General features: G+C 72.6%; 44 protein-coding genes, 1 other RNA gene and 1 pseudogene (1 of these 46 only partly in view). 17 read left to right on the forward strand and 29 right to left on the reverse strand.

Going from position 1 to position 57671, the window contains the following annotated elements:
• Positions 1-370 precede the first annotated feature (370 nt).
• Genes ACIBCM_RS01135 through ACIBCM_RS01145 form a run of 3 tightly spaced genes read left to right on the forward strand, consistent with a single transcriptional unit; the run spans position 371 to position 3407 of the window.
• A complete protein-coding gene (locus ACIBCM_RS01135; protein WP_399238786.1) occupies positions 371-1210 on the forward strand; it encodes a Nif3-like dinuclear metal center hexameric protein in 840 nt (279 codons plus the stop codon).
• Positions 1207-1950: a zinc ribbon domain-containing protein gene (locus ACIBCM_RS01140; protein WP_399239787.1), complete on the forward strand. Its 744-nt coding sequence runs from the start codon at positions 1207-1209 to the stop codon at positions 1948-1950. The genes ACIBCM_RS01135 and ACIBCM_RS01140 overlap by 4 nt, the downstream gene beginning before the upstream one ends.
• Positions 1950-3407, forward strand: a complete 1458-nt coding sequence (locus ACIBCM_RS01145) for a bifunctional RNase H/acid phosphatase (RefSeq protein WP_399238788.1) — start codon at positions 1950-1952, stop codon at positions 3405-3407. The genes ACIBCM_RS01140 and ACIBCM_RS01145 overlap by 1 nt, the downstream gene beginning before the upstream one ends.
• A gap of 683 nt (positions 3408-4090) precedes the next feature.
• Here ACIBCM_RS01145 and ACIBCM_RS01150 read toward each other — a convergent pair.
• The 3 genes from ACIBCM_RS01150 to ACIBCM_RS01160 all read right to left on the reverse strand — a co-directional run bounded on the left by ACIBCM_RS01150 (position 4091) and on the right by ACIBCM_RS01160 (position 6348).
• A complete protein-coding gene (locus tag ACIBCM_RS01150) occupies positions 4091-4708 on the reverse strand; it encodes a bifunctional 4-hydroxy-2-oxoglutarate aldolase/2-dehydro-3-deoxy-phosphogluconate aldolase (protein ID WP_399238790.1) in 618 nt (205 codons plus the stop codon).
• Positions 4709-5062: 354 nt separating this feature from the next.
• On the reverse strand, positions 5063-5863 hold the full coding sequence (gene yaaA / locus ACIBCM_RS01155; protein WP_399238792.1) for a peroxide stress protein YaaA: 801 nt from the start codon (positions 5861-5863) through the stop codon (positions 5063-5065).
• Positions 5864-6057: 194 nt separating this feature from the next.
• Positions 6058-6348, reverse strand: coding sequence for a hypothetical protein (locus ACIBCM_RS01160; RefSeq protein WP_399238794.1), 291 nt, complete (start codon positions 6346-6348; stop codon positions 6058-6060).
• 306 nt (positions 6349-6654) lie between these two features.
• Between ACIBCM_RS01160 and ACIBCM_RS01165 the strand changes: the two genes are divergently transcribed.
• Positions 6655-8181 carry an RNB domain-containing ribonuclease gene (locus ACIBCM_RS01165; protein WP_399238796.1) on the forward strand — a complete coding sequence of 509 codons (1527 nt, stop codon included), beginning with the start codon at positions 6655-6657 and terminating at the stop codon, positions 8179-8181.
• A 223-nt stretch (positions 8182-8404) separates the two neighbouring features.
• Here ACIBCM_RS01165 and ACIBCM_RS01170 read toward each other — a convergent pair whose 3' ends face one another.
• Positions 8405-9094, reverse strand: coding sequence for a hypothetical protein (locus ACIBCM_RS01170; RefSeq protein WP_399238798.1), 690 nt, complete (start codon positions 9092-9094; stop codon positions 8405-8407).
• Positions 9091-9858 (reverse strand): MerR family transcriptional regulator, encoded by a 768-nt coding sequence (locus ACIBCM_RS01175; RefSeq protein WP_399238800.1) that lies wholly within the window; start codon positions 9856-9858, stop codon positions 9091-9093. The genes ACIBCM_RS01170 and ACIBCM_RS01175 overlap by 4 nt, the downstream gene beginning before the upstream one ends.
• A 155-nt stretch (positions 9859-10013) precedes the next feature.
• On the opposite strand from ACIBCM_RS01175, the gene rnpB reads away from it, so the two are divergent.
• From rnpB to ACIBCM_RS01195, 4 genes are all read left to right on the forward strand, one after another.
• An RNA gene (gene rnpB, locus ACIBCM_RS01180) (RNase P RNA component class A) lies at positions 10014-10419 on the forward strand.
• 605 nt (positions 10420-11024) lie between these two features.
• On the forward strand, positions 11025-11912 hold the full coding sequence (locus tag ACIBCM_RS01185) for a Scr1 family TA system antitoxin-like transcriptional regulator (RefSeq protein ID WP_399238802.1): 888 nt from the start codon (positions 11025-11027) through the stop codon (positions 11910-11912).
• Positions 11909-12100: a DUF397 domain-containing protein gene (locus ACIBCM_RS01190; protein WP_399238804.1), complete on the forward strand. Its 192-nt coding sequence runs from the start codon at positions 11909-11911 to the stop codon at positions 12098-12100. The genes ACIBCM_RS01185 and ACIBCM_RS01190 overlap by 4 nt, the downstream gene beginning before the upstream one ends.
• A gap of 41 nt (positions 12101-12141) precedes the next feature.
• A complete protein-coding gene (locus ACIBCM_RS01195; protein ID WP_399238806.1) occupies positions 12142-12333 on the forward strand; it encodes a DUF397 domain-containing protein in 192 nt (63 codons plus the stop codon).
• Between the two features lie 328 nt (positions 12334-12661).
• On the opposite strand, the gene ACIBCM_RS01200 is transcribed toward ACIBCM_RS01195, so the two are convergent.
• From ACIBCM_RS01200 to ACIBCM_RS01210, 3 genes are all read right to left on the reverse strand, one after another.
• Positions 12662-13786 carry a class II histone deacetylase gene (locus ACIBCM_RS01200; protein WP_399238808.1) on the reverse strand — a complete coding sequence of 375 codons (1125 nt, stop codon included), beginning with the start codon at positions 13784-13786 and terminating at the stop codon, positions 12662-12664.
• Positions 13787-13901: 115 nt separating this feature from the next.
• Positions 13902-15443 carry a sodium:solute symporter gene (locus ACIBCM_RS01205; RefSeq protein WP_399239789.1) on the reverse strand — a complete coding sequence of 514 codons (1542 nt, stop codon included), beginning with the start codon at positions 15441-15443 and terminating at the stop codon, positions 13902-13904.
• 2 nt (positions 15444-15445) lie between these two features.
• Positions 15446-15709 carry a hypothetical protein gene (locus tag ACIBCM_RS01210; protein WP_399238810.1) on the reverse strand — a complete coding sequence of 88 codons (264 nt, stop codon included), beginning with the start codon at positions 15707-15709 and terminating at the stop codon, positions 15446-15448.
• A gap of 553 nt (positions 15710-16262) precedes the next feature.
• Here ACIBCM_RS01210 and ACIBCM_RS01215 point away from each other — a divergent pair.
• Complete coding sequence (locus ACIBCM_RS01215; protein ID WP_399238812.1) at positions 16263-17336, forward strand: LacI family DNA-binding transcriptional regulator; 1074 nt, start codon at positions 16263-16265, stop codon at positions 17334-17336.
• Between the two features lie 194 nt (positions 17337-17530).
• Here the strand turns inward: ACIBCM_RS01215 and ACIBCM_RS01220 are convergent, their stop codons facing one another.
• Positions 17531-18367, reverse strand: coding sequence for a FadR/GntR family transcriptional regulator (locus tag ACIBCM_RS01220; protein ID WP_399238814.1), 837 nt, complete (start codon positions 18365-18367; stop codon positions 17531-17533).
• Between the two features lie 108 nt (positions 18368-18475).
• Between ACIBCM_RS01220 and ACIBCM_RS01225 the strand changes: the two genes are divergently transcribed.
• The gene (locus ACIBCM_RS01225) at positions 18476-19345 is read left to right on the forward strand and encodes a carbon-nitrogen hydrolase family protein (protein WP_399238816.1); all 870 of its coding nucleotides are present in this window, start codon (positions 18476-18478) and stop codon (positions 19343-19345) included.
• Positions 19346-19527: 182 nt separating this feature from the next.
• Here ACIBCM_RS01225 and ACIBCM_RS01230 read toward each other — a convergent pair whose 3' ends face one another.
• The 3 genes from ACIBCM_RS01230 to ACIBCM_RS01240 all read right to left on the reverse strand — a co-directional run bounded on the left by ACIBCM_RS01230 (position 19528) and on the right by ACIBCM_RS01240 (position 22474).
• Positions 19528-20337, reverse strand: coding sequence for an ABC transporter permease (locus tag ACIBCM_RS01230; RefSeq protein ID WP_399238818.1), 810 nt, complete (start codon positions 20335-20337; stop codon positions 19528-19530).
• Complete coding sequence (locus ACIBCM_RS01235) at positions 20337-20942, reverse strand: ABC transporter ATP-binding protein (RefSeq protein ID WP_399239791.1); 606 nt, start codon at positions 20940-20942, stop codon at positions 20337-20339. Before ACIBCM_RS01235 ends, ACIBCM_RS01230 begins: the two co-directional genes overlap by 1 nt.
• A gap of 506 nt (positions 20943-21448) precedes the next feature.
• Positions 21449-22474 (reverse strand): helix-turn-helix domain-containing protein, encoded by a 1026-nt coding sequence (locus tag ACIBCM_RS01240; protein ID WP_399239793.1) that lies wholly within the window; start codon positions 22472-22474, stop codon positions 21449-21451.
• Positions 22475-23127: 653 nt separating this feature from the next.
• On the opposite strand from ACIBCM_RS01240, the gene ACIBCM_RS01245 reads away from it, so the two are divergent.
• Positions 23128-26919, forward strand: coding sequence for a helix-turn-helix domain-containing protein (locus tag ACIBCM_RS01245; RefSeq protein ID WP_399238820.1), 3792 nt, complete (start codon positions 23128-23130; stop codon positions 26917-26919).
• Between the two features lie 480 nt (positions 26920-27399).
• Here ACIBCM_RS01245 and ACIBCM_RS01250 read toward each other — a convergent pair whose 3' ends face one another.
• Positions 27400-28131, reverse strand: a complete 732-nt coding sequence (locus ACIBCM_RS01250) for an SDR family NAD(P)-dependent oxidoreductase (RefSeq protein WP_399238822.1) — start codon at positions 28129-28131, stop codon at positions 27400-27402.
• A gap of 84 nt (positions 28132-28215) precedes the next feature.
• Here ACIBCM_RS01250 and ACIBCM_RS01255 point away from each other — a divergent pair, with 84 nt between their 5' ends.
• Entirely contained in the window at positions 28216-28779 is a 564-nt protein-coding gene (locus ACIBCM_RS01255) for a MarR family winged helix-turn-helix transcriptional regulator (RefSeq protein WP_399239795.1), read from the forward strand.
• A 499-nt stretch (positions 28780-29278) separates the two neighbouring features.
• Here ACIBCM_RS01255 and ACIBCM_RS01260 read toward each other — a convergent pair whose 3' ends face one another.
• On the reverse strand, positions 29279-29656 hold the full coding sequence (locus ACIBCM_RS01260) for a cupin domain-containing protein (protein ID WP_399238824.1): 378 nt from the start codon (positions 29654-29656) through the stop codon (positions 29279-29281).
• 59 nt (positions 29657-29715) lie between these two features.
• Between ACIBCM_RS01260 and ACIBCM_RS01265 the strand changes: the two genes are divergently transcribed.
• Positions 29716-30183: a MarR family winged helix-turn-helix transcriptional regulator gene (locus tag ACIBCM_RS01265; protein ID WP_399238826.1), complete on the forward strand. Its 468-nt coding sequence runs from the start codon at positions 29716-29718 to the stop codon at positions 30181-30183.
• Between the two features lie 615 nt (positions 30184-30798).
• Positions 30799-33207: an aKG-HExxH-type peptide beta-hydroxylase gene (locus ACIBCM_RS01270; protein ID WP_399238828.1), complete on the forward strand. Its 2409-nt coding sequence runs from the start codon at positions 30799-30801 to the stop codon at positions 33205-33207.
• On the opposite strand, the gene fxsT is transcribed toward ACIBCM_RS01270, so the two are convergent.
• The 9 genes from fxsT to ACIBCM_RS01315 all read right to left on the reverse strand — a co-directional run bounded on the left by fxsT (position 33112) and on the right by ACIBCM_RS01315 (position 45839).
• Positions 33112-37731 carry an FxSxx-COOH system tetratricopeptide repeat protein gene (fxsT, locus tag ACIBCM_RS01275; protein WP_399238830.1) on the reverse strand — a complete coding sequence of 1540 codons (4620 nt, stop codon included), beginning with the start codon at positions 37729-37731 and terminating at the stop codon, positions 33112-33114. The genes ACIBCM_RS01270 and fxsT overlap by 96 nt on opposite strands.
• Positions 37728-38798: an AAA family ATPase gene (locus ACIBCM_RS01280; protein ID WP_399239797.1), complete on the reverse strand. Its 1071-nt coding sequence runs from the start codon at positions 38796-38798 to the stop codon at positions 37728-37730. Before ACIBCM_RS01280 ends, fxsT begins: the two co-directional genes overlap by 4 nt.
• 23 nt (positions 38799-38821) lie before the next feature.
• The gene (locus ACIBCM_RS01285; RefSeq protein WP_399238832.1) at positions 38822-40342 is read right to left on the reverse strand and encodes a hypothetical protein; all 1521 of its coding nucleotides are present in this window, start codon (positions 40340-40342) and stop codon (positions 38822-38824) included.
• Complete coding sequence (locus tag ACIBCM_RS01290; protein ID WP_399238834.1) at positions 40339-41457, reverse strand: trypsin-like peptidase domain-containing protein; 1119 nt, start codon at positions 41455-41457, stop codon at positions 40339-40341. The genes ACIBCM_RS01285 and ACIBCM_RS01290 overlap by 4 nt, the downstream gene beginning before the upstream one ends.
• A 70-nt stretch (positions 41458-41527) precedes the next feature.
• Positions 41528-41875 (reverse strand): CU044_2847 family protein, encoded by a 348-nt coding sequence (locus tag ACIBCM_RS01295; protein ID WP_399238836.1) that lies wholly within the window; start codon positions 41873-41875, stop codon positions 41528-41530.
• A 526-nt stretch (positions 41876-42401) separates the two neighbouring features.
• Positions 42402-42683: a muconolactone Delta-isomerase family protein gene (locus tag ACIBCM_RS01300; RefSeq protein WP_399238838.1), complete on the reverse strand. Its 282-nt coding sequence runs from the start codon at positions 42681-42683 to the stop codon at positions 42402-42404.
• A gap of 68 nt (positions 42684-42751) precedes the next feature.
• Positions 42752-43639: a catechol 1,2-dioxygenase gene (catA, locus tag ACIBCM_RS01305; protein WP_399238840.1), complete on the reverse strand. Its 888-nt coding sequence runs from the start codon at positions 43637-43639 to the stop codon at positions 42752-42754.
• Positions 43640-43789: 150 nt separating this feature from the next.
• Positions 43790-44794, reverse strand: coding sequence for a mandelate racemase/muconate lactonizing enzyme family protein (locus ACIBCM_RS01310; protein ID WP_399238842.1), 1005 nt, complete (start codon positions 44792-44794; stop codon positions 43790-43792).
• A gap of 97 nt (positions 44795-44891) precedes the next feature.
• Complete coding sequence (locus tag ACIBCM_RS01315) at positions 44892-45839, reverse strand: LysR substrate-binding domain-containing protein (RefSeq protein WP_399238844.1); 948 nt, start codon at positions 45837-45839, stop codon at positions 44892-44894.
• Positions 45840-46105: 266 nt separating this feature from the next.
• Here ACIBCM_RS01315 and ACIBCM_RS01320 point away from each other — a divergent pair, with 266 nt between their 5' ends.
• On the forward strand, positions 46106-47251 hold the full coding sequence (locus ACIBCM_RS01320; RefSeq protein ID WP_399238846.1) for a Rieske 2Fe-2S domain-containing protein: 1146 nt from the start codon (positions 46106-46108) through the stop codon (positions 47249-47251).
• Here ACIBCM_RS01320 and ACIBCM_RS01325 read toward each other — a convergent pair.
• On the reverse strand, positions 47193-49184 hold the full coding sequence (locus tag ACIBCM_RS01325) for a recombinase family protein (RefSeq protein ID WP_399238848.1): 1992 nt from the start codon (positions 49182-49184) through the stop codon (positions 47193-47195). The two genes, ACIBCM_RS01320 and ACIBCM_RS01325, sit on opposite strands and share 59 nt — an antisense overlap.
• 126 nt (positions 49185-49310) lie before the next feature.
• Between ACIBCM_RS01325 and ACIBCM_RS01330 the strand changes: the two are divergent.
• Positions 49311-49454: pseudogene (locus tag ACIBCM_RS01330) on the forward strand (SDR family oxidoreductase); the annotation flags it as partial.
• A 48-nt stretch (positions 49455-49502) separates the two neighbouring features.
• On the forward strand, positions 49503-52472 hold the full coding sequence (locus tag ACIBCM_RS01335) for an AAA family ATPase (RefSeq protein ID WP_399238850.1): 2970 nt from the start codon (positions 49503-49505) through the stop codon (positions 52470-52472).
• Positions 52473-52627: 155 nt separating this feature from the next.
• Here the strand turns inward: ACIBCM_RS01335 and ACIBCM_RS01340 are convergent, their stop codons facing one another.
• The 5 genes from ACIBCM_RS01340 to allB form a co-directional block, all read right to left on the reverse strand.
• Positions 52628-53653 (reverse strand): LacI family DNA-binding transcriptional regulator, encoded by a 1026-nt coding sequence (locus ACIBCM_RS01340; protein WP_399238852.1) that lies wholly within the window; start codon positions 53651-53653, stop codon positions 52628-52630.
• A gap of 727 nt (positions 53654-54380) precedes the next feature.
• The gene (locus ACIBCM_RS01345) at positions 54381-55640 is read right to left on the reverse strand and encodes an amidohydrolase family protein (RefSeq protein ID WP_399238854.1); all 1260 of its coding nucleotides are present in this window, start codon (positions 55638-55640) and stop codon (positions 54381-54383) included.
• On the reverse strand, positions 55627-56385 hold the full coding sequence (gene allE, locus ACIBCM_RS01350) for a (S)-ureidoglycine aminohydrolase (RefSeq protein WP_399238856.1): 759 nt from the start codon (positions 56383-56385) through the stop codon (positions 55627-55629). Before allE ends, ACIBCM_RS01345 begins: the two co-directional genes overlap by 14 nt.
• A gap of 23 nt (positions 56386-56408) precedes the next feature.
• Complete coding sequence (locus ACIBCM_RS01355) at positions 56409-57416, reverse strand: aminopeptidase (RefSeq protein WP_399238858.1); 1008 nt, start codon at positions 57414-57416, stop codon at positions 56409-56411.
• Positions 57404-57671: the 3' portion of an allantoinase AllB gene (allB, locus tag ACIBCM_RS01360; RefSeq protein ID WP_399238860.1), read on the reverse strand. Its footprint extends 1478 nt past the window's final position; the window shows 268 of its 1746 coding nt (coding positions 1479-1746); its start codon lies beyond the right edge, outside the window — the gene reads right to left on this strand; it ends in the stop codon at positions 57404-57406. Before allB ends, ACIBCM_RS01355 begins: the two co-directional genes overlap by 13 nt.

The raw sequence follows: 57671 nt of genomic DNA on the forward strand, positions 1-57671 counted from the left end.
CGGCGGCCGGAAGCCGGGTGGCCTCGGGCGGCGAGGGTGGGAAGAGGGCCGGGAAGAGCCGGTACGGCCCGGGCTGCCGGCGGCTCTCCGCGACCCTGCCCCGCCCGGGCGGGCGAGGCGCCCCCGGCGACCCGCGGTCCGGCCCCTTCCCACGCGCCGGTCCGAGGCCGCCACTCGTGAACGGCCCCGTTTTCGTCCGCCCCGCCCGTACTCGCTCCCTCCCACGACGGTTCCTCGTACCTCCTCCCCGACGTTCCCCGTATCCGTCCCTACGGCCCTGCCCGCGGCCGGCCCCCACCCGCGGTTCCCCGCTGCCGCGCTTGTGGACGGTCCAGAACGACGGGACACGGGGCGCGGGTAGCCTGTACTCGTGCCCAGCCTCTCCGAAGTCATCGACGCCCTCGACGCCCTCTGGCCACCCGAGCGGGCCGAGGGGTGGGACGCCGTCGGTACCGTGTGCGGCGACCCGGACGCGCCGGTCGACCGCGTACTGTTCGCCGTCGACCCCGTCCAGGAGATCGCGGACGAGGCGGTCGGACTCGGCGCACAGCTGATCGTCACCCACCACCCGCTCTACCTCCGCGGTACGACGACGGTCGCCGCCGGTCACTTCAAGGGCCGGGTCGTGCACACCCTGATCAAGAACGACATCGCCCTGCACGTCGCCCACACCAACGCCGACACCGCCGACCCCGGAGTCTCCGACGCCCTCGCGGGCGCGCTCGACATCCGGGTCGTCCGGCCGCTGGTGCCGGACCCCACCGACCCGTCCGGCCGCCGTGGGCTCGGCCGCGTCTGCGAACTGGACCACCCCGAGACGCTCGCGCTGTTCGCCGAGCGGGCCGCCAAGCGGCTGCCCGCCACCGCGCAGGGCATCCGCATCGCGGGCGACCCGGACGCCGTCGTCCGTACGGTCGCCGTGAGCGGCGGCTCCGGCGACAGTCTCTTCGACGCGGTACGGGCCGCGGGAGTGGATGCCTTCCTCACCGCCGATCTGCGCCACCACCCGGTCTCCGAGGCCACCCAGCAGTCGCCGCTCGGCCTGCTGGACGCCGCGCACTGGGCCACCGAGTGGCCCTGGTGCGAACTGGCGGCCGCCCAGCTCGACGAGATTTCCGACCGGCACGGCTGGGACCTCAGGGTCCATGTCTCGTCCACGGTCACCGATCCCTGGTCATCCCGACACTCTTCTCCTGGAGCCCCCAACTGAACGCCGCGCCCGCCGACCAGATCCGACTTCTCGACGTCCAGGCCCTCGACGTACGACTGTCACAGCTCGCCCACAAGCGGAAGTCGCTGCCCGAGCACGCCGAGATCGACTCGCTGTCCAAGGACCTCGCCCAGCTGCGGGACCTGCTGGTCGCGGCGCAGACGGAGGAGAGCGACACCGCCCGCGAGCAGACCAAGGCGGAGCAGGACGTCGACCAGGTGCGCCAGCGCGCCGTGCGCGACCAGCAGCGCCTGGACTCGGGCGCGATCACCTCGCCCAAGGACCTGGAGAACCTCCAGCGGGAGATCGTCTCCCTCGCGAAGCGCCAGGGCGATCTGGAGGACATCGTCCTCGATGTGATGGAGCGCCGGGAGTCCGTGCAGGAGCGGGTCGCCGAACTGACCGACAGGGTCGCCTCCGTCCAGGCCAAGACCGACGACGCCACCGCCCGGCGGGATGTCGCGCTCCAGGAGCTGGACGACCAGGTCGCCGCCGCGACCAGGGAGCGCGAGTCCGTCTCCGCTGCCGTCCCCGCCGATCTGCTGAAGCTCTACGAGAAGCTGCGCGTCCAGCAGGGCGGTGTCGGCGCGGCCCGGCTGTACCAGCGCCGCTGCGAGGGCTGCCGGCTGGAGCTGAACATCACCGAGGTCAACGAGGTGCGCGCCGCCGCGTCCGACGCGGTGCTGCGCTGTGAGAACTGCCGCCGCATCCTGGTCCGTACCGCCGAGTCCGGCCTCTGATGAACAGTTTCGTCGTGGAGGCCGACGGCGGCTCCCGGGGCAATCCCGGCCCCGCGGGCTACGGCGCGGTGGTGATCGAAGCGGCCACGGGGGAGACCCTGGCGGAGGCCGCCGAGTACATCGGTGTCGCGACGAACAACGTCGCCGAGTACAAGGGACTGATCGCCGGACTGCGGGCCGCGCACGCCATCGACCCGGAGGCCCGGATCCATGTCCGGATGGACTCCAAGCTGGTCGTCGAGCAGATGTCCGGCCGCTGGAAGATCAAGCACCCGGACATGAAGCCGCTGGCGGCGGAGGCCGCCCGGGTCTTCCCCGCGTCCTCGGTGACGTACGAGTGGATTCCGCGCGAGAAGAACAAGCACGCCGACCGGCTGGCCAACGAGGCAATGGACGCGGGCCGTCAGGGCAGGCAGTGGGAGCCCTCCGGGTCCACCGCCGGACCGGGCGCGCGGGGCGCGTCCGGAGGCGGGCGCGACGCCGGAGCGGCCCGGGTCGTCGGCGACGCGGCGGCGGGTGCGGCCAGGGCCCGTGCCGCTCTCACGGGCACCTCTTCCGGTACGGGCAGGGGCGCGGGTGCCTCCGGCACCGCCCCGGACCGGTCCGCGGCGCCGTCCGAAGAACCCCCGGCGCCCCTCGCCGGCTCGGCGGGTACCGGCCGGGGGAACGGCGGCGCCACGGCCGGACCCCGGCTCGCGACGGCCACCGCGCCCGGGGAACCGGCTACCGCGCCCGGGGAACCGGCTACCGCGCCCGGCGAACCGGCCGCCGCGACCGCCCGGACGCAGCCGGGCCCGCCCCCCGTCGGCTGGGCCGCCCCCGCCGATCTGGGCGCGCCCGCCACCTTCGTACTGCTCCGCCACGGCGAGACCGCCCTCACCCCGGAGAAGCGGTTCTCGGGCAGCGGCGGAAGCGATCCGGAGCTGTCTCCGGCCGGAGAGCGCCAGGCCGAGGCCGTCGCCGCCGCGCTGGCCGCGCGGGGCACGGTCCAGGAGATCGTCAGCTCCCCTCTGAAGCGCTGCCGTCAGACCGCCGAGGCGGTCGCCGCCCGGCTGAACCTCGACATCCGTATCGAGGACGGTCTGCGCGAGACGGACTTCGGCGCATGGGAGGGCCTCACCTTCGCCGAGGTCCAGGAGCGCTACCCCGACGACCTCAACGCCTGGCTGACCTCCGCGAAAGCGGCTCCCACCGGCGGCGGCGAGAGCTTCACGGCCGTCACCCGCAGGGTCTCGGCGGCCCGCGACAAGCTCGTCGCCCGGTACGCGGGCCGTACGGTCCTGCTGGTCACCCATGTCACCCCGATCAAGACCCTGGTGCGCCTGGCGCTCGGCGCCCCGCCGGAGTCCGTGTTCCGGATGGAACTCTCCGCGGCCTCGGTCTCGGCGGTGGCGTACTACACCGACGGCAACGCCTCGGTACGCCTCCTGAACGACACCTCCCACCTGCGCGCCTAACCACCGGCGGCCTGCCCCGGCCCGGGTTCGCCCGCCCCGGCCGGAGCAGGTGGTCCGGTGCGGCGGGGCTGCCCGGCCCGCCCTGGCCGTGAGGCGCAGTCCCGCCCGGTCCGGCGGAGCGCGATGCCGGCATCTTGGGGCGCTGCCCCTGAGGCGGCCGCCACCGCCGCCGCTCCGGGACACGATGTCCGCCGTGGGGGTCCTCGGCGAGGACGCCGGGTCGTGCCGTCCCATGGCGGCGGGCGCCCGGCATGGGACGGCCGTTCCGCTCTCCTTCGGCGCGGGCAGACCGACGGGGCAGGCACACGGGTCCGGCACACGGTGGCGGCTGCCGGCCCCAGGCCGGGGCGGCCGAATCGTGCGTGGGACGGGAGCCCGTGGCGAATGGGCCCTCCTCACCCTCGGGCCCTCCTCACCCTCGGGCCGTGCTCGCCCGGGCCCGTCGAACACCCGCGGGCGCTCGGCCGGCCTGGCCAAGTCCCTTCGGACGCCCGCGGGTTCGGGCGCGAGCCAGGGCGCCCGTCGTGCCCCGGCGCCGCTCGCCCATCGGGACCCCGCGGTGTCGGTCCGCCGGCCGGTCTCCCGGCCGACGGGGTACCGCCAGGGTCTGCGGCACCGCCACCGCCGCCGTCGGCACGGTCTGACGGGTACTCCCGGTGCGGGGTGGCCCGGGTGACGGGCGGTCAGTCCCGCAGGGCCGCCGCCTGGGCCGCCAGGGACTGGACGCGGCCCCAGTCCTTCGCCGCGATGGCATCGGCCGGCAGCATCCAGGTGCCGCCGACGCAGCCCACGTTCGGCAGGGCGAGATAGTCGGGGGCGTTCGAGAGCGAGACACCGCCCGTCGGACAGAACCGCGCCCCGGGGAGCGGTCCCGCCAGGGACTTCAGATACGCGGGGCCACCGGCGGCCTGCGCGGGGAAGAACTTCATCTCGCTCACCCCGCGCTCCAGCAGCGCCACCACCTCGGAGACCGTCGAGACCCCCGGCAGGAAGGGCACACCGGAACCGCGCATCGCGTCCAGCAGCCGATCGGTCCAGCCGGGGCTCACCAGGAAGCGCGCCCCTGCCGACACCGCCGCGTCCACATGGTCCGGTGCGATCACCGTGCCCGCGCCCACCACCGCGTCCGGTACCTCGGCGGCGATCGCGCGGATCGCCTCCAGGGCCGCCGGGGTGCGCAGGGTCACCTCGATCGCGGGCAGCCCGCCCGCCACCAGGGCACGCGCGAGCGGCACGGCGTCGGCCGCGTCCTCGATCACGACGACGGGGACAACGGGCGCGAGATCCAGCACGGAGGTCATGCGCACATCCTGCCTGGGCCCTCACGATGCACGCAACGCTCGTTGCGTACGGTGCAACATCTGTCGTTCGAGGCCCGCCCGGCCGTGGCCGATGAACCACCGGCAGGCTCCTGTACCCCGCGGAGGATCCGCTCCTCGCTCGACCGCTCCTCGCTCGGACCGGTTGCTCAGTCGCCCGCCCCTCGGTGGGCCGGCCCCGCGCCCGACCGGCTTCACCGTGGACCAGCCCCCGGACCGCCCGCTCGCTCGACCGGCTTCACCGTGGACCAGTCCCTCGCCCGACCGGCCTCTCAGCTGACCGGCCCTCACCGAATCGGCCCTCGCCCCAACGGCCCTCATGGACCGGCGGCCACCTCAGTGGATCTGGGTGACGATCACGTCCAGGGCCCAGGGCCTTCCTTTCCGGGCCGGAGGCTCCGCCTCCACCACATGCCCGAGGTCCCGTAGCGCCTCCACCAGCTCACGGGGGCCCTTCGGCTTCGCACCCGACACCAGCAGGTCCCGTACGAGCCGGCCCTTGGTCGCCTTGTTGAAGTGACTGACCACCGAACGCTTCTCGACACCGTCGACCAGCTGTGAGTGCAGCACCCGGACCGTCGCCGTGCGCCCCGCGATCTCTCCCTTCGGTTTCCATGCCGCCGCGTAGGCCGAGGACCGCAGGTCCAGGACGAGCCCGCTGCCCGCCGCCTCCGGCAGTGCCGACTCCATGGGCCGGCGCCAGTACGTCCCGAGCGAGCCGAGGCCCGGCAGCTTCACCCCCATCGAGCAGCGGTACGGCGGGATCCGGTCACCCGGCCGCACGGCGCCCCAGAGCCCGGAGAACACCAGCAGTGACCGGCGCGCCCGCCGCCTGGCGTCGGGCTCAAGCGTCGCCAGCCCGAGGGCGTCGTACAGCACACCCGTATAGATCTCCCCGGCCGTCCGGGTGCCCGCCGTGCGCAGAGCGGTGTTCTTCGCGATCTCGCCGCGCAGGCCGTCGGTGAGTCCGAGGACGTCCCGCGCCTTCGTCTCGTCGGCGGCGCACAGTTCGATCAGCTCGTCCAGCACCGCGGCGCGGGACTCGGCCAGGCCCGGGAGCGAGAGCGACTCGGGCTTCAGCGGGGCCCCGCGCCCGGCGGCGGCCTTACCCTCCGACGGCGGCAACAGCACGAGCACGGACGTTCTCCTCACGGCGTAGACGGGAAGCGGGGTGCGGCGGCCCCGCGCCAGCGTACGCCCTCGTCACGCGCTCGATGGCGTGTGCTCGAAGGTGGGCACCGGGCCGCCCGCGGAGGAGGGCGGGCGGCCCGGCCCGACGGGTGACTGCCACCGACCCGCCCGGCTGGAGGAGGATCAGGAGTCCCTCGGGGTCAGCGGATGAAGACGCTGGCACCGAACTCCGAGACCGCGGAGCTGCCCGGCGGCACGATGCGGACGATCGCGCCTGAGCAGTCGGCGTCCTCGAAGATGAAAGCCGGCTCGTTGGTCCGGTTGTCGACAGTCAGTGGCCACCGATCGCTCTTGTAGCAGCCGCTGGGATCATGGTGCACCTTGCCGTTGACGGCCAGGTCCCCGGTGGCCGCGAGGGCGGACTGGGGGACGGCGGCGGCCAGCATCGTGGCCGCGGCGAGGGTGCCGAGAAGAGTGGCGAAACGTCGCATGGTGATACCTCCGGTTGGCTCGGGGGCCGCGCCCTGCGACCCCTCTGAATCAACGGTAAGTAGTCATTTGCTTACTTTCAGTCACCCTCAAGGGTGAACGGTCCTACCCATCCCCTTGACCGGGTACGAATGCCCAGGCAGCGGCCCCGCCCCCTACGTAAACCCCCCTGGCGTACCGTCGCCACCCGGGCCCCGCCCCCCGTCACCACCGCACCCACCCCACCTCACCCGCCCCCACGTCCGTCCGCCGTCCGTCCGCCGTCCGTCCGGCGCGCGCCCGCACGCGGCCCGAAATACGCTCGGTCCATGCCCCGCCGTCCGATACACACGACCGGCGCAGCCGAGGCTCCGCTGCGGTCGGCCTTGCGCGAGCTGCGGAGGGCGCTCGGCGTTCCGGACGCCTTCCCCGCGGCCGTGCTCGCGGAGGCGGACCGCGCGGCACGTGAACCCCGGCTCCCAGACGCCGACGCCACCGACCTCCCCCTCTTCACCCTCGACCCGCCCCGGTCACCCGATCTCGACCAGGCCATGCACCTCGCCCGCCGCGGAAACGGCCGCAAAGGAGGCGGAGGAGGCGGGGGTGACGGAGGAGGCGGGAGAAGCCCGGGAAGTGGCGGAACCGGACGGGGTACCGGCCGCGGCGGCTACCGCGTGCACTACGCGATCGCCGATGTCGCCGCGTTCGTCCACCCCGGCGGCGCCCTCGACTCCGAGGCCCATCGCCGGGTCCAGACCCTCTACTTCCCCGACGGTCGAACGCCGCTGCATCCGCCCGTGCTCTCCGAGGCGGCCGCGAGCCTGCTGCCCGACCGGACCGTGCCCGCCCTCCTCTGGCGGATCGACCTCGACGCCGAGGGCCATACGGTCGCCACCGACCTGCGCCGGGCTCTCGTCCGCAGCCGGGCCAGGCTGGACTACGCCACCGCCCAGCGCCGCATCGACGCGGGCACGGCCGAGGAACCGCTCGCCCTCCTCAAGGAGATCGGGCTGCTGCGCGAGGAGAGGGAGCGGGAACGCGGCGGGATCTCGCTCGACGTCCCCGAGCAGGAGATCACCCTCCGGGACGGCGCATACGTCCTCGACTACCGCGCCCCCCTCCCCGCCGAGGGCTGGAACGCCCAGATCTCCCTGCTCACCGGCATGACGGCAGCCGATCTCATGACCGCCGCCGGGACCGGGATCCTCCGTACGCTGCCCACCGCCCCGGACGGCGCGGTCGCACGGCTGCGGCTGTCCGCGAAGGCGCTGGGCATCGACTGGCCGCACCATGTCTCGTACGCCGAGGTCGTCCGCTCCCTCGACGGGCGCGACAGCCGTCACGCGGCCTTCCTCCAGGAGTGCACGACCCTTCTGCGGGGCGCGGGCTACAGCGTCTTCACCGGCGGTGAACTCCCCACCCCAGCGATCCACGCGGCCGTCGCCCATGAGTACACCCACTGCACCGCGCCCCTGCGGCGGCTGGTGGACCGCTACACCGGCGAGCTGTGCGCCTCGATCTGCGCGGGCCAGGGGGTGCCGGAGTGGGTGCTCGCCGCGCTGGAGGACCTCCCCCGGGAGATGGCGGACGGCGCCCGGCGCGCCAATACGGCCGAGCGGGAGTGCGTCGACATCGTGGAGGCGGCGCTTCTCGAACCGCGGATCGGTGAGGTCTTCGACGGGTTCGTGGTCGATGTGCGGGACGGTGAACCCGCCGTCGGCACCGTCCAGTTGCGGGACCCGGCGGTAGTGGCGACGCTGCGCGGGGACGAGGCGCTGCCGCTGGGGGAGCGGCTCCGGGTCCGGCTCACCCGGGCGGCACCGGGCAGGGACAAGGTGCTGTTCACGCCCGCGTAGCCGGTGGCCGTACGCCGGACGAGGGCGCTCGTACCTCCGCTCGCGCCCTCCGCGTACGACGCCCGGCTGCCCGGAGCCAGATCCGGCACCGTCCCGAGCCGGCCTCCGAACTGGGCAGGCCGCCCCCACCCTGCCCCGGACTGGTCCGGCTCCGTCCCGCGCCCGGCCTCGTCCCGCACGTGCGACCGCCCTGGAAGACCGCGCCCCGCCCCGACCCCCGGCTCTACGCCGGCTCCGGTTCCGTCCGCCCCGACTCGGCAGGCTCGCCGGATCCTTCCCCGGGTCCCGTGGGCGTCCGCCGGGTGAGCGCGGCCAGGAGCGCCGCGGGGTCGTCCGCGTGGAAGCGGATCGTGTGCGCGGTCCCGCGCCGCCCCAGGGGGCGTACGTAGACGAGCGGCTCGGCCAGGTCCACGGCCAGCGTCGTCTGACCGCCGACGATCAGCTCCAGCGACCCGTCGTCGCGCGGCTGGACCAGCTTCCCCTCGGGGAAGCGGCGGTCGATCCGTACGCGCTCGATGGCCCGCGCGGGGATCCGCAGATCGAACAGCGCGCCGTAGCGCAGCCGCAGCGATCCGTCCGCCCCCACGACATGGGGCCGGGTCACACACGCGGCCTGGAGGCCGACCATCAGGACGAGCCCGTACAGGCTGACGTAGAGCGTGATCGCGTGCACCAGCGGCCAGGGGATGATCATCGCGAGCGCCACCGTCTCGACCAGTGAGACGAAGATCCACGCCCACATCATGGCGGTCTGGGGCGCGGTGTACCCGGCCGTGTGCGTGCCCGGCCCGATCCCGTGCCTGCGGCGGAACACCCACAGCCAGATGCTGTACAGCGCCCGGATCTCATGGACGACGAGCCGCCGCACGGACAGCGGGAGCAGGTTCCAGAGCCCTGTCGCCAGGCGTTTCATCGTGCTCTCCCCTCGGTGAGTGCCCTGACCATCCGGCGTACGACGGCGGCCTGGGCGGGTGCGAAATCGGCGAGGAACGCCTCACCGAAGCCGTTGTCCGTGTCCATCGCCCGGCCGTCGAGCAGCTCCCGCAGCTCATCGGGCATACAGGCGGCCAGTTCATCGGCGAGCGGGCCGACACGGGGATCGCCCGGATCGGCGTCGGCCAGTTCGTCCAGGCGCTCGTACAGCCCCTGCACCTTCGCGAGCTGATCGCCGTCGTCGCTGATCGGGCGCAGCGCCGTGAAGAACCGTTCACGGTCCTCCGGCGTCAGCACCGTGTCCATCAGCGCCAGATGACCGCGGTCCTTGGCGGCCATGGGGGAGCTGCTGGGGGAGAGCGCCCCGAGCAGCCGGGTGAGCTGGGGTGACACCGGCCCCTCGGCCGGGAGGGTGCCCTCGCGTGCCTGTCCGATCAGCTCGGCGAGCCGGGCGCGCCGCTCGGCGATCGCGGCCTGGTGGCGGGCCAGATCCTCGTCCAGTTCCTCCAGCACCTCGACCAGCTCAAGCCCCGCGTCGTCCGCGAGTACTCCCCGCACCTCGGCGAGTCCGAGCCCCAGCTCGGTCAGCCGCCGGATGCGCGCGAGTACGGCGGCGTGCCGCAGTCCGTAGTCCCGGTAGCCGTTGGACAGCCGTTCCGGCTCCGGCAACAGCCCGAGTTGGTGGTAGTGGCGGACGGTACGCGGGGTGACCCCGGCGAGTGCGGCGACCTCTCCGATCCTCATGGGTCCAGTGGAAACCATGACGTCGCGACAGGGTCAAGCACGACGGGCGGGCCCCGGGTACCGGCTGCGGGCGGTCCCGGGCCCGGTCACGCCGGGCCGCGCCTCCTGGGGACGTCGGGGCCGGTGGTGGCGGGTAGCATGGTCACCACGGCAGACGAGCCGGGCGGACGGCCGCGTGAGGATCCCCGGATCCTCCCGAGGAACGTCCGGGCTCCACACGGCAGGGTGGTGGGTAACGCCCACCCGGGGTGACCCGCGGGACAGTGCCACAGAAAACAGACCGCCGGGGGCCTCGGCCCCCGGTAAGGGTGAAACGGTGGTGTAAGAGACCACCAGTGCCCAGGGTGACCTGGGCAGCTAGGTAAACCCCACCCGGAGCAAGGTCAAGAGGGGCGCCGGGTAACACCGGGGCCCTGCGCGGACGTTCGAGGGCTGCCCGCCCGAGTCCGCGGGTAGACCGCACGAGACCGGTGGCAACACCGGTCCTAGATGGATGGCCGTCTCCCGGCCGACCGCGAGGTCGACCGGTGACAGAACCCGGCGTACAGCCCGACTCGTCTGCCGCCATCCGCGGCTTCGCCGTGGAAGGGTGCGATCGGGTGTCCCGGGCCGGCGGGGTGTCGGCAGCGGCTGAACTCGGGGGACGCCGAGACCGAGGACCGCTGTACGAGCGCATCGGCGTCCGATCGCCGGCGAGGCCCGCCGCCCCAGACATGGCGTTTGAGATCGCCCGCGCCAAGGACGGCTCGGTGGTCGTGTTCCCGCGCCGTCCGCGTAGGCGGCTCCTCGTCGTTCCGGCGCAGGCTTCCTCTGCCGGTGGAGGTTCCCGCAGGCATCGCCGATTTCCATACGGAGGCGGCCGGGGGCCGGGCCGAGGACGAGTGTGAACCGGAAGCAGCGGCCGGGTGGAACGGGCGCCGCGCCGCGTGGACGAGGGCAACTGCGTGAAGGTGTCGGCAGGGGAGCCGACTCGGGGTGTCGCGTGGTGCAGGGCGCCAGCGTGACGGCCGGACACGGGTGGGGACGAGTACGGCGCTCCGTACGCTGAGTCAGCGTACGGACGCAAAGGGTGGACCGTACGCCTGATCCTCGATCACGCTGGGCCGCGAGCACAGGCGGTGTACGGAGCCGTCGACGGTGCGGTACGGAGGAAAGGGCGGGCGCGGATGGAGAACGTCGGAGTCGAGACGGAGACGGCCGGGGACGGCGGCGCACGGGTGGTACCGGCGGGGGAGTGGGAGCGGGAGCCCCATCCGTCGGACAGTCTGCGCACGTTCGGCGCGTTCGTTCAGGCGTTACGCGAGCACGCGGGGCTCAGCCGGGCCGACCTCGCCGAGCGGGTGCGCTACTCCAAACACACGGTGGAGTCGGTGGAGTTGGGCCGCAGGATGCCGGACGAGGTGTTCGTGGAGCGGGCGGAGGAAGCACTCGGCAACACGGGTGCGCTGCGGAGGGCCGCCCGTCATCTCACACGGGGCGAGGCGGGGCTGGCGGCGTGGTTCCGGCGGTGGGCGCGGCTGGAGCGGGAGGCGGTGAGCCTGTGCACGTACGAGTGCAGGCTGGTGCCGGGGTTGTTGCAGTCGGAGGCGTATGCGCGGGCGGTGTTCGACAACAGCATTCCGCTGCTGACCGACGAGCAGGCGGAGGCTCAGGTCGCCGCCCGGATGGAGCGACAGGCGATGCTGCGGGAACGGCCGACCGTGCCGTTTGGCTTCATCGTGGAGGAGTCGGTTTTCCGACGCGGGCTGGGCGGGGCCCAGGTCCAGTCGAACATGCTGGACCATGTGCTTGAACTGACCGCGCCCCGCAACGTAACGCTTCAGGTGGTGCCGCTGGAGCTGGAGTTTCACGGTTGCCTGGACGGGCCCATGCGGATCTTGGAAACCTCGGAGGGGCGTCGAGTCGGCTACTCCGAGGGGCAGCAGAACGGACGGCTGATCTCCGACGTGAAAGAGATGAGTCTGCTCTGCCGACGCTATGACACACTGCGCTCGCAGGCCCTGAACCCCAGAGAATCCCGGGACCTGCTGGAGCGACTGCGAGGAGAGCTATGAATAGCGGTACGTCGGAACTCGCCTGGTTCAAGTCCAGCTACAGCGGTACCCAGGGCGACGACTGCGTGGAGGTCGCGATCGCCGAACAGGCCGTCCACGTGCGGGACTCCAAGGACGTGACCATTCCCGCCTTTGCTGTCGGCCGTGCAGGCTGGGGGCGGTTCGTGCGGTTCGCGTCGGAGGCGTGAGAGGAATCCCGGGCCTTGCTGGAGCAACTCCGAGGAGAGCTATGAGCAGCGGTACGTCGGAACTCGCCTGGTTCAAGTCCAGCTACAGCGGTACCCAGGGTGACAGTTGTGTGGAGGTCGCGATCGCCGAACAGGCCGTTCATGTACGGGACTCCAAGGACGTGGCCCTTCCGGCCTTTGCCGTTGGCCGTGAGGGCTGGGGGCGGTTCGTGCGGTTCGCGTCGGAGCGCTGAGCGAACTGGAGGGCGTGCCGTCCGCAGGAGTATGCGGATGGCACGCCCTCACCGCGTCCGGGAGTCCTCGGTCCCGTCCGTAGGGCCGAAACCGAGGGCCGATCGCAAACGCGTGTTGACGCTGTGAAGGATCCTTCTCGTTCGATGCGTCAGCGGGTGATCTATCAGCGGGTGATCTTTCGGCGGGCGGCGGGAGTGACCGGGCAGGGTTTGCCTGGCATCCCGCCGAGTGGAGTGGCCGTCCGTGACCCAGGCCGTCCGGCCCCGGGCGTCGCCGGAAGCCGGACCGTCTGTCGCCGGTGCGGCCGGGTGTGGTGGGGCCCGGTGGTCAGTTGGTGTTTGCTCCCGTCGGGAGGGTGAGTCGCAGACGCCCGGCGATCTCCTCGGCGGCGCTCAGGACCGCGTCCTGTGCGGGGGTGAGGGGGTGTTGGGGTGAGTTGCCCCAGGTCGCGTCGAAGGGGTCGCCGACGCCGGTGTCGTGACCCGACAGTGCCTCCAGGACGGCGAGGCCGCAGAAGGGGGTGTAGACGGGGGAGTAGCCGCCTTCGTGGGACATGACCAGTCTGCCGGAGCAGATCTCCCGGGCCGCCTGGACGAGTTGGGCGGTCATGGAGCGGTAGCCGGCGGTGGTGACGGTCATGCGGCCGAGGGGGTCGGCGGCGCTGGCGTCGAAGCCGCTGGCGACCACGATGAGTTCGGGGGCGAAGCGGTGGAGGGCGGGGACGACGACCCGGCGGACCGCTTCGGTGTAGGCGTCGTTGCCGCACCCGGCGGGCAGCGGGATGTTGAGCGCCGTACCGGCCGGGCCGTGGTCCTCCATCTCCCCGGAGTCCTGGGGGAACAGGCCCTCCTGGTGGAGGGAGATGGTGAGGACGTCGGCGTCGTCCTCGTAGACGGACTGGGTGCCGTTGCCGTGGTGTACGTCGTAGTCGACGACGGCCACCCGCCGTATCCCGTGGACGGCACGGGCCCATTCGATGGCGATGGAGATGTTGGAGAAGATGCAGTAGCCCATGCCGGTGTCCCGGACGGCGTGGTGGCCCGGGGGGCGTACCAGGGCGTAGGCGTTCTCGGTACGGCCGGTGAGGACCGCTTCCGTGGCCGCGATGGTCCCGCCCGCCGACAGCAGCGCGATCTCGTACGCGCCCGCGCCGAACGGAGACATGCCGTCGCCCGCGTCGCCTCCGGCGGACGCGCTGGCGGACTTGATCCGTTCGAGATAGCCGGGGGTGTGGACCCGCAGGACGTCGGCCTCGGTCGCCGGGCGGGCGGGGACCCTGGTCAGGTTGTCCAGCATGCCGGAGACTTCGACCAGGCCGGCGAACCGGGTCTTGCTCTCCGGGCTCTCGAAGTTGGCGAAGGGCTGGAGGTATCCGCCCGCGGGCAGAAGTCCCGCGCCGGTTCCGGTGTCGTGCCATGCGTACTGCTCGTGCCATACATAACCGGTGGACATGACGTTCTCCTGGTGCAGTGACGTGAGGTGGGGGTCCGGGCGCGGTGCGCGGGACCCGAAGGGCGTACGAAGGAGTGGGGCGGGCCGGCGACGGGATGCGGCGGGCCGTCCCGGGTCAGCTCGCGGTGGGGACGGGTGCGGTCACGGGGGCCTCACCGGGGTCCGCGGGGCAGTCCAGGTTCTCGAAGAGCGCGTCGACGCGGGCCCGTTCCGCCGGTGCCTGCGGCAGCAGGACCGCGGCGGCCACGTAGACGGCCGCGTTGACGATCAGCGCCGCCATCCCGGAGGTCATCCCGCCCAGCCAGGGGACGGATGTGGGGTACTGGATCTGGAGCACCGCCGCCACGGCGATTCCGCTCACCATGCCCCCGAGCGCGCCGAGCGCGGTGCCCCTGCGCCAGAAGATCCCGAAGAACAGGGTCGGGGCGAGCTGGACGACGCCCTGGAACGACAGGATCGCCAGGTCGGCGACGCCGGTGGTGCTCTTGACGGAGGTGGCGGCCACCAGCGCCGCGAGGATCGTCACGACGCCCACGGTCACCTTGGCCGTACGGCTCTCCTTGTGGTCCTCCGACTCCTCCGCCGGGTCGGGGTCCCTGCCGGTCGCCGCCGGAAGGATGTCGTGGGTCATCTGGATGCCGGTCGCCTGGAGGTTGGCGTCGACATTGCCCATCGTCGCCGCCAGGACCACGACCCCGGCCAGCGCGACCACCAGGGTGCCCCCGGCGCCCGCCACGACGAACCACACCGTCGACGGTGCGGAGGAGACGCCCGGCACGGACGCCCCCAGCAGCCCCAGCAGGGTGAGCGAGGTCGCGAACACCAGGAGGAAGGGCGCCGCCTGGACGGCCGACTTCTTGATGGTCTCCGCGCTTCTGGCGGTGAAGAGGCGGACGAACATGTCCGGCCAGCACCAGCCGCCGAGCGCGCCCGTGACCACGAGCGACATCAGATACAGCGGTCCCGCGTCGCTTCCCGGGCCGGGCAGCAGGAAGTGCGCGTCCGGCACCGCGCCGAGGCCGTGCCCGCTGGACACCAGCCAGACGAGCAGGCCCAGGATCAGCAGGAGCCCGATGACGTACGCCACGATGCTCTGCACCATGTCGCTGATCACGATGCCGCGCATCCCCATCCGCACGGTCCAGACCTGGCGGGCGGCCAGTACGCCGATGCTGACCAGGATGGCGGCGGTGGCGGAGATCCGGCCGAAGGAGAGATAGGAGAAGACGAGCCCGAGGGACTGCATCCCCATGACGATCCAGGGGAAGGCCGATACGGCTCCGATGACGGCGGAGACGACCCGTACGGGACGGGAGCCGTAGCGCATGCCGAGCAGGTCGGCCTGGGTCTGGAGGTTCCCCGCACGGCCCCAGTCGTGGACCCGGGTGGCCATGAAGAACATCAGGACGATGATCAGCAGGCTGTACAGCACCCAGTAGAAGCCGAGTACCCCGGTCTCGGCGGCCAGGCCCGCGAACGACACGAACACCGCGCCCGGCATCCAGGTGTTCATGAACGACATCGTCTGGTACCAGGGGCCGAAGGAGCGCCCGGCCACCGCGTACTCGGTGAACCCTCCACCGACCCTGCGGGAACGTTCCAGCACAACGATGACCACGGTGAGGAAGACCGCGACGAGGCCGTATCCGACGAGCATGTTCACGGCCGCACCTCCTCGCGGGCACCGGCGCGGTCGACGGCGTACATCACGAGGACGCTCAGGACGACGAAGATGCCGCCGCCGATGACATAGGCGAGCGCCGCGGCGCGGCTGTCACCGTTCCCGGCGGCCCAGTAGACCGGCGGAAAGCAGGTCACGACGGCGTCGAGGACCAGGAGACAGCCGAACAGTGCTCTGGTGCGCCGGGGGCGCGGGCCGCCGGGTGGCGCGGTCCGCCCATGGCGCGGGGCAAGTGTGTTCATGGCGGGGAGTCCTTCGTTCTCGCACCTCTCGAAGGAGGGCACGGAGAGGCCGCATGAACCGGAGCGGAGCACTCCGGTGCGCGGAATCGGGTGCCGGAAGGTTCCGGCACGGACCAAGATAAGTTTGCCGGAAGGTTCCGGCAAGGGGTCTGTGCCAAGAAATGTCCATGGCCGGACATCGGGCGGGCGGCCCGTTCGCCGTGGGGGAGCCGGGCGGCCCGAAGGGGGCGGCCCTTCCTCCCCGTGGGCTCCCGGGCCGGGCGGCGGAAGCAGGCCGTACGCGGGCCGCGTACGGGATCCCCGACGGGACCCGGGCCGGGGGAGGGGCCTGTGCTGCCAGGTCCGTCGCCCCGCCTGGCCGCGGCCTCCGCCGCGCCCGTCGCCCACCCCGGCCGCCGCCGCGCCCCCGCGGGTCGCGCACCACCGGGCCTCGGCCGCCCGTCGCCGGAGGCTTTACGGCCGGCTGCCGCCGGGAGCTTCCCGGCCGCCCGTCGCCGGGGGCTTTCCCGGTCGGCCCGGTGGCCGTCGCGCCGGACTCCCTAGACTCGTCGGTGTGAGCCGATCCCCCGTAACCATCATCGACGTCGCCCGGCACGCCGGGGTGTCCAAGACCACCGCCTCGGACGCCCTTTCCGGAAGCGGCCGGGTCTCACGCGCCACCCGCGCCCGGATCGAGGCCGTCGCGGCCGAACTCGGTTACGTCCCCAACAGCGCCGCCCGGTTCCTGCGCGGCAGCAAGGTCGGGTCGGTGGGGCTCCACATTCCCCGTCAGGTCATGGGGATGACCTTCTACATGGAGTTCGCGTTCGCCGCGGTCCGGCAGGCGCAGGAGTACGGCATCGATGTGACCCTGCTGACCCCCCGGTCCGACAGGGCACCCCGGCTCCGGGCCGACGGTCTGATCGTCATCGACCCGCTGCCGGACGATCCGGTGACGGCCAACCTCCTCACGGCCAGGATCCCCGTCGTCACGGTGGGCGGCATCCCCGAGCGGGTGCCCGACGCCGCGGGGGTGGTGCGCGGTGACTACGCGGGCGGGATGCGCGAACTCCTCGGCCATATGCGGGCGTCGGGCGCCACCCGGCCCGCGCTCATCGCGCCGAACGCCGCGTTCCGCTCCGAATGGGCCACGACGACACGGGAGGCGTACGAGGAGTGGTGCGGGCGCAACGGCACCCCTCCTCTGGTCCGCGGTGTGGCCACCGACGCCTCGTCCGCCGCCGTCCAGCAGGTCGTACGGGAGCTGCTGACCGACGAACCCGGGATCGACGCCCTGGTGTGCGCCCCCGACGGCATCGCCATGTGCGCCATGACCACCATGCAGGCCATGGGGCGGCGGGTGGGTGAGGACATGCTTCTGGCGGCCTGCGTGGACAACCCGGCGCTGCTGCTCTACGACCCGCCCGTCACGGCGATCGAGCTGAACGCCGAGCACTACGGTGTGGCCGCGGTCGACCTTCTCGTCGGGATCCTGTCGGGCACCGAGCAGGCCCCGCTGGTCCGTACCCACCCCGTCCAGCTGCTGGTCCGCGCCTCCACGCGCGGCCGGAACGCGGTCGGCGGACGCGCGGACGACGGAGGGGGGAACGACCGGGCGGCGGAACCGGACGCCCCCTCGTCGAACTGACCGCGGACCCTCGTACGGAGCGGTCACGCCCGGCCCGGGGGCGGTCCGGGGCGGTCCGGGCCGGTCCGTGGCTTCGACGGCCGTCCCCGGGCCGGCGTCCCCGGGGCGGCGGTCCCTGCCGGGCCGGTCGGCCGGCGGGCTCCCGGTGAGCGGACGGGCTCCCGGTGAGCGGACGGTGAGCGGCCGGGTCGTGGTCAGCTCTCGCCCAGGCCGACGAACATCGAGTCGTGCAGCGTCCGGACATGGCGCTCGGCGATACGGGCCGCGGCGGCCGCGTCCCGGCGGCGCAGCGCCGCGAGCAGCTCGCGGTGCTCGCGGTTGGAGGCGCGCAGGGCGTCCAAGGGGTAGGGCAGGTAGTAGCGGTGGAGGTCGCGCATCACATCGTCGTAGGACACCACGGCCGAGCGCAGCCCGGTCGCCGTGGCCAGGGCCAGATGGAATCGCTCGTCGCACCGGTGGAACGCGGCCCAGCTCGTGGCCCGGTCCATCTCCTCGGTCAGCTCGTCCAGCGGCGCGAGGTCCGCCTCGGTCGCACGGGCCGTCGCGAGGTGCGCGATACCGCATTCGAGGACGAGCCGCCGGTCGATCAGATCGCGCACCGCGGTCGCGTCCGAGCGGTAGGCGTCGACCGCGGTGACCACTCCCTTGCGGGGCGGGTCGGCGACCAGGGTGCCGCCGTTGCGGCCCCTCCTGCGTTCGAGCACACCGTCGTGGCAGAGCGAGACGAGCGCCCGGCGTACGGTGATCTCGCTGACGTCCAGAGCTGCTGAGATCTCGTCACTGGACGGCAGCCTCTCGCCGGGGGCGAGCAGGCCGAGGTCGGTGGCGAGGGCGATCCGGGCCCGTACGGAATCGAGCGCCGAGAGCCGCCGGATCCCCTGGAGGGCGGGAGCGCTGAGAGCCGACCTCCCCGTAGCGGCAGCGGCAGCGGCGGCGGGACTGGCAGTGGTAGTGGCAGTCGCATCGGTGGGCGAGGCGGGGGCCGGGGACGGGACCGGGGCAGGGACCCGCCGGTCGGTGGAGCCGGACATGCGCTCACTGTAGCGGCGCGCCCCGGAAAACAGCTCATACTGAGCAGTCTTGTTTAACTGCTCATTCTGCTCTAATTTTTCTCCATCCGTCCGGAACAGGTGATGCATATGACCCGCCCTCTGCCCATCGCGCTGGTTCAGGCGCCTCCCCACCGGATCACCGCTCCGGTGTCCGGCTTCGCGGAGGAAGCAACCCGGGTCCTGCGGCGGTTCCCGGAGACCCGGCTGATCGTCTTCCCCGAACTGCATCTCCACGGTGTCGACCCGGACGGGGACTCCGCGCGGCAGCTCCAGGACGCGGCCCGGCCGCTTGACGATCGGAGCGTCCGGGAGCTGGGCGAGATCGCTGCGGACCTCGGCGTCTGGCTGCTGCCCGGCAGCGTCTGCGAACGCGGGGAGTCCGGCGAGCTGTTCAACACCGCGCTCGCGTTCTCCCCCGAGGGCCGCCTCGTGGCGGCGTACCGCAAGGTTTTTCCGTGGCGCCCTCACGAGCCCTACGATCCCGGCGACCGCTTCGTGGTTTTCGACATCCCCGGGACCGGCCGGATCGGCTTCGCGATCTGCTACGACGCCTGGTTCCCCGAGGTCGCCCGTCACTTGGCCTGGATGGGGGCCGAAGTGATCGTCAACCCCGTCATGACCACCACGGCCGACCGGGCGCAGGAACTGGTCATCGCCCGCGCGAACGCCATCGTCAACCAGGTCCATGTGGTGAGCGTGAACACCGCCGGGCCCGTCGGCGCCGGCCGCAGCCTGGTCGTCGACCCGGAGGGACGCGTCCGTACCGAAGCCGGTGAGGGCCCGGCCGTACTGACCGATGTCCTCGACCTGGACGACGTCACCCGGGTCCGTACCTTCGGCACCGCGGGGGTCAGCCGGGTGTGGGAGCAGTTCCACGACACCGACGCACCCCTCGAACTGCCGCTGTACGAAGGCCGGATCGACCCTCGCCGCTGGCGGCCAGCGGCTCGTTCCTGACCGCTCCACCTCCGCGGGACGGCCCACCTCCGGGACGGTCCATCCCTCGGCCCGTCCAGCCCTGGGACGGTCCTGCCCCGGTCCGGGCACCCCCCGCGTCCGGTCCGGAACCGTGGAACACCCGGCACCCGCCGGCGTGCGGCTCCCTGCGGGCCGGTCGGGGAGCGGGCCGGAGCGGCCGGTCAGGGAACGCTCGCCGGTACGGGCTCCCCGCCGGGATCCGAACGCCCGGAGCGGGGCAGGGCGCTGCGGGTGCGGCGGTGGAAGGTCAGCAGCGCCAGGAGCGCCGCCCCGGCGAACCACAGCCACTGGATCGCCGTGTAGAGGGGGTTCCAGGACGTGGAGAACGCGGCCGCACCGGCCGACTGGACCGCGCCGAACGCCGGCATGTACTGCACGAGATCGCTCTCCGCCCCGGAGCTGTAGAGGGGATTCTGGAGCCCGATGTCGATGCCGCTGATCATCGCGACGGCGACCATCCCCTCGACCTCCCGGCGCAGCACCGACCCGAAGGTGACGCCGAGAACGCCGTACGTCATGGCCGCGCCGAAGAAGGCGAAGGCGAGCGGGACCGGCTGACGGGGCGACCAGTACAGACAGAGGATCACCGTCGCGTAGGCGGCCACCGCGGCGGCGATGAGGGTGAGCGCGGCCAGCTTCGCCGCGGCCAGGTGGGTACGGGGGTAGCCCGCCATGGCCAGCCTGCGGTCGAAGCGGCCGCTGCTGAAGGTGGCGGCGAACATCATGAAGCCGGTGATGAGCGTGACGGCGTTGAGGGCCGCGATCATCTGGATGACCTCGTTGCCGTGGTCCGTCCTGACCTCGCCCACGGACCGGAGGGTGAAGTGCGCCGGATTGCCGGGCACGGTCACATACGCCAGCGAGAGCCACAGGGGCACGAACGCGCCCGCCAGCACCAGCGCGAGCCGGTTCCGGGCGTGCTCCAGCAGGGCGAACCGCGCGGCGGTGGCGAACAGCACGACCGTACGCATCAGTCCGTGGCTCTCACGACCGGGTGGAGTACGCCGTCCGCCAGCCGCCACAGCCGGTCCAGGCGCCCGGTGTCATAGGCCAGATGGGAGACGATGAGCACCGAACGGCCCGCGTCGCGCAGACGGGCGGCGAGGTCCCAGAACCGCAGATAGGTCTCCCAGTCGAAGCCCTGGTACGGCTCGTCGAGCAGCAGCACCCGGGGATCGTGTATCAGTGCCAGGGTGAGGTTGAGCTTCTGCCGGGTGCCGCCGCTGAGGGTACGGGGACGGTCGTCCGCGAACTCGCCGAACCGCAGGATCTCCATGATCTCCTCCGCGCGGCGCGGATCCTCCAGGCCGTAGGCATCCTGGAAGAACCGGAAGTGCTGCCGGATCGTGAACGCGTCGTTCAGCACGGTGTCCTGCGGGCAGTACCCCAGCCGGCCGCCGTGGGTGACGGTTCCGCTGCCGGGGCGCAGCTCACCGCAGAGGATCCTCAGCAGGGTGGACTTGCCCGAGCCGTTCTCGCCCACGATTCCGGCCAGGGTGCCCGGTTCGAGCGTCAGATCGATGCCGCGCAGCACCTTGCGCCGTCCGTAGGAGTGGTGCAGGGACCGCACTTCCAGGGATCGCACCTCCGTCGCGCTCCTTCCCGTCGCCGTGCTCCTTCGAGCGGCACCGCGCCATCTGCCGTGGCCACGACGCGTCGGGACCCGACGCCGAGGCGCCGCCGGGCCGCCGCGAAGGCGCCGGTCAGGCGCTGACGCTAGGTGCCGGGCGCCCGGTTCTCGGGGGACCGCGCCCTGGGCAGCAGGGTGAATCACACCTCCGCTACCCGGTCGGCTGAGGGAGACGGGCCCGCGGCACCCGCCTGCACGGGCCCGTGGCACCCGCCCGTAGGGGCCCGCCGCACCCTCTCGTACGAGCCCGCCGCACCCGCTCGTACGGCTCCGGCGCGGCGTGCTCGTACGCCTTCGAGCGGCCGGCGCCTCCGCGCTCCCCGTCCCCCCGTTCTTGTGCTCCCCGGCCCCCGCCCCCGTGCTCTCCGGCAGCCCCGCCTCCCTGCTCTCCGGCCGCCCCGCCCCCGTGCTCCGGGGCGCCCGGACGGCCGGAAGTGGTCCAACGGGAGCGGCTAGTCGACGGCCCGGCCCTTCGCGCCCAGGCGCATCGCGACGGACTGTTCCCGTACGCGGACCAGGGAGCGGTAGCGGTAGTCGCGGGGCGTGACGTCGTACGCCGCGCGGAACAGACGGCTGAAGTGCCCGGGGTCGGTGAAACCCCAGCGGGCGGCGACGGAGTGGATGGGACGCGCGACCAGATGGGGGTTGGCGAGATCGCGCCGGCAGCGGTCCAGCCGCTGGCGGCGGATCCAGGCGGCCGGGGTGGTTTCATCGGCCGCGAACAGCTGGTGCAAGTGGCGCAGGGAGACTTCGTGCGCCGCGGCGACGGCGGACGGGTTCAGCGAGGGGTCGCCGAGGTTCCGGCGGATGAAGTCGCGGATCTCCGTTCGCAGGGCGCGCCGCCGGGCCTCCGCGGGCACGGTGTCCTCGGCGTCCAGATACCGGCCGAGCACCGAGCCCAGCAGACCCGAGGTGATGTCGGCCAGGGTGGGGACGTCGGCGGGGGTGAACTCATGGGCGCGGTCGGTGAGGTCCGTCAGCCACCGGGAGAGAACACCCCCCATGCCGTGGTCCAGGGGAAGGGCGACGGTGAGGGCGCGCCGGATGGCCTGGGGGGAGAGCGGAAGCATGGACCGCGGTATCTGCGCCACGATCGACGTGAGGCTTCCAGTGCCGTCGGCGTCGGTGCAGTGGGCCGTGTACGGGCTGGAGCTGTCCACCAGCACCAGTCCGCCGGTCTCCACCCGCTTGTCGGACCTCGCGGCGGAGATGTCCGCGCGGCCCTTCACCATATAGAGGATATGGAAGACCTCCGGATCGGCCTGGCGAATCAGCCGGGGGGTCCGGGCGACGTCCAGGCTGGGATAGGTCAGGGTGGAGACCTGGAGATCGCCCAGGCTCAGTACCCGCATCCTGGCTTCGAAGTCGCTCTCCTCACTGCGGAATCGATTGGGTACATGCCACTGGCCGGCGGCCTTCTCGAACTGGTCGACGCGCCGTTCCGGGGCGTCCAGTGCATCCGTACGGAACTCGGTCACGAGCAAGAGCTGACACCCCTAAGCGGCATCGGTCGACGGAACAAGGGAGAGGGCGCTCTCTGACGGCCGGGGCGGGCTGCCCGGGGACGGCGCCTTTGCCGGGGCCTGCGCCTTCCCGGGCACATCGCCGGGAAGCCGCCTGGTGCCCCGGGCCCGGCTCTCGGTCCGGGCACGATCGTCCGCGCCCGCCCTCGGGCCCGGGTTCCGGACACCCCGTCACTTCTTCGTGACGCCCGCCCTCACACCCGCCCTCGCGGGCACGGCGCGCACCTCCTCGTGGCGCCGGCTTCCTCGTGGCGCCGGTCCGGTCGGTCTCGGAATCGGAAACTGTGTGGGCGGCGGCGTGGCGGCGGCAGGGACGGCGGGCGGGGGCGGTGAGTACCCGTACGGCGTGTCCGCGACCGTACGGGCGGGGAGGACGCACGCCCCGGACCCGAGGGGTGCGGGCCGGCTCCCCGGGCGGAGGACGGTCGGTGTGGTGACCGACGTCCGGTGCCCACCACCGATTCCAGCCTCCGCCGCATTGTTCGGGAAGCCGCGTCCGAGCTGTCCGAACAATGTCTGGCGCGGCTCGGCGAACAGGTGTCGAATGATCGACCAGCTGATCGTTTCATCGGCTCGCGCAGGTCGTGGGCCCATCAGGGGGTGGGACAGTGGCAGGTCGTCCTGAGACGCCGGTCGACCCGGAGGCGGGGCCCGTACAGCGCTTCGCCCACGGACTGCGGGAGCTGCGGGCGGCGGCGGGAGGGATCACCTACCGGGAGATGGCCCGGCGCGCGCACTACTCCGTCAGCACGCTGTCCCAGGCCGCGGCAGGCGAGCAGTTGCCCTCACTGGCCGCCGCCCTGGCGTATGTGAACGCGTGCGGGGGCGATCCCGGGGCATGGGAGGAGCGGTGGCGCGAGGCGGCCCGCGCGGTGGAGGAGGAAGCCGTCCGGGTCGTCCCCGACGAGGAGGGGTCGGACGCCCCCTACCGGGGCCTGGCCCGCTTCGAGCCCGGGGACCGGGAGCTGTTCTTCGGCCGTGACCATCTCGTCGGCGATCTGGTCCGGTTACTGTCCGCCCGGCGGTTCGTGATGCTCACCGGAGCCTCCGGCAGCGGCAAGTCGTCCCTGCTGCGCGCCGGACTCATCCCGCGCCTGCGCCGGCCGGACCCGGACGACGGCGGACCGGCCTGTGCGGCGGTCAGGGTGCTCACTCCCGGGCCCCGGCCCGCCACCACCCACGCCCAGGCCCTCAGCCCGCTGCCCGACTGCGCGGGCGCGCCGGATTCAGGGGCGGCGGCGGGGTCCGCTGAGGGCGGGGCGGGGGACACCGTGGTCATCGTCGACCAGTTCGAGGAGATCTTCACCCTGTGCCAGGACCCGGCCGAACGCGCCCGGTTCATCGAACTGCTCCTGACCGCCTGCGAGCCCGGCAGCACCCTGCGGATCGTCGCCGCCGTACGGGCCGACTTCTACGGCCACTGCACCGGCTATCCGGCCCTCGTCGAAACCCTGCGCGAGGCGCATCTGCTCATCGGCCCCATGACCTCCGCCGAACTCCGCCAGGCCATCACCGGTCCCGTACGGGCCCGGCGGCTCATCGTCGAACGGGAGCTGACCGCCCGTATCGTCGAGGAGACCGACGGTCAGCCGGGCGCGCTGCCGCTGATGTCCCACGCCCTGCTGGAGACCTGGCGCCGCCGCCGGGGCCGTACCCTCACACTGAACGCCTACGAGGCCATCGGCGGTCTGCACGGTGCCATCGCCGACACCGCCGAGCACGCCTACAGCGAACTCACCCCCGCCCAGGCCCGTCACGCCCGCCGTATCCTGCTCCGGCTGATCAGCCCCGGCCAGGGCACGCCCGACACCCGGCGCTCGGCGACCCGCGCGGAGCTGGAGGCCCAGGACCCCCGGGACATCGCGATCGTGCTGGAACACCTCGCCCGGGCCCGGCTGATCACCCTGGACGGCGACATGGTCGACGTCGCCCACGAAGCCCTGATCTCCGCCTGGCCCCGGTTACGGGGCTGGATCGGCGAGGACCGCGAGGGGCTGGGCATCCACCGCCGGCTGACCGAGGCGGCCGGAGCCTGGGGGGAGCTGGGCCGGGACGCCGGGGTGCTCTACCGGGGGACCCGGCTGGCGGTGGCCCGGGAGTGGGCGGGACGCAACGGGCGGCTCGGTGAACTCAACGCCGTCGAACGGGACTTCCTGGACGCCAGTACGGCGCTGGAGGACGCGGAGCGGGCCGCGGCGGCCCGCCGCAACCGCCAACTGCGCTGGCTGTCGGCGGGGCTGGCCATGCTGCTGCTCCTGGTCACGGGGGTGAGCGTGGTCGCGCTCCAGCAGCGGCAGCGGGCCCTGCGGGCCCAGCAGGTCGCCCTGTCGCGCCAGCTGGCCTCGCAGTCCCTCGGGCTGGCCGACGCCCGGCCCGGTACGGCGATGCTGGTGAGCCTGGAGGCGTACCGGGCCGCCCGGACCCCGGAGGCGCGCGGCGCGCTGCTGAGCATGTCCGCGCGCCGGGCGTACCGTACGGAGCTGCCCGGGCACCGGGACGCGGTGTCGGAGGTGGCGTTCGGGCCGGGCGGGGTACTCGCGAGCGTCAGCCGGGACCAGGAGCTGATGCTGTGGGGCGCCGGCGGACGGACCCCGCTGGCCCGGATGACCGGGCACTCCACCTGGCTGCGCGCGGTGGCCGTCAGCCCGGACGGACGGCTCTTCGCCACGGGCGGCGACGACGGGGCGCTGGTGCTGTGGAATGCCGCCACCCGTACCAGGGGCGCGACGCTCAGGGGCCATGACGGGCAGATCAGAACGCTGGGCTTCAGCCCGGACGGCTCTCTCGTGGCGTCGGCCGGCAACGACCGGAAGGTGAGGATCTGGGCCACCCCGGCCGTCACGGGCCGCCGCCTGGCCCCCGGGGGCCCGCGACTCGTCCTGACCGGGCACACCGGCATGGTGTGGTCGCTGGCGTTCAGCCCGGACGGGAAGCTGCTGGCCACGTCCGGGGTGGACCGTACCGTACGGCTGTGGAGCGTCGCGACGGGCCGTCAGCTCGCCGTGTTCACGGGGCACTCGGACTCCGTCGACGCGGTCGCCTTCAGCCCGGACGGGCGCATGATCGCCAGCGGCAGCGAGGACCGTACCGTACGGCTGTGGGACGTGCGGCGGCGTACGGGGACCGCCACCCTCACCGGACACAGCGACGAGGTACGGACGATCGCCTTCAGCCCGGACGGACACACACTGGCCTCCAGCGGCCACGACCAGACCGTGGTGCTCTGGGACCCGGTGCACCGCACCCGCCGGGCCACCCTCACCGGGCACGACACCGCCGTGTACAGCATCGCCTTCCACCGGAGCGCCCCGCTGCTCGCCGTCGCCGGGGAGAGCGGGCGGATCACCCTGTGGGACACCGCGCAGGTGCCGCTGAACGGTCATACGGGCCGGGTGAACGATGTCGCCTTCAGCCCGGACGGGACCACCCTCGCCAGCGCCGGCCGCGACAAGTCGGGCGGGCTGTGGGACGTCTCCCGGCGCCGTCTGCGGGCGATGCTGTCGGGGAGTACCGGGGCGGTGCGCGCGGTGGCGTTCAGCCCGGACGGCCGCACCCTGGCCGCGGCGACCGGGGTGGCGCAGGAGACCCCGGTCAAGGGCGGCCGGCTGCCCCGGCCCGTCGACCACCCGCTGCTGCTGTGGTCCGCCGGCCGGCCCGGGCGGCCGGTGAGGCTCGTCGGCCACGAACGGCATCTCACCGATGTCGCCTTCAGCCCCGACGGGCGCACCCTGGCGACCAGCAGCGTCGACAAGCAGGTCATCCTGTGGGACCCGGTGCGCCACACCCGCACGGGCGGGTTCACCACCGGCACCAGCCAGAAGGGCACCGGTGTGTACGCGATCGCCTTCAGCCCCGACAGCAGACTGATCGCCGCCGCCAACCACGACGGCACCGCGACCGTGTGGGACGCCCGCCGGAGGGTGCTGCTCGCCACGCTGACCGGTCACACCGGGGAGGTGATGTCCGTGGCCTTCTCGCCCGACGGGCGCACCCTGGCCACCGCCGGGCTGGACCAGACCGTACGGCTGTGGGACGTGGACGGCTGGGGCCAACTGGCCGCGCTGCGCACCGGACCGGCCTACGCGGTGGCTTTCAGCCCGGACGGCCGTACCCTGGCCGCCGCGACGGCGGACTCGTCGGTGGCGCTGTGGGACGCCGTCCGGCGTACGCCCCTGGCCACCCTTACCGGGCATGTGGGGCAGGTGCGTTCGGTGGCGTTCAGCCCCGACGGCAGGACGCTCGCGTCCGCGGGGGACGACCAGACCGTACGGCTGTGGAACACCGATCCGGAGCTGACGAGGCGGCAATTGTGCGGGGCGCTGGGGCGTGATCTGAGCGCGGACGAGTGGCGCCGGTTCCTGCCGGACGCCTCGTACCACCGCACCTGCACCACCGGCTGACGTCCGCCGCGCCCGGTGAGCGGGGGCCGTGAGCCGGGGACGGGCTGCCCGCGGGACGGGCCTTCCGGGCGCGGGGCGCGCCTTTCGGGTGCTTTCGGGTGTGGGGCGGGTTCTCCGGGTGGGGGACGGACCTTTCGGGTGCTTTCGGGTGTGGGGCGGGTTCTCCGGGCGGGGGACGGGCCCGTGCCTGGGGCGGGCGCCCGGCCTCCTCGCCGCCGGATCTGGCCCTGCCGGACCTCGCCCCACCGGGCCGAGGCTCCCGCCGGGGCCCGGGGCCCGGGCCCCGCGGGCGCGTGGGGGAGGGGGCGGCCCGTGGTGGGGTCCGTCCGGGTCGTGGGGGTCCGTCCCGGGCCCGTACGGTCGGGGAACGGGCCCGGGACGGACGGACCGGGCGGCGCCGGAGGAGCGGCCCCCGGGGCTCCGGCACCGGTCGGGGGAGAACCGGTCGGGGGAGAATCACGCGGGCCGGGCGGGCCGGTTTCAGCGGGTCGTGTGCGCACCTCCGTTGACATGGAGCACCTGCCCGGTGATGTGCCGGGCGGCGGGGGAGGCGAGGAAGGCGACCGCACCCGCGATATCCGAGGGCGAGCCCGCCCGCCCCGTCGCGGTGGCGGCCACGAGCTGCTCCCGGCGCTCGCCCGGGAGACGGTCCCGGAAGAACTCGGTGTCGGCGATATAGCCGGGCGCGACGACATTGGCGGTGATGTCGCGGGATCCCAGCAGGCGGGCCAGATCGAGGTTCCAGGTGGCGAGTCCCGCCTTGGAGGCGCCGTAGGAACCGGCTCCCTGGTCGGCGGCGATCGATCCGATGTGCACGACCGAGCCCCCGGCGGCGAGCCTGTCGTCCAGCGCCCTGGTGGTCAGCGCCGCGCTGACCAGGTTGGCGTCCAGATTGGCGTGGAAGTCCCGGGCGTAGGAGGCGAGGTCCGTGGCGCCGTCGGCGTCGAAGTCGGTGTTTCCGCCCGCGTTGTTCACGAGCACGTCGATCCGCTCCGGCAGCGCGGACAGCAGCGCGGTGAGCGCCGCGGGGTCGGTGTGGTCGCAGACCAGGGCGCGGGCCCCGGTCTCCGCCGCCACCTCGTCGAGCGGGCCTGTCCGGCGGCCGGTCACGATCACGGCCTCGCCGTACCCGGCGAAGTGCCTGGCGACGGCCCGGCCGATGCCCGTACCGCCCCCGGTGATCAGGATGGTGCGTGCAGTACTGAGTGCCATATGCTGAGCTCCGACTTCCATTGAGGTCTAAATTTAGATCTAAACGTACCACCTGGAGGAGGTGTGGTGACAGAAGATCCCCTGATGGCGCCCGGCGGTGGCGCCGAGGGCGGCCCGGCGGCGGACTCGCCCGCCCGGGACATCGCCGCCGCGTGGGGGCGCGAGCGCCCCGGTACCCCGGTCGGCTCGATCGGGATCGTCACGCCGATCTGGCAGCTGGCCAAGCTCTTCGGCGACGACCGGCGCAGGGTCCTGGCGCGGGCGGGGGTGGACTCCGCCACCCTCGATCTCCTCAGTGTGCTGCGCCGCAGCGGCGAGCCGTACACCCTGAGCACCCGTGAGCTGGGGCGCCGGTCCCTGGTGACGGCGGGCGCGGTCTCACAGCGCGTCGCCCGCGCCGAACGCGAGGGTCTGGTCACCCGCCGTCCCGGCGAGGGGCGCCCGCGGACGGTTCAGGTCACGCTGACGCGGGCGGGGCACGATCTCGTCGAGGCGACGGTGGACCGGGTGCTCCACCGGGAGGCCGGCATGATCGAAGGTCTTACGCCCGAGCAGCAGGCCACTCTCACGGAGCTGCTCCGTCTCCTGCTGGAGGACGTTCAGCGGCGCCTCGGGGACGACCGCGTCACCCATGTCGGGCATGAGTGAGGTGCGGGGGTGAGGCGTTTGGGGCCTCGGGGGTGTGCGAGTGTGGTGTGACGTATGAGTGTGGTGTGACGTACGGGCATGTGTGCGTACGTCCGGCGTCGGCGCGGGGCGCGTGAGGTCCGGCGCCCGCAGGCCGGTCGGTCGGCCTTCTGCCGGCGGAGGCCGTGCCGCGGGCCTGGGGCGCACGTAAGCGACGCCGGTACGGGGCCGGGCCCGGCCCGCCCGGGACGTCGGTGCGGAGTGGGGCGCATACGACGCCGGTACGGGTCCGGGCCCGGCCGTCCGGGCCGTCGGCGCGGAGTGGGCGTAAGGGGCGCCGGTACGGTTCCGGAGGGTCCCGGTGTGCGGTCGCCCGTCGGTGCGCGGCGGATCGGCACCCCGGCCCGGTGCGTATGGCGCCGCCCCGGCCCCCGCGCCGCCGAGCCGGTGCTCCGGCCCGGATTCGCGGGCCGCTCTCCGGGCCCTGGGGCGCCCGGCGGTCCGGCGGATCGTCCGGCGGCTAAACCGTCCAAGGCGGCACCGTCCTGCCCGTGCCGTCGGGCGCAGCGGCGTGTGCCCCTGGCGGCGCGCTGACGATCGCGGCGAAACCCGCGTCCGGGTCGGCGTGTACTCGGCGGAGCACCGTGGCGGGCATGACGATCGTGTCGCCGGGCCGTACGGTGAGCCGCTCGCCGGCGAGTTCGACGGTCGCCCCGCCGTCCAGGACCGTCCACACCTGCTCGGCGTCGATGGTGTGGAGCGGGCCCTCGGCACCCGGGCGCATGTCGACGCGCCACAGGGCCTGTCCGGCGCCGCCCAGGGTCGGCGAGGCCAGCGTGGTCACGACGGCATTGGGGGTTTCGGTCCGGCGGCTCTGGGCATGGCGGATGACAGGCATCGGGAGATCCCCTAAACTCGACAATATGGTTGTCGAAATGGTGAACGTGGTTGTCAATCGTGTCAAGTGAATCCCGTGCTTTCGAACTGCCGCTCCGGCTGCTCCTCGCCTTCCGCGTTCTCATCGACGAGCTCCACGGGGAACTCGCCCGTCAGGGGCACCCCGACGTCCGGCCGATGCACGGCTATGTCTTCCAGGCGATCGGCCCGGACGGCACCACCGCGGCCGATCTCGGCCGCAGGCTCGGGGTCTCCAAGCAGGCGGCGGGCAAGACGATCGACACCCTGGAACGCCTCGGGTACGTGGAACGCGGTACCGATCCACATGACGCCAGGCGCAAGATCGTACGTCTCACCGGCCGTGGTGTGGAGTGTCTTGCGCTGTCCGCTCGTATCTTCGACCGCCTCCGGGCCGACTGGGCCGGGACCCTCGGCGAGGACCGCCTCCGTCAGATGGAGGACGATCTGCGCAGGGTGACTCCAGCGGAACCGTTCCTGCTGGATATGCCGGGCTGGTTCGGCACCTAGTGCTGGGACCGGAGGGTTCACCGGCCCGCGACGCCCTGCACGGCTCCCCCTGGGCCTGGCGGCCCGGAGGTACCCCCAGCCGCGTTGCCGGACCGCGCGAGTACGGCGAGTACGGGCTGCGGACCTCCGCCTTGCGCTGCACCGCACCGGACGCCGCGGGCCCACGGCAAACCTTTCCGGCCACAGCACTGGACCGCCTCCTGACACCCCGACACTTCCGTGCCGCACACCCCGGCACTTCCGTGCCGTACGCACCGCACGGCACGGCCCCGGCCTTCGGCCGGACGGCGTACCCGCGATGAACCGACTCCGCGTGGTCACCGCGCGTACCGGGGCCGAAACCGGTCGGCGCGAGGTGGTCTTCCGCGAGAGGAAAGCTTCAGTCACCATGGAGCCATGGTGTATACGGCGGGAACCACCGGGAGCCTGCGGTCGGACCTCATCGATCTGTCAGGTGTGCCCCTGAACCAACTCGGAGAGGTGAGTGGGCTTTCGGACGCACTCGCCGCACTTCAGGGCCAACTGGCCCACGCCTCGGCCCCCTTGTGCGAGAGCGGCCTCACCCCGACGTGCGACGCCGCCCCGTGGGGCGCGCCCCAGGCCCGTCCGTGACAGTTGATCGACGCTGAGCCCTATCGGGTCCCCCTCCCTACGCTGACACGCGTCGCGGCGGGTGAGGCGGACGACGAGGACATGGCGCTGCTGGAGTCGGCACAGCGCAGCCGGCTCCTTCTGGCGCTGCGGGCCGTCCTCGAACTGTCCGGCCAGGGCGACCCCTCCGGCCACACCATCTCGTCCGGCCACCCGGGGCACAGCGGCCACACTGTGTCCTCCGGTCCCTCCGGTCACCCGGCTCACTCAAGCCCTACGGCGCACACCAGCGGCCACACGCTCGGCCACTCGGGCCACTCGGGCCACTCGGGCCACTCGGGCCACTCCGGCTCCGGCCTCCCGGACGACGGCTCCTGGCACCACGGCGCACCGCCCACCCGGCCCGCCGTGGCCTGGGCGCTGCTCGCCTCCGTACAGCGTGACGACCCCGATGCCGTGGAGGCCGTACTGGGTGATCCCGCCGTCGGGGCATGGGCTTTCCAGCAGGTGCGGCAGCTCGCCCGGATGGCTCCCACGGCCCCCTCGGACCCACCGCCCTGGGCGGCGGCGACCCTTATGGGCACCCTGGCCGCGGCCGCGGCCGTCAGGGCGGGCGTGCGCTGCTCCTTACGGGTCCCGGCGCGCGGTGGCAGGCTCTGGTTGCCCAGCCTCGGTCTGACGGGCTCCGTGGGCCGGGGCGAGTGGGCGGTGGTGGGGGTCGAGTGCGGGCAGGGCGGAACCGTGGTCTTCGGGGACGGCGGCTCCGTGCGGATGCCCGAGGATCTGTCGTCACCCGCCGAGGGCTGGTCGCCGCTGCCCGTCGTCGGACCCGACGGATCCGGGGCCGTACTCGACCATCTGTCCCCGTACCGCGACTTCCGTTCCCTGCGCGATCCCGATGAGCTGCCGGGCGGGGAGGCGGCCCGCTGGGGGGCGCTCCTGACGGAGGCCGGTGAACTGCTGCGCCACTGGGACCCCCTGGCCCACCGGACGGTGGCCGGGACGGTACGCGCCCTGGTCCCGGTCGAGGGAACCGGTGGTCCGCGCGTCATCAGCGCGTCCGTCCCGGACGCCTACGGCTCGATCACCCTCTCCCTGCCGCCGGACGCCCCCGCCCTGGCCGCCACCCTGATCCATGAGGCGCACCATCAGCTGCTCACGGCCGTCGGCGATCTGACCCCGCTGTTCGTGCCCGCGCGCGACGGTCCCGAGCCCACCTACTTCGCCCCCTGGCGCGACGACCCGCGCCCGGTGCGCGGTCTGCTCTTCGGGGCGCACGCCTTCGCCGGGGTGGCCGCCTTCTGGCACCGGCGCCGGGCCGTCGACGGGGAGCGGGCGGACTTCGAGTTCGCGCTGCTGCGCTGGCAGTTGCGCACCGCCCTGGCGGCCCTGCGCGGGGCGACGGGACTGACCGGGGCCGGGGGACATGTGGTGGAGACCCTGACCCGGTCCGTACGGCAGTGGTGGGCCGAACCCGTCCACGGGCCCCCGGCGGAACTGGCCGCGCTCTGCTCCCGGGACACACGGGCCACCTGGCGGGCCGCCCATCTGCTGGTGGACGAGCACGGCGCGGAGACCCTCGCGCAGCGCCTGCTGAACGGGCTGCCTCCGCCCCCGCTGCTGCCCCCGGTCCGTGTGGCCGCGCCCCGGCCGACTCCCCGGGGCGGAGCCAGGACCTGGCTCGCCCGGCTGTGGTTCAGCGACCGGGAGGCGTTCGACCGGGTACGGGCGGAGCTGGACGCCGGGGCCGTCAGCCCCCGGGGGATCGCCGGTGCCACCGCCGCCGACGCCGCACTGATCGCCGGGGACACCAAGGAGGCCCTGCGGCTGTACCGCACGGCCGCCCGGGAGCCGCTGCCCGCCGCCTGGATCGGTGTCGGCCTGGCGGGCGAACCCCGGGGCGGTCTGCTGGTGGAGCGCCCGGAACTGGTCCTGGCGCTCCACCGCGCACTGTCCCGGCTCGGAACCGAACCGCCGGGCCCGCAGGAACTCGCCGACTGGCTCGGCTCGGCGGCAGCGCCCCAGCGAATACCCGGGGCCGGCGAGCACCGGACCCCGCAAGCGGGAGCGCTCCCGGGCCCGCGATCCGCCCCGGACGGGCTGGGGATGCCCGGTGCGGGCCGGAAGCCGGACACGCGCCGGACCCCGGACCCGGACCGGATCCCGGACCCGGATCGGAGGCCGGCACCGGACCGTACGCCGGGCCCGGGCCGCACCCTGGACCCCGGTCGTACGCCGCGTCCGGACCGGGCCTCCGGCGCGGGGGCCCCCGGCGCGGACCGGCCGCACGGCCGCCGGGAGGACATCCGGCCGGAGCCGCCGGATCCCCGCCCGGTCTCAGATGCTCAGCAGGTCGATGTCGCAGTTGGCCCGCTTGAAGTTCTCCGCGTCCAGGGTGGCCTGGTGCTCGGGCCCGTGGACCCTGCGGAGTGAGGCCAGCGCCTCGGAGTGTGTCTCCTGCGCCTTCGCCGTCTCGCCCAGGCTCTTGAGGTCGTAGGAGAGATTGAGCTTGATGGCCAGGGTCGCCGGATGGGACTCGCCGCGTTCGGCCGTGCTGATCTCCAGCAGCCGGGAGTCCATGTCGAAGGCCTCCTGGAACTGCCCCACCGCGTAGTAGTCGCTGGCCAGATTCGTCCTGGCCAGCAGCGTACGGGGATGGTTGGAGCTGAGGACCCCGCTCAGGCCCGCCACGGCCGCCTGGTCCAGCTCGTGCGCCTCGCTGATGCTGCCCAGCAGCCGGAGGGTCACGGCCAGATTGGTGGCGGTGGCGTGGACGTGCGGATGGTCCGGGCCGAGCAGTTCGCGGCACTGTTCCATGGTCCGGCGGCCCAGCTGGGCCGCCGCCGTGAGATCGCCGGTCTGGCGCAGATCCGTGGCGTGGTTGAGCGCGGCCCTCGCCGTCTCCAGGGAGTCCTCGCCCGATGTGCCCCGCAGCAGCTCCAGCGCCTTCGACGAGAGCTTCAGGGCACCGTGGTGATCTCCCAGCTTGCGCCGGGTCACCGACAGCTCGCGGGTGATGCGGACGGACATGTCGTGCTCTTCGCCGAGCCTCTCCAGACTCAGCCCCCTCAGCATCGTCAGATGATCCGCGGCCGCGTGGTAACGCCCCAGCTCCTGGAGGTCGATGGCGACCTGGTAGAGGCTGCTCAGGGTCTGGAGGTGGTCCTCGCCCAGTACCTCGACCCGGCGTTCGTACGTCTCCTCGTCGAGCCGCAGCGCCTTCTCGAAGTCCGCCGCGAGGCGCAGGCTGACCGCGTAGTTGTGCGCAGCCTGGAGGGTCCCCGGGTCGTCGGGACCGAAGGCCTGGAGGGTCGTCTCGTACGCGCGCTGGTCCAGCTCCCGGGCGCGGTAGAAGTCCCCCCGCAGCCGCAGCAGGATCGCCATCACGCTCAGGGCGCGCTGGGTGACCTCATTGCGTTCGCCGAGTACCCGGCGGCACCGCTCCACCAGCTCCGACTGGAGCTCGTACGCCTCGTCGTAGCGGTTCTGCCAGCGCAGCGCGAGCGCGCGGACCTGGTCCATCGCGATGACCTGCTCGTGGTCGTCGCCGAGCGTCCGGCGCCACAGCCCGACCGCCTCCTCGGCGACGTTCAGCGCCTCCGCGAAATCGCTGCGGGCGTGCAGGAAGTGGGCCTCGTTCAGAATGAGCTGACGGGCCCACGGGTCCTCGCACTCGACCATACGGGTGGCCCGCACATGCGGGAGCAGGGCCGAGTAGCGGGGCCAGTCCTCCAGGCGCTGCGGGTTCCTCGGGTCGGCGTTGGCGAGGATCTCGTGCGCGTAGTGCCGCATGGCGGCCCGCTCCTGGGTGTTCATCTGTTCGATGAGCACCCGCTGCACCAGACGGTGGACCTGGATCGTGGAATTGCGGTGGTCGATCCTGGCGAGCGCGTAGCGGCCGATCTCCCGAACGGCCTGCGACAGCTTGATGGGATCGTCCAGAGCGGCCCGCAATTCCGCGGGCGCGCCCACTCCCCGTACGGCCTCGAAGAAATTGCGTGAGATCGGTTCGGGCGCGAAGAACGCACAGATCTGAAGCAATTGGAGGGCCGCCGGATGGTCTTCACGCAGCCGGTCGAGCGACACATTCCAGGCCGCCGCGACCGGGAGATCGTAGTCCGCGGGGGGAGCGACCTCCAGCAATTCCGAGCACTTGGTCTCGAAAAGATCCAGATACTGATGCGCGGGCATCCCCGTTTCCGCCAGCCAGACCGCGGCCTGCTCCACCGCGAGTGGCAGATCGCCGAGTGCGTCGGCCAGTCTGTTGGCGGCCTCGTCGGGAATCTGCGGACTGCGTCGCTTGATCAGAGCGACGCTCTCCGTACGTGTGAACACATCGACCTCTAGTGAACTGGCCAGCGTGGACCATTGTGAGTTGCGGGAAGTGACCATCACGCGTCCTGGACCGTCGTGAGGGAAGAACTGCCGGACCTCGTGCGGGTTCTCCGCATTGTCGAAGACCAAGAGCCAGTTCGAGTAGGGATTGCCCACGCGAAGCGCTTCCAGGACGGCGGGTACGGCGCTCCGGTCGGCGCCTGCCCGCAATCCCATCTGTTCCCCGAGTTCGATGAGGGATTGCACGATCAGATTGGTCTGTTCGGACGGAATCCACCAGATCAGCTCGTAATCCTTGCCGTGCCGGTACACGTATTCGATTGCGATCTGGGATTTTCCGACTCCGCCCATGCCGTGCAGTGCCTCGGGCAGGACGGCAGTGGTTATACCGGTGGCCAGGCGCTGACGCAACTTCGTCAAAAGCTCTTCACGGCCGGTGAAGTTCCTGTTCCGCAACGGGAGATTCGCACCGATCCGCCGAGGGGTGGGTGACGACCCCCTCTGCTGGGTCACGGAAACGGACTGCGACGCGGTGGACACGGAACCTCCTGGGGGAGACACGGGATCGATGCGCAGGTGTGTCACCTCGGCATCAACCGTAGTTGATCGGTGACCCTGTGTCATACGTCCTGGTGGGTCGGGTGGGAGTGGTGTACTGCGCTCGGGGTGGAGGAGTTGCTGCAAACGGTTCGCGCGCGCCTGGTACGGCCCCGAGAGCGCCCCCAGTGCCGTCCGCAGCGGCCGGAGGAAGGGGCGGGTGCGGTCGTTGAGCGGCGGGTCGGCCGCGTCGGCCTGCCAGGCAACCAAAGCATCGCCGCCCGCCACCGAGGCCGCCAGCCGGGGACCCAGATGCGCGGCCACCTGGCGCAGCACACCCATCGTCTCCGCGCGCGTGCCGAGTCCGAGCAACTCCTCCCGGATGCCCTCGGCGAAGTCGAACGACACCCGCTGGGCGTCCTCCACGTCATCGCCGGGGTGGGTCCGCCGCAGCAGACCGAACAGCATGATCTCGGCGAGGTTCCAGGACTCCGCGCCGGGCAGCGTGCGCTGGACCAGACGCATGACGGGCAGATTCAGCGGAGCCGCCGCCAGCCTGCGGGCCAGCGCGAACGCCGTCGGGGACGCCTCGGCCATAAAACGCCGTACCGTCTCCCGGGCGCGTCCCGGCAGCGGCCCCGGCAGTTCCTCCGGCACCGGGGAGCGCGCCCCGAGATCGCCGCCCGCGCCGGTGAGCAGGGCCGCCACCAGGTGCCGGCCCCCGGCGGAGGCCACCAGACGGGCCCAGCGGTCGAGCGAACCCGGGCTCAGTTCCACGACCGGGACCGCCACCGCGCCCTCCGGGGCGGCCGGGGGCGCGCCCCCGAGACCCGTGGCGGCGGAGGAGACGTGCTCGATCCCGATCAGCCGGTTGGGCGCGGCGGTCCGGGGGACGACGAGCCCGGCCCGTACGGCGGTGGGGAGGGTGAACTCCCACAGCTCCTGCGGCAGCACGCTCAGGACGGCCACCGGGGACGCGTGGGCCAGGGTGTGCAGCCGGGCGGCCGCGGTGCCGTCGCGCCAGGCCGGCGCTACTCCGTCGGTCACCACCAGCACCAGCGTGTCGGGGCCGCCGGAATCCGCCGGACGCCGGGAACCGCCCCGGACCGAGAGGTCCAGCGGGGCGGCCCGCAGCGCGCGGAACGCCGCCGTCTGCTCCAGCAGCTCCCGCAGCTGACGGACCGTGTCCTGCCAGATCGACAGCGACGGATGGTCGTCCACGAGCAGGGTCAGCCCGAGCCGCCGGTCCTCCGCGCTGCGGCAGACCGGCAGCCACAGCCCGTCGGCGGCGGCACGCTCCGCGGTGGCGTCCTCGTCCAGTTCGAGCAGATCGGGCCGGGTGCGGTACAGCCGCAGCGGGCGCAGCGACCTGGCCAGCGCCAGCTTGTGGGGCAGGGCCGGGGCGGCGGGCCAGACGCCGGTCACCTCGCCCTGCTGCCGCGGGAACACCGGCCAGGTCCAGCCCGCCGCCGCGGCGAGCCGATCGGCGATCGGGCCGGACGGCGGGGCGACTGCCGCCGGCCCGTCAGGGTCCACCGACCCGGCGAACGGGTACGGGCCGCCGTCCTTGTCGTACTCCGGCGGCGGCGGGATGGAAGGGGGCAGCGGGAATGGTGGGATCCGCGGGATCGGTGGGACATGCCCGTTGCGGGAGGAATCCCGGCTTCCGGCGGTTCGGTTGGTCCCGGCGGTCCCGGCGGCCCGGGGTATGCCCTCACCCTCACCGTCACGGCCCCGGTCACCGCCGTTGCCGTCACCTCCGTCACCGCCGGGGGCGGAGCCGTCAGGGGGCCCGGAGCCGTCCGCGGTGTCCGGGCCGTCCCACGGGCGGGGGCTCCCGGGGCCGCCGAAGTGGCCGGGGGAGCCGGGGAAGCCAGGGGTGTCGGGGCTGTCGGGGTCCCGGTGCGGGTCGGCCGTGGTGATCCGTCCGGCCCGGGCGCCGGGGGAGCCCGCGCCGGACCGCCCCGGCAGCCAGTCGCGGTACGGGTAGGGCGCGGCCGCGTCCTGGCAGGCCGCCAGATACAGCGCGTCCAACAGCTCCCACTGGGACACCTGCGGCGACGGGCCTTGTGCCCGCCCGGTCATCCTGTCCTCGTTCCGGGCCCGCTCCCGTTCAGGTGGTGCCACAACTTCTCGGCCAGCTCGGCCACCTCGGGGCCGCGCTGCCCGGACGTCAGATAGAGGGCGTTGAGCAACTGGTCGATGGAGAGCCCGCCCCGCTCCCGGCTGCGGTCCAGGAAGCGCGCGATGAGTTCGTCACGCCACTGGTCGGTGGTGTCCTGCCCGAGGTGCGCCGCCACGACCGCGGCGAGTTCGTCGGCGCCGGGCTCCGGTATGTCCAGCCGCAGACAGCGGCGCAGAAACGCCGGAGGGAACTCGCGCTCGCCGTTGGATGTCATCACGATGAGCGGGAAGGCGTGGCACGTGACCGATCCCCCCGTGATCTCCGCCTCGCCGCCGGGATCGTCGGTCAGCACCGTGGCGGTCGGGTGCCTGCGCCGGGCGCGCCGCAGCTCCGGTATCTGGAAGGAGCCCTCCTCGAACACGCCGAGGAGATCGTTCGCCAGATCGAGATCGCTCTTGTCCAGCTCGTCGATCAGAAGCACCCGCGGCTCCCCGTACGGCAGCAGCGCCGTCCCGAGCGGCCCGAGCTGGATATACGCGCCGATGTCCGGCTCGGCCTGCTCTCCGGCGCTCTCGCCCGCCGCCGCCCGGCCGGCCGCCGCGTCCTGGACCCGGCCGATCGCGTCGTACTCGTACAGTCCGCGCTGGAGTGTCGACCGGCTGGTGATGTGCCAGCGCAGCACCCGGCCGAGACGTAACTCCCGTGCCACGCGGTACGCGAGACTGGATTTGCCGGTGCCCGGACGGCCGCTGACCAGGAGCGGACGGCGCAGCAGCAGCGCCGCGTTCACCATGTCCGCCTCGGTCCGGGCGACGCCGGCGGGCCCGGTGCCCGGGGGAGCGGCGCCCAGACGGCGCTCGATCTCCGCGTCGTCGGCCGGCGGGGCGTCGAGCAGCGGACCGCCGTCGAACCGGCGCCAGGGCGGAGGCTCCGGCAGCAGCTCGCCCAGCGTGGTGTCGCGCAGCGGCTCACCGGTACCCCGGTAGATCCACCAGCGGTTGGCGGCGGAGCCCGGCCCGCCGTCCATGACGGGGATGTCGTCGGGAAGCGTCAAGGGCCCTCCTCCCCATCAGTGGGTACAGCCGACGGGGTGCCCGCAGGCGCTGCCGGCATCCGGTTCGGGTCGTCCCACAGCAGAGCGACATAACGGCCGATCATCATGTCGCCTTCAGGATCGCGTCCGTTGCACGCAATGCGCAACGCCTTGACAACGGCCGGTAATTCCCGTGGGTCGTGACGGTCCAGCAGGGAGCGCAGCGCATCCCGGAACAACGGGTCGCCTTCTTCCCTCCTGTCCCACAGGGCCACCGGAACACCGTTGCGCAGTGCCTCGCTCAGCTCGTCCGGTTCGGAGTGTGCCGCCGACCCCTCGCGCGGTCCGCCGGGCGGTCCGCTCAGCACGACGACCGCGGGCTGCGGCCCGGGGTGCACCCGGGTCCCGCCGTCCTCGGGAAACCAATGGACCCGACCGGCGCGGCCGTCCGCGAACGAGTCCCAACGTTCTCCCCAACGTCCGTGCATGTCACGGCGGTTGAGTCTGTCGAGACTGCGTACGACGACCTGATGGTCCTCCCCGAGCACGGCGCCCACCCCTTGGAACGAAGCTTTGCGCCATCGTTCCACACCGAGGTTGAGGAGATCTTGAGGAAGGAAAAACTCCAACGCGAGATCCGATTTGAGGAAGTACGCCCAGTCGCTCTCCGCCTGCCGCACCAGGGCCCGCACCTCCCTCTCGGCATCGCTCAGATCGATCCGGCGGTCCTCGCCCCGGAGTTGCTCCCCCGGCTGGACCCGCCACCAGTGGGAGAGGAGCATATCCCTGCCCTCCGAGGCGTCGAGGAGACGATGGAGCCGGATGATGAGGTAGTCCGAGGGACTCCAGACATCGGTCCGCTCCGGGGCCGGGGACTTCTCGGCGGGCGACCCGCACGGCTCGGACCGCCGGGACTCCCCGGACGGGCCGGACTCCCCGGACGGCCCCTGGTCGGCGCGGTACGGCTCATGGTCCCGCGCCCACTCGATGATCCGAATCTGCTGTTCGCCCTCGGCTCCCAGCGCCAGCAGCCGCTGGAGCACCTGGAAGCAGGGCAGCGGTTCCCCGGGCCGCGCGTTCAGGGTCGCCGCGTGCAGGAACACCGCCCAGGGTTCCACGCAGTGGAACGGCGCTGCGAGCAGACCCAGCCCGTGGAGGAAGAGGGAGTAGCGCCGGTGGAGATCGGGGATCCGCACCCCGTCCAGCAGCCCGATGATCTCGTCCCACTCCTCGTCGTCGAAGAGATCGACCTCCCAGGCGGCGGTGGCGGACTTCAGTCTGCGGATCGCGGCCGAGTTGCCCTCCCGCATCTCCAGCGCCTCGACCAGCTGCGCCAGCCCCACGGGCCGTACGCACAGCTCCTCCATCAGCTCCACGATCACCCCGCGCCGGGACGCGCCCGCCGTGTCCAGTGCCGCGCGCGCCTGGCTCCCCAGCCGTTCCACCACCTGTCGCAGCGTTCTCGCGTCCTGGAGGCAGTCGACGTCCGCCACGGCGTCGATCAGGAACCTCGGCAGTACCCGGTGGGCGATCGTCATGCACCGTCCTCCGATCCGGGGCCCCCGGCGCAGCAGATGCCGTCGAGGAGCTCCACCGCCCGGTGCGCCGAGGACGAGCCGCCGCCGAGGGTGAGCACGGCGGAGCGCAGCGCCGGGCAACCGTCCTGCTGGTCGGTGCAGCTCTGGACGACGGCCTGGAGCTGCTGGCGCGGCCAGGCGTGGTCACGGACGTTGCGGCGGACGGCGGGCGGGAGCGCGTCGCGCAGGGCGCGCCCGGAGTCGTAGCCGATCTGCGGGACGTCCAGCAGCGCGTCGGCGAGTTCGTACTGCCGCTCCAGCGGCGGGGGAGTGCAGGGGCGCCGGGCGGGCGCCCGGACGGCTCCGGCGAGCGGCTGCCACAGCCGTACGGCCGCCTCGACCGGGAGCATCCAGGCGACCTTGGCCGTCCGGTCGGTGTACGCGCTCGTCACCAGCCCGATGACCCGCCGCCGGGCCGGGTCCCACACGGCCGCGCCGCTGAAGCCGCGCTCCACCGCGGCACCGGTGCTGTGGAGACCGTCGAGCTGCACCCAGTCGGGGCAGGGGCCGCCGCCTCCGGTGAGCCGCGCGGTGGCGATCAGTCCGGCGGGGGCGCCGCGCGGGTAGCCGATGACCGCGACCGGCCGCCCGTCCGGAGTGCCGCAGGGAGCAAGGGGCAACGGGCCGCAGCCGCGCGGGAATCCGGGGTGCCCGGCATCCAGCGCCAGGACGGCGAAATCGGCGCTGCCGTGGAACTCCGCACCGGGAACGGTCCCGTTCAGCGGCGGTGCGGGGGACCAGGCACCCGGCACCGGACGGGCGGGCGCCGACCAGCTGCGGCCGGGAAGGTCGACGAGGACGGCGGGGGAGGGCGCGGGGCTCGGTGTGGCCGCGGGGGGTTGCGAGGGGGCCGTGAGGTCCATGTGGTTCGGGGGGCCTGTGGGGACTGCCGCTGCTGTCGGCCCGTCAGGGACAGTCGTCTCCAGGTGCGTTACGGCCCCCGGCTGAGCCGCGGTCACCACATGCGCGCATGTGAGGACGCGGACTGTTGTCCCCCCGGAGGCCACCAGGACGCCGGCCCCCCACAATGTGCCGTCCGGGGACAGCACCCGCACCTGGCCTCGTTCCGGCCCCACGAAGATCGTCTCCCCCGAGAGTCACCGTGCCCACACTCGCTGTGTCCAGTGTACGAGTGGAAAGCGGATTTCACGGGCCCGTCTGCCCCGGCGCACCTCCCGGGGCGCGCCGCCAGACCATGGAAACCTTGAGATGGCCCTCCGCTTCCGTATGGGCGATCACCGCGCCCGCCTTCGCGTTGAAGCGGACACCGAACTCCACGGTCACCTCCTCCGGCGGCTCCGGCATCGCCACAAGCCGGTCGAGGGTGGTCCGGGCGAGGGCCCGGACCCGGTCGAGCCCGGCCTCCAGCGAGCCGGTGGCATCGGCGATCGCGTCACCGACCCGGGAGACGGACACCACCCCGGGCTCGTCATCGGCGATCTCGACCACGGCCTCGCCGCCGTCCTCGGTACGAAAGCGAACCAGCTCAACCATCGGGCTCCCCCTGGGCCTTGGGCGTCATGACGTACGCAAGCCCCCGACGGTACTGGGCCCGGGATACGGACGCCATCAGCTCCGGACCGAGAGCCGTGCGCCTGCTCGCCCTGCTCCGACGCGAGAGCGGTGCTCGGTGTACCGCCTGGGGACCTCGCCGGTGATCGTCCGGATCGCGCGGACCCGGGATGCCCTGCCCGAGACGGTCCGGGACTCCGTACGCCGAGGTGCTCTTGCTCAGGTCTTACGGCCGGGACGACCGCGCTTCCTCGGCCGGACGCCGGCATCGGGGCGGGGCGACCAGTCCCAAGGTCGTCCTCCGACACCCTTGCTCATTGGAACGAACGCTCCATCCAACCCACACCCCCCCGCCGGGCAGGGGAGAACCCGGTGTCTCACCTCTTGGTCCCGAAGCAACCCGGGCGGGGTGTCGCCTTCGGCCAGTACGCCTCTCACCAGCGGTGATGGTCCGCAGATGTCCGGGCTTGTCCGTCGTAGTCCGTCAGCGCCGTCACCCGCTCGGACACTAACCGGACAGTGCTGACGGGTGCGTCGCCAGTGGGGTGATCGAGAAAGTCAGACAGGGGAACAGGGGCAGGTTCCAGAGCACCTGGTGGAGATGCTCGTTGTCCGACACCTCGAACACGCCGAGGTTGGCGTACTGGCCCGCGCAGCGCCAGATGTGGACCCAGACGCCCGCCCTCTGGAGTTCCCGGCAGTACTCCTTCTCGCGGGCGACCAGGTCCGCGCGCACCCCGGGGTCGAGGTCGTGCGGGATCGCCACGTCCATGGTCACTGCGAACAGCATCGTCGTACCTCCACGGTGTGCTTGCTCGCGTGCCGGGCCCCGTGTCAGGGGCCCGGGCAGGGGTGGGCTCAGGCCCGGTCGAGGACGAAGTCGTAGGTGACCTCGTTGCCGTCGCCGGAGGGCGCCGGGGCCGGGGCGAGGATCAGTTCGGGCTTGACGGCCGAGGCGATGTCGTCCTGGACATGGCTGCCGCCACGGAAGTACAGCTGGGTGGTGATCAGCTGGTGGCCGGGGGCCGAGACCTTCAGATGGAGGTGGGCCGGGCGCCAGGCGTGCCAGCCCGCGGCGGCGATCAGCCGGCCGCAGGAGCCGTCGGTCGGGATCTGGTAGGGCGCGGGCTCGACCGTGTGGATACGGAAGCCGCCCTCCTCGTCGGCGACGACGGTGCAGCGCAGATTCCACTCGGGCAGACCGGGGGCGTACTGCGAGTAGAAGCCGTCGGCGTCGGCGTGCCACATCTCGACCTTGGCGCCGGAGAGCGGGGTGCCGTCCACCGAGGTGACCCGGCCCTGGAAGAGCAGCGGGGTGCCGCCCTCGTCCTCCCGCATCGGGAGGGTGGCCTCGGCGGGGAAGGAGGGCGCGTCCGGAACGTAGTACGGGCCCTCGATGGTGCCCTTGCTGCCCTGGCGGTCCTCGCTGTTGACCTCCTCGACGACGTTCTCGATCCACACATCGAGGAAGAGCGGCCACTCGCCGTCCAGACCGACCTGGATCATCCACGCCTTGAGGGCGTCGTACTCGGCGTAGGTGACCTTGTGCTTGCGGATGACCTCGTGCACGGCCGAGATGACCTCGGTGGCCAGGGTGTTGACCCGCTCGGTGTCGGCCGCGGTCCCGGCGAGCCGCTTCGTACGGAAGCGGTCGGTCGCGGCGGCTCCCGAGGCGGCGGCGGTCGCCTGCACCGCGGAATCGGTCTGCTCGGCGGGCTGCTCGGCGCGGACAGTGGTGTCGGTCATGTCGTCTTCCGTTCTCTTCCGTTCGGTGAGGTCTGCATGAGGTGTGTACGAGGTCTGCATGAGGTCTGTTCGGGGTCGGCTGTTCTGCGCGGTCTGTTCCGCGCGCTCCGTACGTGGACGCGGGGCGCCGGGCGCCGGAGGGAGGGGCCCTCACCCGTCCTGGCGGTAGCGCGCCAGCTTCTCCGGGTCGATCTCGATGCCGAGCCCCGCGCCCTCCCGGATACGCAGGGCGCCGTCCTCGATGACGAGCGGCTCCGCGAGCAGGTCGTCGCTCATGTCGAGGAAGTTGGACAGTTCGCCGGCCCGGCGTGTGGTGGAGCGGTGCGCCGCGCCGAAGGCGACGGTGCACAGGCTGCCGATCTGGCCGTCGATCTGATTGCCCATCACCACCTCGACGCCCAGACCCTCGCACTGGTGCAGCACCCGCTGTGAAGCGGTGAATCCGGTACGGGCCGTCTTGACGCTGATGGCGGTGGCGGAGCCGCCGAGCAGTTCACGGGTGACCTCGGCGGGCCGGGTGGCGCTCTCGTCCGCGATGAAGGGGACGGGGCTCCGGCTCACCAGCCAGCGCCGCCCGAGGGCATCGTCGGCGGGGCAGAGTTCCTCGGCGAACGTCAGACCCAGATCGGCCATCTCCGCGAGGGCCCGCGCCGAGTCGGACGCCGTCCAGCCCCGGTTGCCGTCGATGTACAGCTCGACCGCCGGACCGAGGGCCCTGCGCAGCGCCCGGCACGCCTCGACGTCCTCGGTGTAGGGCTGCCGGCCGACCTTCACCTTGAACGTGGTGATGCCGTAGGTGTCCCTGATCCGCTCGGCCTCGGCGACCGTACGGTCCGCGGGCGCGAAGCCCACCATATGGCTGACCCGCATCCGGTCGCCGTATCCGCCGAGCAGCCCCGAGACGGGCATTCCGGCGGCCTGGCCGACGATGTCCCACAGCGCCATGTCGACGGCGGCCTTGGCGGTCGGATTGCCGACGGCCCGGTCGAGCCGTTCGTGCACGGCCTCCCGCTCCAGCGGGGACAGACCGATGAGCTGCGGGGTGAAGAGCCGGTCGATCGCGGCGACGATCGACTCCTGCGTCTCGCCGTAGGTGAAGGGCCGGGCCGGGGCCTCCGCCGTACCCGTCAGCCCGTCGTCCGTGTGGACGCGCACCAGGACGTGCTCGGCGCCGTGTGCACCTCGCCGCTGGCGAATCTGAGCGGCTTTCTGTAGGGAATGGAGAAAGGGATCGCTTCGATCCGGGCGATCTTCATGCCGCTCCTTCGAGTCCTTCGGGTCCTTTTTCCGGTCCTTCGGGCCCTTCGGGTCCGTGGAGGAAAACGTCGTGCTTTTCGAGGATTTCCAGCAGATTCCTCAGGAGCGGCGATGTGTCGTCCGCGCGCCAGGCCAGGTCCAGCCGTACGGGCAGCGCGTCCTCGACGGTCCTGCACAGGACGCCCTCGCGGGGCGCCGAGCGGATCGAGTCCGGCAGTACGGCGACCCCGAGCCCGGCGGCGACCAGGGCCAGCGCGGCGGAGGTCTCGGTGACCTCGTAGGCGCAGTGCGGATAGAACCCGGCGGCCAGACAGCTCCGTACGACCGTGTCGTTGACCACGGAGCTGAGGGCCGCGCCGTACATGATGAAGTCCTCGTGCCGCAGCTGCTCCACGCGGACCGTGTCCGCCCCGGCGAGCGGGTGCGCCGCGGGCACGGCCACGACCAGCGGCTCGTCGGCGACCGCCCGGTGGGCGATGCCCTCCTGCCGTACCGGCGGGCGCAGCAGCCCGACGTCCAGGCTGCGTTCGGCCAGTCCCCGTTCCTGTGCGGGGGTGAGCATCTCGGTGTGCACCTCCAGCATCACGCCCGGCATCTCCTCCTTCACCAGCCGGGCCAGTACGGGCAGTTGGCGGTACGAGGCGGATCCCGTCAGCCCGATCCGCAGCACCCCCTCCACGCCCGAGGCGAACCGCGACACCCGGGCCACCGCCTCGTCGACGGAGGTGAGGATGCGCAGCACATCGGTGTGGAAAACCTCTCCGGCACCCGTCAGGGCGACCTGCCGGGTGGTGCGGCTGAACAGCTCCACACCGAGTTCCGCCTCCAGCCGGCGGATCGCCTGGGAAAGCGGGGGCTGGGCCATATGGAGCCGTTCTGCGGCTCTGCCGAAATGCCGGGTCTCGGCGACGGCGGCGAAATACCGGAGGGTTCTGAGTTCCATCGGAAAACTCCTCGGGGGGCTTTTCGGGAGAACTCCCTCGAATGAGCCTCTGCTGCACATCATCGTAGGAAGGGAATCCCATACTCGACAAATACTTGATGTGAGCTTATTGAGACGCCGGAGATATCAATACCCCCCTGGGTCAACCCTGGGGAAACGCCTGGGGCCCGATCCTTCACCCCGCTGTCATGATGCTGAAACGTCAGCGTCATGAGCGGTCACCGGTCCGGTGGCCGGAGCTACCAGCTACCCGGAGGGACGGGACCATGGCCGAAGCCCGCAGCCGTGCGCGCACCATCGTCGAGGACGCCCTGGTGGAGGATCCGGACAACGGCGTGTACCGCGTCCGCCGGAACATCTTCACCGACGAGGAGATCTTCGAGCTGGAGATGCGGCACATCTTCGAGGGGAACTGGGTCTATCTGGCGCACGACAGCCAGATTCCCGGGGTGGGGGACTACTTCACCACGTACATCGGACGGCAGCCCGTCGTCATCTCCCGTGACAAGCAAGGGGAGTTGCACGCCCTGATCAACGCGTGCAGCCACCGGGGCGCGATGCTGTGCCGGCGGAAGACCGACAACCGGACGACGTTCACCTGCCCGTTCCACGGCTGGACCTTCAGCAACACCGGAAGGCTGCTGAAGGTCAAGGACCCGCGGGACGCCGGATATCCGGAGCAGTTCAACAAGGACGGCTCGCACGACCTCACCCGTGTCGCCCGTTTCGCCGCCTACCGGGGTTTTCTCTTCGGCAGCCTGAACCCGGACGTCAAGCCGCTCGAAGAGCACCTGGGCGAGGCGGCGAAGATCATCGACATGATCGTGGACCAGTCCCCGGACGGGCTGGAGGTGCTGCGCGGCTCGTCCACGTACACCTACGACGGCAACTGGAAGCTCCAGACCGAGAACGGCGCCGACGGCTACCACGTCTCGGCGACCCACTGGAACTACGCGGCCACCACCGCCCGCCGTACATCGGGTGAGTCCGCCAACGACACCAAGGCCATGGACGCCGGCGGCTGCTCGAAGCAGAAGGGCGGCTTCTACTCCTTCGACCACGGCCATCTGCTGCTGTGGACGAAGTGGCTCGATCCCGCCAACCGGCCGCTGAACGAGAAGCGGGACGAACTGGTCGCGTCCTTCGGCGAGGACCGGGCCGACTGGATGATCGGTGTCTCCCGCAACCTCTGCCTCTATCCGAACGTCTATCTGATGGATCAGTTCAGCTCCCAGATCCGGCACTTCCGGCCCGTCTCCGTGGACCGGACGGAGGTCACGATCTACTGCATCGCCCCCAAGGGGGAATCGCCCGAGGCCCGCGCCGCCCGGATCAGGCAGTACGAGGACTTCTTCAACGCGACCGGGATGGGCCTGTTGAGTCCCTATCCTGCAAAAGCAGTTCGGGAATGAGCTTGCCCCGGAGGAGCAGAGGCGGGGTGAGGTCGGCCTCGAATGGCGGAGTACTCGGCCGACCGGCCAGCGCATCCAGGATCTGAACCATGACTCCGGAGCGGGACCACTCCAGCCATGGATGACGGACGGCTCCGTACTCCTTCGGGATCGCGGACCAGGGGCACCCCGTGCGGGCCTTGTGGAAGATCCCCTCCAGGAACCTCCGCCGCCGGGGCCCGGCGAACTGTGCAACGTCCGCCCACCCCTCGTCGGTAAGGTCCGGGACCGTCCGCCCGTGCTCCCTGAACCAGGAGGTGATGGGGCACGGAGGGCCAGGGACGCCCTTCGGGACCGGCCCCGCGATCGCTCCCTCTATCTGAAGCAAGTCATAGATTTCGCTCTGTCGCGCCACAGGCAGGCGCTCCAGCTGGACCTGGGCGCGGTCGGCCAGTGACCGAAGACTCTCTGCCCGGCTGTTGATCTCGGCGGCCTCGCGCTGCCAGGAGAGCACTTCCTCCCGCTGCTTACTCAGGGCCTCCTCTTCCTCCCCCAGCGGCCTGACCGCCCGCAGGGCCCGATCTTCGGCCTCGGTGCGGTTGAGCCCGCTCCGGAGGGCCTGGCGGACCGTGGTCACCGTAGTGACCGCGATGGCGTCTGCCACCTCGGCAAGCTGTTGATCCAGATCAGCCACCCGGGCCACGTAGTCGATATTCATCGTCTTCTTCGTCTTCAGCCAGTCCTCCGCGATCTGACCCAGGCGGCCCTTGTCGCCGAGGAAGCGACTTACCCGAAGCCAGGCGTTGGCTTCCGTCGCCCTGGCGTCCAGGCGCGGACAGGAGCAGCGTCCCCCGTTCGCCTGAATGTGACTCGGCTGCACCCCCTGACACTGGTAGATCCGCGGGCTGGACGCGTGCGACTTGAAGCCGATGTACCGAAGGCCGCAGGCGCTCACGATGTGGCCGCTGAGCGGGTACTCGTTCCAGCCGGTATGCGGCGCCCGTGCGGGGCGCCTGCCCTCGGCACGCTCGAACTCCTCCGCCTCCTCCTCGGTGAAGATCGGCGGCAAGTCAATCTCGACGGTGTTCCCGTAAAAGGGAGTGCCATCGACGTTCAGGATCGTCAGTCCGTGCCCGGGGTCCCGGAACAGCCGCCGGGCCCGGATGGCCCGGCGCACGCACCGTTCCAGGCCGGGGCCGTCCCACGGTCTACCGTTGCGCTTGCGGTAGCCCGCTGCGGTCGCCAGCCGGGCAGAGTGGGACCAGTTCAGATGCTCCACGAAGAGGCGGCGCCCCATACGGGCCCCGCCGGCCTCGCACTTCGGACAGGGCCCCTCACCCTCGGAGCACTCGTCCACCACGAGCCGCGAGAGGCCCGTCTTGCCCTGATCCGCGATGCGCCAGCCGTACGGCACACGGCCACCGAGATACGTCCCAGCAGGGCCGATCTCGGCCTTCTCCTGAAGGCCGCCCTGAGTGCGCCCCCGGATCAGGATCCGCTCGGCCTCCGCCTCGGATGCGGCCTTGGACATGCGGGACTTGCCCTCGTCCGTCGTGTTGTCGAGATCATCGATCGCCACTGCTGTGGCGATGCCGAGGTCTTCCAGCTCCCAGATCCAGGGCCAGAGGGCCCGGCCGCCGCGGCCTGCGCCGCGGGCCTCGTACACCGTGACCATGTCGAACGGCCGGGGGGTGGACCGGGCATCGCGCATCAGGCGGGTGAGGTCTTCGCGCTGCGCGGCCTCCAGGGAGCCGCTGACTCCCTCGTCGGAGTACGTGCCGACCAGGACGCGGTCCCCCTTGGCCTCTATGTGCCTCTTGATCTTGTTCAGGGTGTAGCTGAGGCCGTAGCCCCTGATCTGCTGTTCGGTGCTCACCCGAACGTAGGCGACCACCCGGAGGTGGCCGTGCGTGCGCAGGGCCGTAGCGATGGCCCGCATGAGCGTCTGACTCACAATCAGTCTCCGTCGGGAATGGGAGTGAAGATGATGTCCATCAGGCGCCGGTAGGCGCCTGGACTGGGCCCGGTCAAGGTCCAGGAGATGTCAATCTCCGGCTCCGGGTCGCCCTTGAAGTGCATCGTCGACCAGACGGTGGGCTCCTCACTGATGAAGCGGTACGGCACGCTCGACGAGCAGGCCGCCGCGATCGTCTTCCTCGCCTCCGACGAGGCGTCCTACATCACCGGCACCGTTCTGCCCGTCGCGGGCGGGGACCTCGGCTGACGCGGCCGGATCCCCGGCGGGAGCCGGCCGGTGCTAGCGTTCTGGAGCATGGACGACCGTCCTGAGCAGCGACGAAGCCTGATCGGGCGGGTCGGCGAGGTCGCCGCGCTGACCCGGGCGCTCGACGCGGCCCGCGCGGGCAGGCCCTCGGTGGTGCTCGTCGAGGGACCGGCGGGCTGCGGCAAGACCGCGCTCGTCGACCATGTGCTCGCGGGCGGCGGGACCACCGTGGTGCGGGCCACGGGCGTGTCCTGGGAGTCGGGGCTCGCGCTCGGCGTGGCCGGCCAGCTTCTGCGGGCCCGCACCACGGATCAGCGGGCCCACCGGACGGACCAGCCCCGCACCACGGACCACGAGCACCCCGCCGGGACGCGGGACCGCGTCCCCTCCGAGGACCGGACGCCCTCCGAGGACCGGACCGCCTCAGCGGACCGGCCCCCCTCCGGTCAGGGACCCCCGCCCCAGCCCCTCCCCGTGTCCGACGGCCCTCCGGCACAGGCCCCCGGAACCGCGTCCTCCGTGCTCGGGGCCGCCGAACAGCTGCACCGGCTGTGGGCCGCGCACCAGCCCCTCGCCGTCGTCGTCGACGACGCCCACTGGGCCGACGCCGACAGCCTGCGCGCGGTCCGCTCCGCCGTACGGCGGATGTCCGGCGAACAGGTCCTCGTCGTGCTGATCGCCCGCGACCCCGCGGACGGCGACGAGGCATACGAGGAGGAGCCCGGTCAGGCGTACGGGGAGGCTCACGGGCACTATCCGGCCGGGACCGCGGCTTTTCTGGACGGGTGCCGTGACGACTCCGTCAGGGTCGGGCCGCTCGGGGCGGAGGGCACCAGGGCGCTGGCGCACGAGGCCGCCGGGATCACCCTGAGCCTGCCCGCCGCACGCCATCTGTGCCGCCACACCCGGGGCAACCCCCTCCACATCACCCAGCTGCTGCGGGAGCTGCCCCGGGAGACCTGGCGGGACTGGCAGCCCGTCCTGCCCGCGCCCGCCCGATACACCGCGGCCGTCCACGCCCGGCTGGCGCGCTGCGGGGACGCGGCCCGGACCCTGGTCGAGGTCTGCTCCGTGCTCGGTGAGGACGCCACCGCGGCCGAGGCCGCCGTACTGGCCGGTCTCAGCGATCCGCTGCCCGCCGCCGACGAGGCGCGGACGGCGGGGCTGCTGACCGCGACCGTCGACCCCGGGCGGGCCCTGCTGTCCTTTCCGCATCCGCTGGTACGGGCCGCCGTGCTCACCGGCATCGGGCTGGCCCGGCGGGCCGAACTGCACCGCCGGGCCGCCCGGATCACCGGGGACGAGGGGCGGCGGCTGGCCCACCGCGTCGCCGCCGCCACCACCGCGGACGGCTCACTCGCCGCCGAACTCGACGCCTACGCGGCCCAGCGGGCGTCGGTGGGGGAGTGGTCGGCCGTCGCGGACACCCTGGTCAAGGCCGGCCGCCTCAGTACGACCGGGGCCGTACGCCGGGACCGGCTGCTGCGGGCCGTGGACGCGATGGTCGGTGCCGGGGACATCCCGCAGGCCACCGCCTTCGCCGCCGAACTGGAGAGTTTTCCGGCCAGTACGCTGCGGGATGTCGTCCTCGGCTATCTGGCCATCATGAGAGGCCGGGCGGCGGAGGCCGAGACCTTTCTCACCGAGGCGTGGGCGCGCTGCGACCACGCGAAACGGCCTGATCTGACGGCGAAGATCTGCCAGCGCCGGGTGCTGCACGCCCTGGGCCGCTGGGACGCCGCCGGCCTGGTGGTCTGGGCCCGCCGGGCCCTGGAGCTGGCGGATCCCGCCGATCCGTCGGCGATCGAGTCGGAGGCCGTCCTCGGGCTGGGGCTGGCCGCCACCGGTCGGTCGGACGAGGCTGTCGCCGCCTACGAGGCCGCCGCCGAACGGATCCCCGGCGGCGCCCAGCCCCAGCGTTTCCAGCTCGGGCGCGGCTGGGTCGACCTCGCGCTCGACGCGCCCGAGGCGGCCCGCAGACGGCTGGAGGGCGCCGTACCGACCGGGTACCGCATGGGATCGACCCGGATCTCGCTGTGGGCGCAGGGCTGGCTGGCCCGCACCCAGTTCGCGCTGGGGGCGTGGCCGGAGGCCCTGGAGACCGTGGAGCGGGCGGCCGGGCGGCTCGCGGACGTCCGGATCGAACTCGTCCGTCCGCTGATCCACTGGACCGGCGCCCAGGTGCACGCCCTGCGCGGGGACTGGGAGGCCGCCGGCCGGCATCTGGCCGAGGCGTCCGCCGGAATGGACCACTACGAGGTGATGCTCGTGCCCTCCTGTCTGGCGCGCGCCCAGGTGGCCGAGGCCCGCGCCGACTACGAGCGGGTCGTGGAGGCCCTGGCGCCGATTCTGCATCTGCCGTCCGGGGAAGCCGTCGACGAGCCGGGGTTCTGGCCCTGGCAGGACGTCTACGCCAACGCCCTGGTGATGACCAACCGCGTCGAGGCGGCCGACGCGTTCCTGCGCCCGTACGAGGAACTCGCCGCCCGGCGCGGCCATCACTCCACCCTGGCCCGGCTGGGCGCCGCCCGGGGCCGGATCACCGGCGCGCACGGCGACATCGAGGGCGCGCGGGGGCAGTTCGAGCAGGCGCTCGCCCGGCTGGAGCAGCTGCCGCTGCCGTACGAGCGGGCCAGTGTGAACTTCGCGTACGGGCAGACCCTGCGCCGCGCGGGCAAGCGGCGGGAGGCCGACACGGTCCTCAAGAACGCCCGCGACGCCTTCGTCACCCTCGGCGCGCGCACCTGTGTCCAGCGCTGCGAACGGGAACTCCAGGCGGGCGGGCTCGGGGCCGCCGAACGCGGGGCGGCGGCCTTCGCGCTGCCCCGGCTGACCCCCCAGGAGCAGTCCGTGGCCCGGCTGGTCGCCGCCGGGGCGAGCAATCAGGCGGTGGCGCTGGAGCTGTTCATCTCGGTCAAGACCGTGCAGTACCACCTGACGCACATCTACGCGAAGCTCGGCATCCGCTCGCGCGGCGAACTGGCCGCGCGCTTCCGGGACGAGGCGGGCCGGGCCTGACGCGTGACCGCCACGGCCTGACGCGTGGCCGCCACGGCCTGGCGCGGGTCCGGGACGGGGACCCCCGGGAGCGCCGGGAGGGATCCGGTCCGGGACGTGGTGGTGGTGGCGTACGGCGGTGGCGGCCCGACGCCGGGGGCCTCGGGAGCGGCGCCTCACGAGCGGCGGGTGCTCGCGCGGACCCTCAGCCGGCTCGGCACCACCGAGGGCCGGTCCACGGTCTCGTTCGCGAGCCGCTTCAGCAGCATGGTGACGGCGGCGCCCGCCTGTTCGGCGGGGCGCAGGTCGATCGCGGTGATCGGGGGGTCGGACTGCTGGGCGAAGCGGTTGTCGATACCGATGGCGAGCATCAGGTCCTCGGGGATGCGTACGCCCCGTTCGCGGCAGGCCCGGGTGGCGCCCTCGCTGTACTGCTCGGCGGAGGCGATCAGCGCGTCCGGCGGCTCGTCGGCGTCCAGCAGGGCGCAGGCGGCGCGGTAGGAGTCGGCTTCGAGCCGGTCGACGGAGACATGGGCGACCATCGGTGCCAGACCGTGCTCGGCGCACCACGACAGATAGGCCTGCTCGCCGTCGATGGTCCAGGCCCAGGAGGACCGGGCCGACAGCAGGGCTATCCGGCGCGCGCCCTCCCGGTGGAGATGGGCGAGCAGATCGCGCATGTTCTGCTCGTTGTCGCCCGAGACGTAGAAGGGCCTTTCGGGGCGGTCCGGGTCGCGCTCGATCGACACGACCGGGATGCCCATGCCCTCCAGCATGTCGATCCGGGGATCGCTCGCCGCCGGGTCGCACAGGACGACGCCGTCCGGGCCGATGAGCCGCCACTCGTCCTCGGTGCTGATCCTCGGCGTCAGCATCAGGGCGTACCCCTCGCCGAACGCGGCGCGCGCCGACCCGGACGCGATCGTCATGTAGTAGTCGAGCCCGATCATGTCGTGCTCGTTGCCGCTGACGTCCCGGTGCGGGAGCACGAGCGCGATGGTGCCCGTACGTCCCTGCCGGAACGCCTGTGCCACCCGGCTCGGCCGGTAGCCGAGGGACGCCGCCGTCTCCCGGATGCGCTCGCGGGTCTCCTGGCGGAGCTTTCCCTTGTTGTTGAGGGCGTCGGACACGGTTGTCACCGAGACCCCGGCGGCGGCGGCGACATCGCGGATCGTCACCCGGCCGCCTGCGGTCTTGGTCACCTTCACCACGGAACCACCAGATTCACTCGTAGCCCTGCTCGGCATCAACACGGATCAACATGAACCAACGCGTCCGGGGCGCTGTGCGTAGGTGCTCGGCGCGTACGCATACCGTACGACGGGGGGTGTGCGTCTGCCGACCGTCCGTACGACCGGCACCGGCCCCGCAACGCTGCACCGGGCGCCCGGCGTTTTCCAGCCCCGCCGACGCTTGAGGCGCCGTGGGTGTTCGAGCCTCGCCGGCGTTTGAGGCGCCGGGTCCGGGGCGGAGCCCCGGGAGTCGCCGCTCGTCGGCGAGCGATTCGCGGACCGGCCGCGGCAACCCGTGACCCCCGGCACCCGGGTACGGCGCGCTGCCGCCGGGGTGCGGTCCGCCCGTGGACTTGGTCCGTCTGCGGGCTGCCGTGGGTGTTCGAGCCTCGCCGGCGTTTGAGGCGCCGGGTCCGGGGTGGAACCCCGGGAGTCGCCGCTCGTCGGCGGGCGGCATGCGGGCCGGGCGTGGGGAACCCGTAGCCCCCGGCACCCGGGTACGGCTGCCGTGGGTGTTCGAGCCTCGCCGGCGTTTGAGGCGCCGGTCCGGGGCGGAGCCCCGGGAGTCGCCGCTCGTCGGCGAGCGATTCGCGGACCGGCCGCGGCAACCCGTGACCCCCGGCACCCGGGGCCAACGCCCCGCCCGCGGATACGGACCGCCCGCACACCCCCGCCCGCACACCCCCCGCGCCAGCGGTCACCGCGCTGTCCAGAGTTCGCCCGCCCGCCCCGCCACCACCCGGCCGCCCCGCACGAGCCGGCGCGGGCCCGGCTCATTGCGCAGGGCGTCGGTGAGCGTGGTCGCCGACAGCACCGTGAAGTCGGCCGGACCGCCCGCGCGCAGCTCGCCGTACGGAACTCCGGCCGCCTTCGCCGCATGGCTCGTGACCAGGCGCCACGCCGTCTCGACACCCCTGTCGTCCTCGTCGCTCAGCGGGAACGCGTGCCAGGCGAGCCGGGCGGTGTCCATCGGGTCGAGATTGCCGAACACCTCCCAGTTGTCCTGGAGGTTGCCCGTACCGGCGGCCACGGTCACCCCGGCGGCCAGCAGCTCGTTCGCCCGTGAGACACCCCGGTACGGATAGGAACCGCCGAGGTTGGACGGGCACACGGTCACCACGATCCCCGCCTCGGCGACCCGGTCGATCACCCGGCGGGCGTCGTCGTCGGGGTAGGTCTCCAGCGCGCCCACGTGGTTCGCGTTGACCAGGCCCTGCATCCCGTGCGCGACCGTGCGCTCGGCCAGGGGCTCCAGCAGACGTTCGGAGGGGTCGGTGAAGTAGTCGACGTTGATGTCGATGCCGACGCCGAACCGTTCGGCCAGTTCGAAGACCTGGTCCAGATGGGTGAGCTGGTCCTCGAACGACCGCTCGTTGTTGGGCCAGCCGCCCACCCGGTGGGCCCCGGCGGCGAGCGCGGCGGCCACCAGGTCGTAGGCGCCCGGGTCCTGGACCAGCCCCTCCTGCGGAAACGCGGTCACCCGCAGCTCCACCAGATGCGCGTGGGCCTCGCGCGCGTCCATCACGCCCTCGAACGAGGTCAGCCCGGTCACCGAGTCGATGTCCGCCTGGCCCGCGACCGTACCGACGCCCTGGGACGCGGCCAGCCGCAGGAACGCGCCCGCGCGCCCGGCCACCTCGTCCCGGGTGAAGGTGGCCTTCAGATCGCGCTGCCGCTGCATCAGCGCGGGCCGCTCGGTCAGCCGGGCGGGCAGCCCCAGCGGGACGATCGAACGGCGGCTGAGCGCCTTGTCGGGGTGGCTGTGCGGCTCCGTGAACGGAGGGGTGATCAGCCCCCCGGCGGCGGCGATCCGCTCCGGGGCGCCGACTCCGCCGGCCGCGCCGGGGCCGAGGGCGGCGATCCGGCCGTCCCGTACGACGACATCGACCGTGGCGCCGTCGAGCGTGGCGCCCTCGACGATCAGGTCGGCGGTGGTGGTGGTCTCAGAAGCCGTCACGGTTGACGTCCTTGTAGAGGAGGTACGACGGGCGGGTGGATCCGGTCGCGTAGAACGACTGCGGGCAGTAGGGGGCCATATAGACGAAGTCGCCGGCCGAGACCTCCACATGGTCGTCGCCGAGGTAGTACACGCCCTCGCCCTCCAGCATGTAGAGGCCGTGCTCCTGGTGGTGGACCTCCACCATCGCGAACCGTGAACCGACGTCGAACCGCATGACGTTCATCGCCATGTCGTAGCGCTCGTCGTCGGGCAGCAGCGGGGCCCAGGTGCCGCCGATGGTCTCGTCGGGGTGGTGGGTGACCTCGTCGGTGTGGCCGACGACCGTCTCCGGGGCCGCGACCCCGGGCACCGGCTCGTAACGGCGCTTGACCCACAGGACCCGGCTCGCGCCGGGGGTCTCGACGCCGAACTCGACCCCCTCGGGGAAGAACGCGTATCCGCCCGGCTCCAGGGTGTGGACGGTGCCGTCCGCCTCGACGTGCGCGCGGCCGTCGAGGACGTAGAGGAAGTTCTCGAAGCCCGTGCCCAGCGGGCGGGTGCTGCGGCCGCCCGCCTCGAACTCCAGCAGATACTCGCCGAAGCAGGCCGGGACCGCGCGCGGGGTCGCGAGCGGCTTGGCGATCACACCCTCCAGATGCGGAAGCGCGTTCTCGACCAGGTTCTCCGGGGTCATCAGGATGTACGCGCCCCGTACGCGACCGCGGTTGGCGCTCACATGGTGGACGGTCGGACTGTGTGTCATGGTCAACTCCTGGGTGTACGGCGTCAGATGAGATACCGGCCGTCGGTGAGAACCGCGCGCCCGTCCACCCGGACGGCGGGGCGCTCGACGACCATGTCGACATGGACCGGGGACTCCCAGTCGGCTCCGGTGTACTCGGGGAAGGGGTGGCCGAAGGCGATGTGGACACCGGGCACGTTCTCGTCGAACAGCAGATTCCCGGTGATCGCGGGCAGCGCCCGGTTGGTGCCGAGGGCCAGTTCGCCCAGGCGCAATCCACCCGGGGACCCGCTGAGCCAGTCGTGCAGCCGTGCGGCGAAGGCGGTGTCGGGATGGCGTACGGAGACCGCGGCTCCGCCCGCGACCTCGATGAGCAGCGGCTCGGCGAGCAGCCCGGAGGCGGCGTTGAAGGGGTAGCCGACCACCGACACCGCGAGGACGCCCTCGGCGGTCAGCGGGGTGCAGAACACCTCGCCCTGCGGCAGCCGCCCGCCCTGCCCGCCGCACTGGTAGAGGCCCGTGAAGGGGGTCCAGGGCCGGTCCGGGCCGCAGCTCAGTTCCAGTTCGGTGCCCGACGCGCTGGTGACCCGCACCGACCGGGAGCCCGCCAGCAGATCGCGTACGCCGAGGGTGAACCGGGCGACCTCCGTGTAGTCCACGGCCATACCGATCCCGAGGCAGACGTCGTCCAGCGCGGGCATATGGGCGTGGCGTGCCCCGTGGCGCTCCAGGTGCTCCCAGAACGTCGGGTCCCAGGCGAGCAGATCACCCGGATCGGCCGCCGCGAACACGGTCACGGTCGGGGCGTACGCGTCCAGGGCGCGCCCGATCGCGGACCGTGCCGCCTCGTAGCCGGCGGCGACATCGGGGACCACGGTTACGGCCGTGGTGGTCAGCGCGCGGGCCTGGCCGGCGATGACATCGGCCAGCGGCCGGGTGGCGCGGTCGGTCAGGACGAGCACCCGGTCCGATCCGGTGACCGAGAGGCACGTGGTGACCAACTCGCGGGCGCCGCGCGCGATCTCGGCCGCCGAGGGGTTCAGATCCGGCATGCCGCCTCCCCGGACGGCTGCCGGGCGGGCCCGGACAGCGGGAGGTAACGGCCCGAGCCCCCGGACGCGGTGACGGCGCCGTCGAGCGCCACCGTACGGCCGCGGACGACCGTACGGACGACCCGCACGGTGCTGGTGCGGCCGTCGTACGGCGACCAGCGCTCCTCGGCGTGCTGCTGCCGCTCGGCGCTGACCACCCAGGGGGAGTCCAGGTCGAGCAGGGCGAAGTCGGCGTCCATACCGGGCCGCAGGGCG

The sequence above is a fragment of the Streptomyces sp. NPDC051018 genome (genome assembly GCF_044456085.1).
Classification (GTDB): Bacteria; Actinomycetota; Actinomycetes; order Streptomycetales; family Streptomycetaceae; genus Streptomyces.

What these genes read in the sequence shown, in the direction of transcription:
- ACIBCM_RS01145 (WP_399238788.1), top strand. Translation starts at nt 1,950, where the DNA reads ATGAACAGTTTCGTCGTGGAGGCCGACGGCGGCTCCCGGGGCAATCCC.
- ACIBCM_RS01195 (WP_399238806.1), top strand. Translation starts at nt 12,142, where the DNA reads ATGAGCAGCGGTACGTCGGAACTCGCCTGGTTCAAGTCCAGCTACAGC.
- ACIBCM_RS01225 (WP_399238816.1), top strand. Translation starts at nt 18,476, where the DNA reads ATGACCCGCCCTCTGCCCATCGCGCTGGTTCAGGCGCCTCCCCACCGG.
- catA (WP_399238840.1), bottom strand. Translation starts at nt 43,639, where the DNA reads ATGACCGACACCACTGTCCGCGCCGAGCAGCCCGCCGAGCAGACCGAT.
- ACIBCM_RS01250 (WP_399238822.1), bottom strand. Translation starts at nt 28,131, where the DNA reads ATGGCACTCAGTACTGCACGCACCATCCTGATCACCGGGGGCGGTACG.
- ACIBCM_RS01175 (WP_399238800.1), bottom strand. Translation starts at nt 9,858, where the DNA reads ATGAGGATCGGAGAGGTCGCCGCACTCGCCGGGGTCACCCCGCGTACC.
- ACIBCM_RS01355 (WP_399238858.1), bottom strand. Translation starts at nt 57,416, where the DNA reads ATGCCGGATCTGAACCCCTCGGCGGCCGAGATCGCGCGCGGCGCCCGC.
- ACIBCM_RS01260 (WP_399238824.1), bottom strand. Translation starts at nt 29,656, where the DNA reads ATGCCTGTCATCCGCCATGCCCAGAGCCGCCGGACCGAAACCCCCAAT.
- ACIBCM_RS01205 (WP_399239789.1), bottom strand. Translation starts at nt 15,443, where the DNA reads ATGCTCGTCGGATACGGCCTCGTCGCGGTCTTCCTCACCGTGGTCATC.
- ACIBCM_RS01160 (WP_399238794.1), bottom strand. Translation starts at nt 6,348, where the DNA reads ATGCGACGTTTCGCCACTCTTCTCGGCACCCTCGCCGCGGCCACGATG.
- ACIBCM_RS01295 (WP_399238836.1), bottom strand. Translation starts at nt 41,875, where the DNA reads ATGGTTGAGCTGGTTCGCTTTCGTACCGAGGACGGCGGCGAGGCCGTG.
- ACIBCM_RS01255 (WP_399239795.1), top strand. Translation starts at nt 28,216, where the DNA reads ATGGCGCCCGGCGGTGGCGCCGAGGGCGGCCCGGCGGCGGACTCGCCC.
- allE (WP_399238856.1), bottom strand. Translation starts at nt 56,385, where the DNA reads ATGACACACAGTCCGACCGTCCACCATGTGAGCGCCAACCGCGGTCGC.
- ACIBCM_RS01220 (WP_399238814.1), bottom strand. Translation starts at nt 18,367, where the DNA reads ATGTCCGGCTCCACCGACCGGCGGGTCCCTGCCCCGGTCCCGTCCCCG.
- ACIBCM_RS01200 (WP_399238808.1), bottom strand. Translation starts at nt 13,786, where the DNA reads ATGTCCACCGGTTATGTATGGCACGAGCAGTACGCATGGCACGACACC.
- ACIBCM_RS01230 (WP_399238818.1), bottom strand. Translation starts at nt 20,337, where the DNA reads ATGCGTACGGTCGTGCTGTTCGCCACCGCCGCGCGGTTCGCCCTGCTG.
- ACIBCM_RS01165 (WP_399238796.1), top strand. Translation starts at nt 6,655, where the DNA reads ATGCCCCGCCGTCCGATACACACGACCGGCGCAGCCGAGGCTCCGCTG.
- ACIBCM_RS01210 (WP_399238810.1), bottom strand. Translation starts at nt 15,709, where the DNA reads ATGAACACACTTGCCCCGCGCCATGGGCGGACCGCGCCACCCGGCGGC.
- ACIBCM_RS01185 (WP_399238802.1), top strand. Translation starts at nt 11,025, where the DNA reads ATGGAGAACGTCGGAGTCGAGACGGAGACGGCCGGGGACGGCGGCGCA.
- ACIBCM_RS01170 (WP_399238798.1), bottom strand. Translation starts at nt 9,094, where the DNA reads ATGAAACGCCTGGCGACAGGGCTCTGGAACCTGCTCCCGCTGTCCGTG.
- ACIBCM_RS01300 (WP_399238838.1), bottom strand. Translation starts at nt 42,683, where the DNA reads ATGCTGTTCGCAGTGACCATGGACGTGGCGATCCCGCACGACCTCGAC.
- ACIBCM_RS01335 (WP_399238850.1), top strand. Translation starts at nt 49,503, where the DNA reads ATGGACGACCGTCCTGAGCAGCGACGAAGCCTGATCGGGCGGGTCGGC.
- ACIBCM_RS01150 (WP_399238790.1), bottom strand. Translation starts at nt 4,708, where the DNA reads ATGACCTCCGTGCTGGATCTCGCGCCCGTTGTCCCCGTCGTCGTGATC.
- ACIBCM_RS01315 (WP_399238844.1), bottom strand. Translation starts at nt 45,839, where the DNA reads ATGGAACTCAGAACCCTCCGGTATTTCGCCGCCGTCGCCGAGACCCGG.
- fxsT (WP_399238830.1), bottom strand. Translation starts at nt 37,731, where the DNA reads ATGACCGGGCGGGCACAAGGCCCGTCGCCGCAGGTGTCCCAGTGGGAG.
- ACIBCM_RS01320 (WP_399238846.1), top strand. Translation starts at nt 46,106, where the DNA reads ATGGCCGAAGCCCGCAGCCGTGCGCGCACCATCGTCGAGGACGCCCTG.
- ACIBCM_RS01280 (WP_399239797.1), bottom strand. Translation starts at nt 38,798, where the DNA reads ATGGACGGCGGGCCGGGCTCCGCCGCCAACCGCTGGTGGATCTACCGG.
- ACIBCM_RS01190 (WP_399238804.1), top strand. Translation starts at nt 11,909, where the DNA reads ATGAATAGCGGTACGTCGGAACTCGCCTGGTTCAAGTCCAGCTACAGC.
- ACIBCM_RS01285 (WP_399238832.1), bottom strand. Translation starts at nt 40,342, where the DNA reads ATGACGATCGCCCACCGGGTACTGCCGAGGTTCCTGATCGACGCCGTG.